General features: G+C 72.6%; 52 protein-coding genes (2 of these 52 only partly in view). 15 read left to right on the top strand and 37 right to left on the bottom strand.

What is annotated here, in order from left to right; genetic code table 11:
- The 3 genes in view from J2S46_RS23845 to J2S46_RS23835 are tightly spaced (each overlapping or abutting the next) and all read left to right on the top strand, a layout consistent with a single transcriptional unit that may run on beyond the window.
- Positions 1-812, top strand: partial view of a LolA family protein gene (locus tag J2S46_RS23845; RefSeq protein WP_191291078.1) — the 3' portion only. The gene continues 439 nt to the left of window position 1, outside the view; the window shows 812 of its 1,251 coding nt (coding positions 440-1,251); the start codon falls outside the window, past its left edge; the stop codon is at positions 810-812.
- Entirely contained in the window at positions 812-1,858 is a 1,047-nt protein-coding gene (locus tag J2S46_RS23840; protein ID WP_191291077.1) for an ABC transporter ATP-binding protein, read from the top strand. Before J2S46_RS23845 ends, J2S46_RS23840 begins: the two co-directional genes overlap by 1 nt.
- Entirely contained in the window at positions 1,845-2,753 is a 909-nt protein-coding gene (locus J2S46_RS23835; RefSeq protein WP_191291076.1) for an ABC transporter permease, read from the top strand. Before J2S46_RS23840 ends, J2S46_RS23835 begins: the two co-directional genes overlap by 14 nt.
- Positions 2,754-2,820: 67 nt before the next feature.
- Here J2S46_RS23835 and rarD read toward each other — a convergent pair whose 3' ends face one another.
- Positions 2,821-3,798 carry an EamA family transporter RarD gene (rarD, locus tag J2S46_RS23830; protein WP_191291074.1) on the bottom strand — a complete coding sequence of 326 codons (978 nt, stop codon included), beginning with the start codon at positions 3,796-3,798 and terminating at the stop codon, positions 2,821-2,823.
- A 109-nt stretch (positions 3,799-3,907) separates the two neighbouring features.
- Positions 3,908-4,762 carry an SDR family oxidoreductase gene (locus J2S46_RS23825; RefSeq protein ID WP_191291205.1) on the bottom strand — a complete coding sequence of 285 codons (855 nt, stop codon included), beginning with the start codon at positions 4,760-4,762 and terminating at the stop codon, positions 3,908-3,910.
- Positions 4,763-4,875: 113 nt separating this feature from the next.
- Here J2S46_RS23825 and J2S46_RS23820 point away from each other — a divergent pair, with 113 nt between their 5' ends.
- Positions 4,876-5,268: a winged helix-turn-helix transcriptional regulator gene (locus J2S46_RS23820; protein ID WP_229912873.1), complete on the top strand. Its 393-nt coding sequence runs from the start codon at positions 4,876-4,878 to the stop codon at positions 5,266-5,268.
- A 49-nt stretch (positions 5,269-5,317) separates the two neighbouring features.
- Here the strand turns inward: J2S46_RS23820 and J2S46_RS23815 are convergent, their stop codons facing one another.
- Positions 5,318-6,106, bottom strand: coding sequence for a TetR/AcrR family transcriptional regulator C-terminal domain-containing protein (locus J2S46_RS23815; protein ID WP_191291073.1), 789 nt, complete (start codon positions 6,104-6,106; stop codon positions 5,318-5,320).
- Between the two features lie 82 nt (positions 6,107-6,188).
- Here J2S46_RS23815 and J2S46_RS23810 point away from each other — a divergent pair, with 82 nt between their 5' ends.
- Positions 6,189-6,899, top strand: coding sequence for a DUF5701 family protein (locus tag J2S46_RS23810; RefSeq protein ID WP_229912872.1), 711 nt, complete (start codon positions 6,189-6,191; stop codon positions 6,897-6,899).
- Positions 6,900-6,981: 82 nt separating this feature from the next.
- Here the strand turns inward: J2S46_RS23810 and J2S46_RS23805 are convergent, their stop codons facing one another.
- The 19 genes from J2S46_RS23805 to J2S46_RS23715 form a co-directional block, all read right to left on the bottom strand.
- Positions 6,982-8,061: a 2-oxoacid:ferredoxin oxidoreductase subunit beta gene (locus J2S46_RS23805; protein ID WP_307351069.1), complete on the bottom strand. Its 1,080-nt coding sequence runs from the start codon at positions 8,059-8,061 to the stop codon at positions 6,982-6,984.
- The gene (locus J2S46_RS23800; RefSeq protein ID WP_370882326.1) at positions 8,054-9,958 is read right to left on the bottom strand and encodes a 2-oxoacid:acceptor oxidoreductase subunit alpha; all 1,905 of its coding nucleotides are present in this window, start codon (positions 9,956-9,958) and stop codon (positions 8,054-8,056) included. Before J2S46_RS23800 ends, J2S46_RS23805 begins: the two co-directional genes overlap by 8 nt.
- A 322-nt stretch (positions 9,959-10,280) precedes the next feature.
- Positions 10,281-10,943: a response regulator transcription factor gene (locus tag J2S46_RS23795; protein ID WP_191290714.1), complete on the bottom strand. Its 663-nt coding sequence runs from the start codon at positions 10,941-10,943 to the stop codon at positions 10,281-10,283.
- A 124-nt stretch (positions 10,944-11,067) separates the two neighbouring features.
- Positions 11,068-12,078: a polyprenyl synthetase family protein gene (locus J2S46_RS23790; RefSeq protein WP_191290713.1), complete on the bottom strand. Its 1,011-nt coding sequence runs from the start codon at positions 12,076-12,078 to the stop codon at positions 11,068-11,070.
- Between the two features lie 218 nt (positions 12,079-12,296).
- A complete protein-coding gene (gene nuoN / locus J2S46_RS23785; protein WP_191290712.1) occupies positions 12,297-13,928 on the bottom strand; it encodes an NADH-quinone oxidoreductase subunit NuoN in 1,632 nt (543 codons plus the stop codon).
- Positions 13,928-15,559 (bottom strand): NADH-quinone oxidoreductase subunit M, encoded by a 1,632-nt coding sequence (locus tag J2S46_RS23780; RefSeq protein WP_191290711.1) that lies wholly within the window; start codon positions 15,557-15,559, stop codon positions 13,928-13,930. The genes nuoN and J2S46_RS23780 overlap by 1 nt, the downstream gene beginning before the upstream one ends.
- 43 nt (positions 15,560-15,602) lie before the next feature.
- A complete protein-coding gene (nuoL, locus tag J2S46_RS23775) occupies positions 15,603-17,516 on the bottom strand; it encodes an NADH-quinone oxidoreductase subunit L (RefSeq protein WP_191290710.1) in 1,914 nt (637 codons plus the stop codon).
- A 14-nt stretch (positions 17,517-17,530) separates the two neighbouring features.
- Positions 17,531-17,830 (bottom strand): NADH-quinone oxidoreductase subunit NuoK, encoded by a 300-nt coding sequence (gene nuoK / locus J2S46_RS23770; protein WP_073924119.1) that lies wholly within the window; start codon positions 17,828-17,830, stop codon positions 17,531-17,533.
- Positions 17,827-18,720 (bottom strand): NADH-quinone oxidoreductase subunit J, encoded by an 894-nt coding sequence (locus tag J2S46_RS23765; protein WP_191290709.1) that lies wholly within the window; start codon positions 18,718-18,720, stop codon positions 17,827-17,829. The genes nuoK and J2S46_RS23765 overlap by 4 nt, the downstream gene beginning before the upstream one ends.
- Complete coding sequence (gene nuoI / locus J2S46_RS23760) at positions 18,717-19,307, bottom strand: NADH-quinone oxidoreductase subunit NuoI (RefSeq protein ID WP_191290708.1); 591 nt, start codon at positions 19,305-19,307, stop codon at positions 18,717-18,719. The genes J2S46_RS23765 and nuoI overlap by 4 nt, the downstream gene beginning before the upstream one ends.
- Positions 19,308-19,313: 6 nt before the next feature.
- A complete protein-coding gene (gene nuoH / locus J2S46_RS23755; RefSeq protein WP_191290707.1) occupies positions 19,314-20,654 on the bottom strand; it encodes an NADH-quinone oxidoreductase subunit NuoH in 1,341 nt (446 codons plus the stop codon).
- Complete coding sequence (locus J2S46_RS23750) at positions 20,651-23,194, bottom strand: NADH-quinone oxidoreductase subunit G (RefSeq protein WP_191290706.1); 2,544 nt, start codon at positions 23,192-23,194, stop codon at positions 20,651-20,653. The genes nuoH and J2S46_RS23750 overlap by 4 nt, the downstream gene beginning before the upstream one ends.
- Positions 23,191-24,552 (bottom strand): NADH-quinone oxidoreductase subunit NuoF, encoded by a 1,362-nt coding sequence (nuoF, locus tag J2S46_RS23745; protein WP_191290705.1) that lies wholly within the window; start codon positions 24,550-24,552, stop codon positions 23,191-23,193. Before nuoF ends, J2S46_RS23750 begins: the two co-directional genes overlap by 4 nt.
- Positions 24,552-25,271: an NADH-quinone oxidoreductase subunit NuoE gene (gene nuoE, locus J2S46_RS23740; protein WP_073924113.1), complete on the bottom strand. Its 720-nt coding sequence runs from the start codon at positions 25,269-25,271 to the stop codon at positions 24,552-24,554. The genes nuoF and nuoE overlap by 1 nt, the downstream gene beginning before the upstream one ends.
- Before the next feature lie 32 nt (positions 25,272-25,303).
- Positions 25,304-26,632, bottom strand: coding sequence for an NADH-quinone oxidoreductase subunit D (locus J2S46_RS23735; RefSeq protein WP_191290704.1), 1,329 nt, complete (start codon positions 26,630-26,632; stop codon positions 25,304-25,306).
- Positions 26,632-27,354, bottom strand: a complete 723-nt coding sequence (locus J2S46_RS23730; protein ID WP_191290703.1) for an NADH-quinone oxidoreductase subunit C — start codon at positions 27,352-27,354, stop codon at positions 26,632-26,634. Before J2S46_RS23730 ends, J2S46_RS23735 begins: the two co-directional genes overlap by 1 nt.
- Positions 27,351-27,905, bottom strand: a complete 555-nt coding sequence (locus J2S46_RS23725) for a NuoB/complex I 20 kDa subunit family protein (protein WP_073924110.1) — start codon at positions 27,903-27,905, stop codon at positions 27,351-27,353. The genes J2S46_RS23730 and J2S46_RS23725 overlap by 4 nt, the downstream gene beginning before the upstream one ends.
- A gap of 57 nt (positions 27,906-27,962) precedes the next feature.
- Positions 27,963-28,322 (bottom strand): NADH-quinone oxidoreductase subunit A, encoded by a 360-nt coding sequence (locus J2S46_RS23720; protein WP_014137597.1) that lies wholly within the window; start codon positions 28,320-28,322, stop codon positions 27,963-27,965.
- A gap of 597 nt (positions 28,323-28,919) precedes the next feature.
- Positions 28,920-29,852 (bottom strand): DMT family transporter, encoded by a 933-nt coding sequence (locus tag J2S46_RS23715; RefSeq protein ID WP_191290702.1) that lies wholly within the window; start codon positions 29,850-29,852, stop codon positions 28,920-28,922.
- Positions 29,853-30,130: 278 nt separating this feature from the next.
- Between J2S46_RS23715 and J2S46_RS23710 the strand changes: the two genes are divergently transcribed.
- Complete coding sequence (locus tag J2S46_RS23710; RefSeq protein ID WP_191290701.1) at positions 30,131-30,868, top strand: DUF2278 family protein; 738 nt, start codon at positions 30,131-30,133, stop codon at positions 30,866-30,868.
- A gap of 99 nt (positions 30,869-30,967) precedes the next feature.
- Here the strand turns inward: J2S46_RS23710 and J2S46_RS23705 are convergent, their stop codons facing one another.
- Positions 30,968-31,531: a GNAT family N-acetyltransferase gene (locus tag J2S46_RS23705; RefSeq protein ID WP_191290700.1), complete on the bottom strand. Its 564-nt coding sequence runs from the start codon at positions 31,529-31,531 to the stop codon at positions 30,968-30,970.
- Between the two features lie 157 nt (positions 31,532-31,688).
- Between J2S46_RS23705 and J2S46_RS23700 the strand changes: the two genes are divergently transcribed.
- The gene (locus tag J2S46_RS23700) at positions 31,689-32,387 is read left to right on the top strand and encodes a peptidylprolyl isomerase (RefSeq protein WP_191290699.1); all 699 of its coding nucleotides are present in this window, start codon (positions 31,689-31,691) and stop codon (positions 32,385-32,387) included.
- 84 nt (positions 32,388-32,471) lie between these two features.
- Here the strand turns inward: J2S46_RS23700 and J2S46_RS23695 are convergent, their stop codons facing one another.
- Complete coding sequence (locus J2S46_RS23695; RefSeq protein ID WP_191290698.1) at positions 32,472-35,258, bottom strand: PKD domain-containing protein; 2,787 nt, start codon at positions 35,256-35,258, stop codon at positions 32,472-32,474.
- 210 nt (positions 35,259-35,468) lie between these two features.
- Positions 35,469-36,494, bottom strand: coding sequence for an Lrp/AsnC family transcriptional regulator (locus J2S46_RS23690; protein WP_229912824.1), 1,026 nt, complete (start codon positions 36,492-36,494; stop codon positions 35,469-35,471).
- A gap of 136 nt (positions 36,495-36,630) precedes the next feature.
- Here J2S46_RS23690 and J2S46_RS23685 point away from each other — a divergent pair, with 136 nt between their 5' ends.
- Positions 36,631-38,151 (top strand): MFS transporter, encoded by a 1,521-nt coding sequence (locus J2S46_RS23685; protein WP_191290696.1) that lies wholly within the window; start codon positions 36,631-36,633, stop codon positions 38,149-38,151.
- Between the two features lie 87 nt (positions 38,152-38,238).
- On the opposite strand, the gene J2S46_RS23680 is transcribed toward J2S46_RS23685, so the two are convergent.
- The gene (locus tag J2S46_RS23680; RefSeq protein ID WP_191290695.1) at positions 38,239-41,034 is read right to left on the bottom strand and encodes a PKD domain-containing protein; all 2,796 of its coding nucleotides are present in this window, start codon (positions 41,032-41,034) and stop codon (positions 38,239-38,241) included.
- A 400-nt stretch (positions 41,035-41,434) separates the two neighbouring features.
- Here J2S46_RS23680 and J2S46_RS23675 point away from each other — a divergent pair, with 400 nt between their 5' ends.
- Genes J2S46_RS23675 through J2S46_RS23665 form a run of 3 tightly spaced genes read left to right on the top strand, consistent with a single transcriptional unit; the run spans position 41,435 to position 43,213 of the window.
- Entirely contained in the window at positions 41,435-41,824 is a 390-nt protein-coding gene (locus J2S46_RS23675; RefSeq protein ID WP_191290694.1) for a hypothetical protein, read from the top strand.
- A 22-nt stretch (positions 41,825-41,846) separates the two neighbouring features.
- The gene (locus tag J2S46_RS23670) at positions 41,847-42,533 is read left to right on the top strand and encodes a hypothetical protein (RefSeq protein WP_191290693.1); all 687 of its coding nucleotides are present in this window, start codon (positions 41,847-41,849) and stop codon (positions 42,531-42,533) included.
- Between the two features lie 41 nt (positions 42,534-42,574).
- Positions 42,575-43,213, top strand: a complete 639-nt coding sequence (locus J2S46_RS23665) for a GNAT family N-acetyltransferase (protein ID WP_191290692.1) — start codon at positions 42,575-42,577, stop codon at positions 43,211-43,213.
- Positions 43,214-43,241: 28 nt separating this feature from the next.
- On the opposite strand, the gene J2S46_RS23660 is transcribed toward J2S46_RS23665, so the two are convergent.
- Complete coding sequence (locus J2S46_RS23660) at positions 43,242-43,610, bottom strand: ATP-binding protein (protein ID WP_191290691.1); 369 nt, start codon at positions 43,608-43,610, stop codon at positions 43,242-43,244.
- Between J2S46_RS23660 and J2S46_RS23655 the strand changes: the two genes are divergently transcribed.
- Complete coding sequence (locus J2S46_RS23655; RefSeq protein ID WP_229912831.1) at positions 43,506-43,739, top strand: Scr1 family TA system antitoxin-like transcriptional regulator; 234 nt, start codon at positions 43,506-43,508, stop codon at positions 43,737-43,739. The genes J2S46_RS23660 and J2S46_RS23655 overlap by 105 nt on opposite strands.
- Before the next feature lie 10 nt (positions 43,740-43,749).
- Positions 43,750-43,938 (top strand): DUF397 domain-containing protein, encoded by a 189-nt coding sequence (locus J2S46_RS23650; RefSeq protein ID WP_191290690.1) that lies wholly within the window; start codon positions 43,750-43,752, stop codon positions 43,936-43,938.
- A gap of 17 nt (positions 43,939-43,955) precedes the next feature.
- On the opposite strand, the gene J2S46_RS23645 is transcribed toward J2S46_RS23650, so the two are convergent.
- The 9 genes from J2S46_RS23645 to J2S46_RS23605 form a co-directional block, all read right to left on the bottom strand.
- Positions 43,956-44,774, bottom strand: coding sequence for a transglutaminase-like domain-containing protein (locus tag J2S46_RS23645; protein ID WP_191290689.1), 819 nt, complete (start codon positions 44,772-44,774; stop codon positions 43,956-43,958).
- A 118-nt stretch (positions 44,775-44,892) separates the two neighbouring features.
- Entirely contained in the window at positions 44,893-45,414 is a 522-nt protein-coding gene (locus J2S46_RS23640; protein ID WP_191290688.1) for a hypothetical protein, read from the bottom strand.
- A gap of 99 nt (positions 45,415-45,513) precedes the next feature.
- Positions 45,514-46,803, bottom strand: a complete 1,290-nt coding sequence (locus tag J2S46_RS23635) for a geranylgeranyl reductase family protein (RefSeq protein ID WP_073924141.1) — start codon at positions 46,801-46,803, stop codon at positions 45,514-45,516.
- A 201-nt stretch (positions 46,804-47,004) separates the two neighbouring features.
- A complete protein-coding gene (locus tag J2S46_RS23630; protein WP_191290687.1) occupies positions 47,005-47,697 on the bottom strand; it encodes a demethylmenaquinone methyltransferase in 693 nt (230 codons plus the stop codon).
- Positions 47,698-47,798: 101 nt separating this feature from the next.
- Positions 47,799-48,392 (bottom strand): hypothetical protein, encoded by a 594-nt coding sequence (locus J2S46_RS23625; protein ID WP_191290686.1) that lies wholly within the window; start codon positions 48,390-48,392, stop codon positions 47,799-47,801.
- A 386-nt stretch (positions 48,393-48,778) separates the two neighbouring features.
- On the bottom strand, positions 48,779-49,408 hold the full coding sequence (locus J2S46_RS23620; protein WP_191290685.1) for an amidohydrolase family protein: 630 nt from the start codon (positions 49,406-49,408) through the stop codon (positions 48,779-48,781).
- 15 nt (positions 49,409-49,423) lie between these two features.
- Positions 49,424-50,644, bottom strand: coding sequence for a cyclic dehypoxanthinyl futalosine synthase (gene mqnC, locus J2S46_RS23615; protein ID WP_229912823.1), 1,221 nt, complete (start codon positions 50,642-50,644; stop codon positions 49,424-49,426).
- A gap of 114 nt (positions 50,645-50,758) precedes the next feature.
- On the bottom strand, positions 50,759-52,444 hold the full coding sequence (locus J2S46_RS23610; RefSeq protein WP_191290684.1) for a serine/threonine-protein kinase: 1,686 nt from the start codon (positions 52,442-52,444) through the stop codon (positions 50,759-50,761).
- A gap of 154 nt (positions 52,445-52,598) precedes the next feature.
- A complete protein-coding gene (locus tag J2S46_RS23605) occupies positions 52,599-53,492 on the bottom strand; it encodes a menaquinone biosynthetic enzyme MqnA/MqnD family protein (RefSeq protein WP_229912822.1) in 894 nt (297 codons plus the stop codon).
- 321 nt (positions 53,493-53,813) lie between these two features.
- Here J2S46_RS23605 and J2S46_RS23600 point away from each other — a divergent pair, with 321 nt between their 5' ends.
- Positions 53,814-54,017: a cold-shock protein gene (locus J2S46_RS23600; protein WP_057227626.1), complete on the top strand. Its 204-nt coding sequence runs from the start codon at positions 53,814-53,816 to the stop codon at positions 54,015-54,017.
- A 235-nt stretch (positions 54,018-54,252) separates the two neighbouring features.
- On the opposite strand, the gene J2S46_RS23595 is transcribed toward J2S46_RS23600, so the two are convergent.
- On the bottom strand, positions 54,253-55,596 hold the full coding sequence (locus J2S46_RS23595) for a dicarboxylate/amino acid:cation symporter (RefSeq protein WP_191290683.1): 1,344 nt from the start codon (positions 55,594-55,596) through the stop codon (positions 54,253-54,255).
- A 398-nt stretch (positions 55,597-55,994) separates the two neighbouring features.
- Between J2S46_RS23595 and J2S46_RS23590 the strand changes: the two genes are divergently transcribed.
- Positions 55,995-56,524 carry the 5' end (the start) of an MFS transporter gene (locus J2S46_RS23590; RefSeq protein WP_191290682.1) on the top strand. 676 nt of this gene lie beyond the right edge of the window, so only the first 530 of its 1,206 coding nucleotides appear in the window; it begins with the start codon at positions 55,995-55,997; its stop codon lies off the right edge, out of view.

Raw genomic sequence — 56,524 nt, 5'->3', positions numbered from 1 at the left:
AGTTGGCCGGCTACGAGCTGGTGCGCAGCGGCGACCAGGTCTGGGCCTGGGACAGCGCCTCCAACGAGGCCTTCCACCTGGCGCTCCCGCAGGGCGACGGGCAGCGGGCGGCGACGCCCGGCCTGCTGGCCGGCGTGCCGGTCACCCCGCAGGAGGCGGCCCGGCGGTTCCTGGCCCTCGGCGCGGGCACCACCTCGGTCACCGTGGACGGCACGACCACGGTGGCCGACCGGAAGGCGTACCAGCTGAGCGTGAAGCCCACGCAGTCCGGCTCGACGCTGGGCGAGGTGCGGATCGCCGTCGACTCCGGCACCGGCGTGCCGCTGGCCGTGGTGGTGAAGGCCACCGGTGGCGCCACCGTCTTCGACGCGCACTTCAGTGACGTCTCGTTCGCCAGGCCGGACGCCAAGACCTTCGAGTTCGCCCTGCCCAAGGGCGCGAAGGTGGTCGAGCAGAAGGCCGGCGAGCGGCCGGCGGCCGGGCAGCGGGGCGGCGGCGCGGCCGACGCCGGCCGGAGCGCCGAGGAGGCCCGGGCCGCCAAGGACTCCCTCAACGTGATCGGCGAGGGCTGGACGACGGTGGTCAGCCTCAAGCTGCCCGCCACGGAGATCCCCGCCGGGGCGGCGGGCCGGCACGGCTCGGAGGTGGCCGGGCAGAGCGTGCAGTCGCTGGCCCGGGCGCTCGGCAAGCCGGTCAAGGGCGGGTCGCTGATCAGCACCAAGGTGCTGAACGCGCTGGTCACCGATGACGGCCGGGTGTTCGCCGGCGCGGTGACGCTGCCGGTCCTGCAGAGTGCGGCCGGAGTGAAGTGATGGTCCAGGCTCCCTCCACGGAGCCGACCGGGGGCCGGGCCGCGGATGCGCGTCCGGCCCCCGCGGTCGCTCCCTCCGCCACTTCCACCGCCCCGGTCCCGGCGGCCGACCAGGTGATCAGCACCACCGGCCTGACCAAGCGCTTCCGCGGCGGCCAGCTCGCGGTGGACGGCCTCGACCTGACGGTGCCCCGGGGCAGCGTCTTCGGGTTCCTCGGTCCGAACGGCTCGGGCAAGACCACCACGATCCGGATGCTGATGGGCCTGATCGCGCCGACCTCCGGGCGGGCGACGGTGCTCGGCGAGTCCATGCCGCAGTCGGTGGGCAGCGTGCTGCCCCGGGTCGGCGCCCTGATCGAGGGGCCCGCGCTCTACGGCTTCCTGTCCGGGCGCGACAACCTCGCCCGCTACGACGCGGCCGACCCGACCGCCGACCCGCGCACCCGGGACCACCGGGTCCGGGACGCCCTGGACCGGGTCGGGCTGACGGCGGCGGCCGGCAAGAAGGCCCGCGCCTACTCCCTGGGGATGAAGCAGCGCCTGGGCCTGGCGGCCGCCCTGCTGCAGCCGCGCGAGCTGCTGGTGCTGGACGAGCCGACCAACGGGCTGGACCCGCAGGGCATGCGGGAGATCCGGTCGCTGATCCGGGAGGTCGCGGCGGAGGGCACCACGGTGTTCCTCTCCTCGCACCTGCTGGACGAGATCGAGCAGGTCTGCACGCACGCGGCGGTGATGTCGCGCGGCCGGCTGGTGGTGCAGGGCACCGTCGCCGAGCTGGCGGCCCGCGCGCAGGGCCGGCTGGTGGTCCGTACGGAGGACACGGCGGCCGCCGCCACGGTGCTGGCCGCCCACGGGCTGGCCGGCGTCGTCACCGCCGAGGGCCGGGTGGACGCCGAGGCCGGCAACGCCGCCGAGGACGCGCTGCCCAAGCTCTGCGCGGCCCTGGTGGAGGCCGGGGTGCGGGTGCGGGGCTTCGGCCTGGAGCGGGGCACGTTGGAGGACGCCTTCGTGGCGATGACCGGGGAGGGCTTCGATGTCGCGGGTTGACACGGTGGCGGAGGCCGGGTCGGGCAGAGCCGCCGGGGCGGTGCCGGTGGCGGGCGGGCGGCGGCCGCGGACGGCGGCGGGCGGTCTGGCCCTGGTGCGCAGCGAGCTGTCGCTGACCTTCCGCCGGACCAGGACGATCGCGCTGCTGGGCATCCTGGCGGTGCTGCCGGTGCTGATCGGCACGGTGGTCCGGATCGAGACGGGTGGCGCCCGCGGCGGGGAGGGGCCGGCCTTCATCGCCCAGGTGACCCAGAACGGGCTGTTCCTGGTGTTCACGGCGCTGGCCGTGGCGCTGCCGGTGTTCCTGCCGATGACCGTCGGCGTGGTGGCGGGCGACTCGATCGCGGGCGAGGCGAGCACCGGCACCTTGCGCTATCTGCTGGTGGCGCCGGCCGGGCGGACCAGGCTGCTGGTCGCCAAGTTCACGGCCGGGCTGGCGTTCTGCCTGGCCGCGACGGCCACCGTCGCGCTGGCGGCGCTGGCGACCGGCGCCGCCCTCTTCCCGCTCGGCGAGGTGACGCTGATCTCGGGCGACACCATCGGCTTCGGCGAGGCGCTGCTGCGGGCCGTCCTGGTGGTCGGGGTGGCGGCCTGCTCACTGGCGGGCCTGGTGGCGATCGGCCTGTTCATCTCGACCCTGACCGGCAGCGGGATCGCCGCGATGGCGAGCACCGTCGGCCTGGTGATCACCGTGCAGATCCTGGACAGCTTCCCGCAGCTGCACGCCGTGCAGCCGTTCCTCTTCACCCACCACTGGCTGACCTTCGGAGATCTGCTGCGGGAGCCGATGTACTGGGACGGCGTGCTGAAGAACCTCGGGCTGCAGGCCTTCTACGTCGCCGTCTTCGGCTCGGCCGCGTGGTCCCGCTTCACGAGCCGGGACATCACCGCCTGAGCGGGCGGGCCCGCACCGCCCGCGCCGGGTTTTCACCGCCGGTGCGGCCGGGCCCCGGCTGCCGCCCTCAGCGGGTGGCGGCCGGGGCGGTGGCCTGGTCCAGGTCGGTGACCGCGACGGGCGGCAGGTCGGTGACCCGGTCCGCGCGCAGCCGGCGCAGCGCGTCCCAGGTCAGCAGCGCGAGGGCGGCCCAGACCAGGGCGAATCCCGCCCAGCGGGCGGGCGCCATGGTCTCGTGGAACACCGCGATGCCGATCAGGAACTGGAACACCGGCGCCAGGTACTGCAGCAGGCCGAGCACGGTCAGCGGCACCCGTACCGCCGCGGCGCCGAAGCAGAGCAGCGGGACGGCGGTGATCAGGCCGCTCAGCACCAGCAGGCCGGAGTGGCCCCACCCGTAGGAGCCGGGGACGGTGTGGCCGAAGGTGCCCTGGCCGCGGGCGGCGAGGTAGACCAGGTAGCCGAGGGCGAAGGGGAACATGAAGGCGCTCTCGACGGCCAGGCTCTCCAGCCCGCTCAGGGCGACCTTCTTCTTCAGCAGCCCGTAGACGGCGAAGGAGAAGGCCAGGGTGAGCGCGATCCACGGCAGCCGGCCGTAGCCGACCGTCAGGACGGCCACCGCGAGGGCGCCGATGCCGACCGCCGCCCACTGGGCCGGGCGCAGCCGCTCGTGCAGCAGCAGCACGCCGAAGGCGATGGTGACCAGCGGGTTGATGAAGTAGCCGAGGCTGGTCTCGACGACGTGCCCGCTGTTGACGCCCCAGATGTAGACGCCCCAGTTGACCGAGACCAGGGCGGCCGCCGCGGCCGACATGGCGAGTCTGCGGGGCTGGCGCAGCAGCGGCCGGATCCAGCCCCAGTGACGTTGCGCCAGCAGCATCAGGACGACGGCCAACAGCGACCAGACCATCCGGTTGACCAGGATGTCGTCGGCGGCGCTGGGCTCCAGCAGGGGCCAGAAGAGTGGGAAGAGACCCCACATCCCGTAGGCGGCGACTCCGAACCAGAGGCCTCGGGTGGCCTCCTGTGGGGATGTCTCTGGCATGACGGCCTGCCCTCCGCGCGCACGGGTGTCGAGCCGACGGTAGCGGGCGGAGGGCAGGATGTCATCTCCGTATTTGGTTTTTGGTCATGACAGCGGACGGCGCCCCCGGTCAGCGGTCCAGCGCGGCCTTCACGGTCTCGGCGAGCGGTGTGGTCGGGCGGCCGATCAGCCGGGCCAGGTCTCCGCCGGAGCGGGCCAGCTCGCCCCGGAGGATCGCGGCGTCGACGTCCACCAGGATCTCGGCGAAGGCCGCCGGCAGGCCGGCGCCGAGCAGCACCTGGAGGTGCTCGTCGGCGGTCACGTTGCGGAAGGCCACCGGGCGGCCGGTCTGCTCGGCCAGCTCCGCCGCGAACTCCTCGACGCTCCAGGCCGTGTCACCGGCCAGCTCGTACACCCGGCCCTCGTGCCCCTCACCGGTGAGCACGGCCACGGCCGCGTCGGCGTAGTCCTGGCGGGCGGCGGAGGCGATCCGGCCCTCGCCGCTGCTGCCGACCGGGCCACCGCGCTCCACGGTGCCCGCCAGGTCGGCGGTGTAGTTGTCGGTGTACCAGCCGTTGCGCAGCAGCACGAAGGGCAGGCCGGAGTCGCGGATCGCGGCCTCGGTGGCCTTGTGCTCGTCGGCGAGCCGGAATCCGGCCTCGTCGCCGCCGAGCACGCCGGTGTACGCGAGCAGCGCGACGCCGGCGGCCTTGGCCGCGGCCACCACCGCGAGGTGCTGCGGGACGCGCCGGCCGACCTCGCTGCCGGAGATCAGCAGCACCTTGTCGCCCTCGTGGAAGGCGGCGGCCAGGGTCTCGGGCCGACTGTAGTCGGCGACCCGGACGTCGACGCCGCGGGCGGCCCAGTCGGCGGCCTTCTCGGGGGAGCGCACCGCGACCGCGATCTCGGTGGCGGGGACCCGGGCCAGCAGGCCCTCGACCACGAGGCGGCCGAGCTGTCCGGTGGCGGCGGTGACGACGATCATGCGGTGCTCCTGGGGTGCGAAGGTCTCGTTGGCTTCGAAACTCACCCTAGGCACTGCACTAACTATTCGAAAGTACGCACTTTGAAGTAGGGTACTGATGTGGAGGTAATGGCATGAAGGTGATCACCGACGTCTCGCCGCTCGACCGGGCACCCGACGTCTACGACCGGATGTGCCCGTCCCGGGGCGTGCTGGAGCACGTCACCAGCCGCTGGGGCGTGCTCGTGCTGGCGGCCCTGAGCGAGCGCGGCTACCGCTTCAGCGAGCTGCGCCGCCGGGTGTCGGGGGTGAGCGAGAAGATGCTCGCCCAGACCCTGCAGACCCTGGAGCGAGACGGCTTCGTGCTCCGCGAGGCCCACCCGGTGATCCCGCCCCGGGTCGACTACAGCCTCACCCCGCTGGGCGAGGAGGCGGCCGCGCTGGTCTCCACCCTGGCGCACTGGTCCGAGCGGCGGGTGCCGGCCGTCGAGCAGGCCCGCGCGCGGTACGACGCCAAGCCCCGCTGACCCCGAGGACGCCGGGCCGCAGGCCTCCGGGGGCCGACCCCGGGCCTGGTCAGGCCTGGTGGGGCTGTTCGGCGCCGGCCCGACCGATCAGCACCGCCAGTCCGTCCAGCACCCGGGCCAGCCCGAACTCGTAGGCGTGCGCCGGGCTGTAGGCCCCGCCGTGGGCCTCCCCGGCCGCCGCGCCGACCCGGGCCGCGACCGGGTAGCGCCGCGGGTCGAAGACCTTGGCGAGCAGTTCGGCGTTGCCCGCCCACCACTGCTCGTCGCTCATCGCACTGTCCTGCTCGGCGGCCCGCCCGTCGGCCGCCATCCGCGCGCAGCTCTGCACGAAGCCCAGCAGGTGGGTCAGCGCGGCGTCCATCTCCACGTCGCCCAGGCCGACCCCGTCCAGGGCGCGCAGCTCGTACTCGTACTTGGCCATCAGCCCGGGCCCGAGCGGCGGCCGGCCGGTGGGCAGCGAGGCCGCCCAGGGGTGCGCCCGGTACAGCGCGCGGTTGTCCGCCGCGACGGCCGACAACCGGGCCCGCCAGCCGTCGTCCGCGGGCGTGGCGCGCGACATCCCGGCGTAGACGGTGTCCAGCATCAGGTCGAGCAGCTCGGCCTTGCCGGGGACGTAGGTGTAGAGCGCCATCGGCGAGAGGTCCAGGGCCTGGGCGACCCGGCGCATGGTGACGGCCTCCACGCCCTCGGCGTCCGCGAGTGCGACGGCCGCCGCCGCGATCTCCCCGGTCGAGCGTGCCTTCCGGGGCCCGCGCCGCCCGGCGGCCGCGGCCGGGTCGCCCCAGAGCAGGGCGAGGGTGCGCGCCGGGTCTCCTGCGCTGCTGCGGTCGGTGGCCATGGGGGAATCCTTCCACGGCAAATCTCCGTACTATGTACACTGTACGGCGTACGGAGATAATCGACCGGGAGGATCCCTCACCTTGACCTCACACCAGTCCCGCTCCGGCACGGCGTCCGACGGCCGCCCGGCAGAGGGCGGCGGGTTCGACCCCGGCGCCGAGTTCGACCGCCAGCTGGCACGGTTGCTCGCCCTCGGCTACCCCGGGCTCGCCGGCCGCACCGAGGCCGCCTTCACCGAGCTGGTCCGGCCCCTGCGGCGGACCGTCCTCGCCCTCGGCCCCGGCATGGCCGCGCCCAGCGAGAGCCGGATGCCGTTCCTGCTGGTGGTCGACCGCACACTGGCGCCGGTGGAGCGGACGGTGCCGCTGACCACGCTGGACGGCAAGGCCAGGGGCGGCGTCGTCGACCGGCACTACCCGGCGGGTGACATCGAGCGGTTCGCCCCGGTCGAGGGCCTCGGCCTGCCCCGCGGGCCGGTCCACCTGCTGCTCGACGCCGACCGCGGCGAGGAGTTCTGCGGCGTCGTCCCCAAGGACGCCATGGCCACCGTGGCCGGGCGCGGCCGCAGCCTGCTGACCATGGAGGAGGGCATCGCCTTCGTCACCCTGCACCCTCGGGCGCTGGCCAGGAACAGGTGCTTCTCGCTGGGCGGCTCGCGCTGCGGCGACCGCCGGGTACCGGCGCTCTGGATCAGCCAGGGCGCGCCGAAGCTCGGCTGGTGCTGGGAGGGGAACCCGCACACCTGGCTCGGCATGGCCTCCGCCGGCGGCCGGGCGGGCGCCGCGTCCTGACCCCGGGGCGGACGACCACCGCACCGCGACCGACGGCGCCCCGCCGGACCAGGCCGGTGGGGCACCGTCGCCGCGCGCCCGCTCAGTCCACCGTCCAGGTGTCGGTGCCGGCGAGGAGGGTGGCCAGGTCGCCGGGGCCCTGCTCGGCGGTGGCGGTGGCCAGTTGTTCGGCCATCAGCACGTCGTAGACCGGCCGCCGGACGCTGCGCAGGACCCCGACGGGGGTGTGGTGGAGGGTGTCGGCGTCGGCGATCCGGGACAGGGCGAAGGCCGTCGAGGGCCCGGGCGCGTGGGCGTCGTGGACCAGCACGGAGGCCTCGTTGTCCGCCGTCACCGGCGCCACCCGCAGCTCGCCCGAGGCCGGGTCACGGAAGACGCCCTGGCCCCGGTCGGCGCCGAAGCGCACCGGCTGTCCGTGCTCCAGGCGGATCAGCGCCTCGTCACGGCTGCCCGGCTCCTTCAGCACCTCGAAGGCCCCGTCGTTGAAGATGTTGCAGTTCTGGTAGATCTCCACCAGCGCGGTGCCCTCGTGCTCGGCGGCCGCCCGCAGCACCGAGGTGAGGTGCTGGCGGTCGGAGTCGATGGTGCGGGCCACGAAGGTCGCCTCGGCGCCGATCGCCAGCGACAGCGGGTTGAAGGGCGCGTCCAGCGAGCCCATCGGCGTCGACTTGGTGATCTTCCCGATCTCGCTGGTCGGCGAGTACTGGCCCTTCGTCAGCCCGTAGATCCGGTTGTTGAACAGCAGGATCTTCAGGTTCACGTTGCGCCGCAGCGCGTGGATCAGGTGGTTGCCGCCGATCGACAGGGCGTCGCCGTCACCGGTCACCACCCACACCGACAGGTCCTGACGGGAGGTCGCCAGCCCCGTCGCGATCGCCGGCGCCCGGCCGTGGATCGAATGCATCCCGTAGGTGTTCATGTAGTACGGGAACCGCGAGGAACAGCCGATCCCCGACACGAACACCGTGTTCTCCCGCCGGATCCCGAGCTCCGGCATGAACGCCTGCACCGCCGCCAGGATCGCGTAGTCCCCGCACCCCGGGCACCACCGCACCTCCTGATCCGTCTTGAAGTCCCGCGCACTCTGCGGACCCTCCGCCTTGGGCACCAGGCTCAGCGACCGCAACCCCTCGGGAAGACCGCCGGTCAGACGCTCAGTCATCGCTCTCATCCCCGTCCAGCGTTCCGATCGCCGCGAACAGCATGTCCGCCAACTGCGCCGCCTTGAAGGGCAGACCACGCACCTGGTTGTACGACTGCGCGTCGACGAGGTACTTGGCGCGGAGCAGGAGGGCGAGCTGGCCGAGGTTCATCTCGGGGACGATCACCCGGTCGTAGCCCTTCAGGACGGCCCCGAGGTTGGCCGGGAAGGGATTGAGGTTGCGCAGGTGCGCCTGCGCCACCCGGCCCCCGTCCGCCCGCACCCGCCGCACCGCCGCCGCGATCGGCCCGTACGTCGAACCCCACCCCAGCACCAGCACCCGCGCATCCCCACCGGGATCGTCCACCACCAACGGCGCCACCTCGACCCCGTCGACCTTCGCCTGCCGGGTACGCACCATCAGATCGTGATTCGCCGGATCGTAGGAAATGCTCCCCGACCCGTCCTGCTTCTCGATCCCACCGATCCGGTGCTCCAACCCCGCCGTCCCCGGCACCGCCCACGGCCGCGCCAACGTCAACGGATCCCGCTTGTACGGCCAGAACACCTCCGACCCGTCCTCCAGCACATGATTGGGCCCCGACGCGAACCCCGGATCGATCACCGGCAACTCCTCCACCTCCGGAATCCGCCACGGCTCCGACCCGTTCGCCAGATACCCGTCCGACAACAGGAACACCGGCGTCCGGTACCGCACCGCGATCCGCACCGCCTCCAACGCCGCGTCGAAACACTCCGCCGGCGTCGCCGGCGCCACCACCGGCACCGGCGCCTCACCATTACGACCGAACATCGCCTGCAACAGATCCGCCTGCTCCGTCTTGGTCGGCAACCCCGTCGACGGACCACCACGCTGAATGTCCACCAACACCAACGGCAACTCCAACGACACCGCCAACCCGATCGCCTCCGACTTCAACGCCACCCCCGGACCCGACGTCGTCGTCACCCCCAACGCCCCACCGAACGACGCCCCCAACGCCGCCCCCACCCCCGCGATCTCGTCCTCCGCCTGAAACGTCCGCACACCGAAACCCTTGTGCCGCGACAACTCATGCAAAATGTCCGACGCCGGCGTGATCGGATACGACCCCAGGAACAACGGCAACCCCGACCGCACCCCCGCCGCCACCAACCCGTACGACAACGCCAGATTCCCCGAAATGTTCCGGTACCGCCCCACCGGCAACGCCGCCGGCGCGATCTCGTACGAAACCGCGAAATCCTCCGTCGTCTCCCCGAAATTCCACCCCGCCCGGAACGCCACCACATTCGCCTCGGCCACCGCAGGACGCTTCGCGAACTTCGACCGCAAAAACGCCTCCGTCCCCTCCGTCGGCCGGTGATACATCCACGACAACAACCCCAGAGCGAACATGTTCTTCGCCCGCTCCGCATCCTTACGCGCCAGACCGCTGTCCCTCAACGCCTCCAACGTCAACGTCGTCAACGGCACCCGATGCAGGTGATACGCCTCCAACGACCCGTCCCCCAACGGATCGACCACCCACCCCACCTTCGCCAACGCCCGCTTCGTGAACTCGTCCGTGTTCACGATCACCTCAGCACCCCGCGGCAGATCCCCCAGATTCGCCTTCAACGCCGCCGGATTCATCGCCACCAACACATCCGGCGCATCACCCGGCGTCAAAATGTCATGATCCGCAAAATGCAACTGAAAACTCGACACACCCGGCAACGTCCCCGCAGGCGCCCGAATCTCCGCCGGAAAATTCGGCAACGTCGACAGATCATTACCGAACGACGCCGTCTCCGACGTGAACCGGTCACCCGTCAGCTGCATCCCGTCACCCGAGTCACCCGCAAAGCGGATGATCACCCGGTCCAATCGTCTGACCGGCTTGGCGCGCCTGGGCTGCACTCCCCCCGGCGGCACCGGACCCGACTGTTCGTCGCGTCCGTCCGAGCCGTCCACTGCCTCCGACTGATCGACCTGGCTGGTCACTGCGGCGGACCTCCTCGTGGGCATCCAGCCGCGGGCGTGAGCCGTGTGCCCCGTCCGCCTGGTGCACCCTTCGCATCTTATGCGCGTGGGTAATCCGTAGGCCGGAACTTCGACGTGCGGCGAAAAACTGCATCACCGATGTCTTCTTTCCACACTCACGTCAACGCCGGGGGTCCGCTCCGCCATACCCCCTGCCCGGAATCCGGTCGGGCCCGCCGCCCGGACCGGCGACGGGCCCCGAGGCGCCGGCCGGTCAGGAGTTCAGATAGGTGAGCACCGCGAGCACCCGGCGGTGGTCCTCGGGGCTCTGCGCCAGCCCCAGCTTGAGGAAGATGTTGCTGACGTGCTTCTCCACCGCGCCGTCCGAGACCACCAGCTGCTTGGCCACCGCCGCGTTGGTCCGGCCCTCGGCCATCAGGCCCAGCACCTCCCGCTCGCGGGGCGTGAGGCCGGCCAGCACGTCGCCCTTGCGGCTGCGGCTGAGCAGCTGCTGCACCACCTCCGGGTCCAGCGCCGTGCCCCCGCCGGCCACCCGGACCACCGCGTCGACGAACTCACGGACCTCGGCGACCCGGTCCTTGAGCAGGTAGCCCACCCCGCGGGTGGAGCCCGCCAGCAGTTCGGAGGCGTACCGCTCCTCGACGTACTGGGAGAGCACCAGCACCCCCACCGACGGGTACAGGCCGCGCAGGGTCACACAGGCCCGGACGCCCTCGTCCGTGTGGGTCGGGGGCATCCGGACGTCGGCGACCACCACGTCCGGCAGGGCGTCGTCCGAGGCCAGGTCGTGGACGGTCTTCAGCAGGGCCTCGCCGTCCCCCACGCCGGCGACGACCTCAAGACCACGGTCGGTGAGCAACCGGGTCAGGCCCTCCCGCAGCAGTACGGAGTCCTCGGCGATGACGACGCGAAGCATGGCGGCCTTCCGGCTGGGCTGGACTGACGGGGTCAGTCTTCCCTATCGGCCCGGACGCCGGGCCCGAACCCGGGACGGCCGTGAGCGGGGCCGTCGCCGGCCCGCCCGCGCGTGCGGCGCGGTCTCACATGGTGCGGATGGCCACCGCGTCGCAGAGCCCCTGCAGGGCGGCCTTGGCCGGGCACTCGGGCAGCGGGTCGAGCAGCGCGCGGGCCTCCTCGGCGTAGCGCAGCGTCTCGCGGCGGGCCCGCTCCAGCGCCGGGTGCTTGCGCAGCAGCCGCAGCGCCTCGGCGTGCAGGTCGTCGTCGGCGAGGTCCAGCTGGAGGAGCTCGCGCAGCCGCGCGTCGGCCGGGTCGTCCTGGTCGGCCGGCATCTGCTGCAGCAGCAGGATCGGCAGCGTCGGGACGCCCTCGCGCAGGTCGGTGCCGGGGGTCTTGCCGGACTCGTGGCCGTCGCTGGCGATGTCGAGCACGTCGTCGGCGAGCTGGAAGGCCATACCCATCCGCTCGCCGTACTGGGTCAGGATGTCGACCACCCACGGCTCGGCCCCCGCCATCAGGGAGCCGAACCGGCAGGAGACGGCGACCAGCGAGCCGGTCTTGCCGGCGAGCACGTCGAGGTAGTGCCGCAGCGGGTCGTCGTCGGGCCCCGGGCCGGCCGTCTCCAGGATCTGGCCGGTCACCAGCCGCTCGAAGGCGTCGGCCTGCAGCCGGACGGCCTCCGGGCCGAGGTCGGCCAGCACCTGGGAGGCGCGGGAGAAGAGGAAGTCGCCGGTGAGGATGGCGACGGAGTTGTCCCAGCGGGAGTTGGCGCTGGGGGCACCGCGCCGGACGGGCGCCTCGTCCATCACGTCGTCGTGGTAGAGCGTCGCGAGGTGGGTCAGCTCGACCACCACGGCGGCCGGCACCACGCCGGGGGCGTACGGGTCGCCGAACTGTGCCGCGAGCATCACCAGCAGCGGACGGAAGCGCTTGCCGCCCGCCTCGATCAGGTGGCTGGCGGTGATGGTGATGAAGGAGACGTCGCTCTTGACGGTCTCGGCGAGGGCGGCTTCCACCGCGTCCATGCCGGTCTGGACGTCGCGGGTCAGATCGCGGTCCTGCACGCTGAGCCCGAAGGGTCCCACGACGGTCACGAAGACCACTCCTGTCCCTGGTCGATCTAGCGGCCTGGTCCCTGAGTGCCGCCGCTGGCCATACAGGCAGGGTATCCGGTCACGAGTGGATCACTGCACGGGCGTGCGGGTCTGTCATGGTCGGGCCGACCGGGCCCGGGCCGGACGGCACGGGCGGGAAGAGCGAGGGGTCCCGGTCCGCGCCGGTCGGCGCGGACCGGACCCCGGCGGCGAAGCCGCTACCTGACGAACGGCGAGACCTTCGACGCGAGGTCCAGGAAGTACTGCGGGAGCAGCCCCAGGCCCAGGGTGACCAGGACGCCGACGCCGATGGCGGTCGCCGTGAACGCGCTGGGCACGGCCACGGTCGGGCCGCCCGGCTGCGGGTCGGAGAAGAACATCAGCACGATCACCCTGATGTAGAAGAACGCCGCCACCGCGGAGCTCAGCACGCCGACGATGACCAGCGGCGTGGCGCCGCCCGCCGCCGCGGCCTGGAAGACCGCGAACTTCCCGGTGAAGCCCGAGGTGAGCGGGATTCCGGCGAAGGCCAGCAGGAACAGCGCGAAGACCGCCGCCAGCAGCGGCGAACGCCGCCCGAGGCCGGCCCAGCTGGAGAGGTGGGTGGCCTCGCCCCGCGAGTCGCGCACCAGCGTGACGACCGCGAAGGCGCCGAGCGTCACGAAGGAGTACGCCAGCAGGTAGAAGAGCACCGCGCCCAGGCCCTGCTTGTTGGTGGCGATCACGCCGGTGAGGATGAAGCCGGCGTGCGCGATCGAGGAGTAGGCGAGCAGCCGCTTCACGTCCTGCTGGGTGACGGCCAGCACCGCGCCGACCACCATGGTGAGGATCGCGACGCCCCACATCACCGGCCGCCAGTCCCAGCGCAGGCCGGGGAAGGCCACGTAGAACAGCCGCATCAGCGCGCCGAAGGCGGCCACCTTGGTCGCCGCCGCCATGAAGCCGGTGACCGGCGTCGGGGCGCCCTGGTAGACGTCCGGGGTCCAGGAGTGGAACGGCACCGCGCCGACCTTGAACAGCAGGCCGACCGAGAGCAGCGCCAGGCCGATCAGCAGCAGCGCGTCGTTCTGCGTGGTGCTGAGCAGCGCCTGGGTGGCCGGCGCCTCGCCCGAGATGACGTCGGCGATGTCGCCGAGCCGGACACTGCCCGCGTAGCCGTACAGCAGGGCGGTGCCGAACAGGAAGAACGCCGAGGCGAACGCGCCCAGCAGGAAGTACTTGACGGCCGCCTCCTGGGAGAGCAGCCGGCGGCGCCGGGCCAGCGCACAGAGCAGGTACAGCGGGAGGGAGAAGACCTCCAGCGCCACGAACATGGTCAGCAGGTCGTTGGCGGCCGGGAACAGCAGCATGCCGCCGACCGCGAACAGGGTGAGCGGGAAGACCTCGGTGCTGGCGAAACCGGCCCGGACGGCGGCGCGCTCCTGCTCGCCGCCGGGGGTGGCCGCGGCCTGCGCGACGAAGGCGTCCACCGGGACGCCGCCCGCCCTGGGCTCCAGCCTGCGCTCCGCGTAGGTGAGCACCGCGACCACCGCGACCAGCAGGATCACGCCCTGCAGGAACAGCGCGGGCCCGTCCAGCGCGACCGCGCCCATCGCCAGCAGGTCGACCTTGGTGCTGCCGTAGCCCTGCGAGGCGAGCACGATCACCGCGGTGAAGGCGCCGGCCAGGCCGAGCAGGGCGATGGTGACCTGCGCCCAGTACCGGGCCCGCCGGGGCAGGAAGGCCTCGGCGAGGATCCCGGCGACGGCGGCGCCGAAGACCACCAGCATCGGGGAGAGCTGCCCGTACTCCACGTGCGGCGCGGGGATGCTCGCGCTGTTGCCGCCGGCGGCGGCGAGCCAATGACTCATCACTTCTGCTCACCTCCTGGGGTGGCGGCCACCGGGTGGGCCGGCGCCGGGTCGGTCTCGTGGACCTGGGAGAGGGTGGCGTCCACCGCCGGGTTGACGATGTCGGTGAGCGGCTTCGGGTAGACGCCCAGCAGGATGGTGAGCGCCACCAGCGGCGCCACCACGGCCAGTTCGCGCACCTTGAGGTCGTGCATGCCGCGCACGGAGTCCTTCACCGGGCCGGTCATGGTGCGCTGGTAGAGCACCAGGACGTACAGCGCGGCCAGCACGATGCCGAAGGTGGCGATGATGCCGATCACCGGGTACCGGGTGAACGTACCGACCAGGACCAGGAACTCGCTCACGAAGGGCGCCAGGCCCGGCAGCGACAGCGTCGCCAGGCCGCCGATCAGGAAGGAGCCGGCCAGCACCGGGGCGACCTTCTGCACGCCGCCGTAGTCGGCGATCAGCCGCGAGCCGCGCCGGGAGATCAGGAAGCCGGCGACCAGCATCAGCGCGGCGGTGGAGATGCCGTGGTTGACCATGTAGAGGGTCGCGCCGCTCTGCCCCTGGCTGGTCATCGCGAAGATGCCCATGATGATGAAGCCGAAGTGCGAGATGGACGCGTAGGCGATCAGCCGCTTGATGTCCTTCTGGCCGACGGCCAGCAGCGCGCCGTACATGATCCCGATCAGCGCGAGGACCAGGATCGCCGGGGCGAAGGTCTTCGAGGCGTCCGGGAAGAGACCGAGGCAGAAGCGGAGCATCGCGAAGGTGCCGACCTTGTCGACGACGGCGGTGATCAGCACGGCCGTTCCGGCGGTCGACTCCCCCATCGCGTTGGGCAGCCAGGTGTGCAGCGGCCACAGCGGGGCCTTCACCGCGAAGGCGAAGAAGAAGCCCAGGAAGAGCGCCTTCTCGGCGGTGGGGTTGACCACCAGCTTGCCGTCGGCGACGGCGCCGGTGAGGGTCGGCAGGTCGAAGGTGGCGAAGCCCTGGTCCTGCGCGATCACGTACAGCCCGATCACCGCGGCCAGCATGACCAGCCCGCCGAGCAGGTTGTAGAGCAGGAACTTCACCGCCGCGTAGCTGCGCTGACGGGCCGACTCGGGGCCGCCCGCCCGGTCGCCGAAGCCGCCGATCAGGAAGTACATCGGGATCAGCATGGCTTCGAAGAAGACGTAGAACACGAAGACGTCGGTGGCCAGGAAGGACACCAGGACCATCGCCTCGACGGCCAGGATCAGCGCGAAGAAGGCCTGGGTGCGGCGGCGTCCCTCGAAGGTGTCGGGGTCGGCCGTGCCGTCCGCGCCGCGCTCCGGGTCGGCGTCGTGCCAGGAGGCGAGCAGCACCACCGGCACGAGCACCGCGGTGAGCAGCACCAGCACGGTGCCGATGCCGTCGGCGCCGAGCGAGAAGGTGATGCCGAAGGACCGGATCCAGCTGTACGACTCGGTGAGCTGGTACCGGGCGCCGCCCGGCTCGAAGCGCACCGCGACGAGGGCGGCCAGGGCCAGCGTGGCCAGCGAGACCACCAGCGCGACGATCTTGGTGACGCGCCGGCGGCCGTCGTCCGTCCCCGCGGGCAGCGCGGCGGTGAGCACCGCGCCGGCCGCCGGGACGGCGCAGGTGGCGGTCAGCAGGTAGCTCATGGCCGGACCTCCTGACGTGTGGGGTAGGGGCGAGTCACGACCATCAGACCGACCTCATCAGGAGAGTGGTGGCGACCAGCACCAGCGTGCCGCCGAACATGGAGAGCGCGTACGAGCGGACGTAGCCGTTCTGGATCCGGCGCAGGCGGCTGGAGACGCCGCCGATGGTGGCGGCCAGGCCGTTCACGAAGCCGTCCAGGCCCCTGCTGTCGAAGTAGACGAGGGCCGCCGCGAGCGCCGAGCCGGGGCGGACCAGGACGGCGTGGTTGAAGTCGTCCTGGAGCAGGTCGCGGCGAGCGGCGCGGGTGAGGGCCGAGCCGACCGGCGGGACGACCGGCACCGGCGAGCGCCCGTACATCAGGTAGGAGAGCGCGACGCCGGCCACCATGCAGAGCGTGGTGATCAGCGTGACGGTCAGCGGGGACAGCGGGGAGTCGCCCTCCGCGTGGCCGGTGACCGGCTCCAGCCAGTGCAGGAAGGAGCTGTTCAGGGTGAACAGGCCGCCGGCGAAGACCGACCCGAAGGCCAGCACGATCATCGGAGCGGTCATGCTCTTCGGCGACTCGTGCGGGTGCGGCTCGTGGCCCTCGGCGTCCGGCTGCCAGCGCTTCTCGCCGAAGAAGGTCAGGAGCATCACCCGGGTCATGTAGAACGCGGTGATCGCGGCGCCGAGCAGCGTGACGCCGCCGAGGATCCAGCCCTCGGTGCCGCCCTTGGCGAAGGCCGCCTCGATGATCTTGTCCTTGGAGAAGAAGCCGGACAGGCCGGGGAACCCGATGATCGCCAGGTAGCCGAGGCCGAAGGTGACGAAGGTGACCGGCATGTACTTGCGCAGGCCGCCGAAGTGCCGCATGTTCACCTCGTCGTTCATGCCGTGCATGACCGATCCGGCGCCGAGGAAGAGCCCGGCCTTGAAGAAGCCGTGGGTGACCAGGTGCATGATCGCGTAGACGTAGCCGATCGGGCCCAGGCCCGCCGCCAGGATCATGTAGCCGATCTGCGACATGGTCGAGCCGGCCAGCGCCTTCTTGATGTCGTCCTTGGCGCAACCGACGATCGCACCGAAGATCAGCGTGACCGCGCCGACCACCACCACCACGGTCTGGGCGTCCGGCGCCAGGTTGAAGATCGAGGCGGACCGGGTGATCAGGTAGACGCCGGCGGTGACCATGGTGGCCGCGTGGATCAGGGCCGAGACCGGGGTCGGGCCCTCCATCGCGTCCCCGAGCCAGGACTGCAGCGGCACCTGGGCCGACTTGCCGCAGGCGGCGAGCAGCAGCATCAGCCCGATCGCGGTCAGCTTGCCCTCGCTCGCCTGGCCGACCGCGCCGGCCGTGCCCTCCGAGCCGAGCAGCGGGCCGAAGGCGAAGCTGCCGAACTCCACGAACATCAGCATGATCGCGATCGACAGGCCCATGTCGCCGACCCGGTTGACCAGGAAGGCCTTCTTGGCGGCCGTCGCGGCACTGGGCTTGTGCTGCCAGAAGCCGATCAGCAGGTACGAGGCGAGGCCCACGCCCTCCCAGCCGACGTACAGCAGCAGGTAGTTGTCCGCCAGCACCAGCAGCAGCATCGCCGCCAGGAAGAGGTTCAGGTAGGCGAAGAACCGGCGCCGGCGCTCGTCGTGCGCCATGTAGCCCACCGAGTACAGGTGGATCAGGGTGCCGACGCCGGTGATCAGCAGGACGAAGGTCATCGAGAGCTGGTCGAGCTGGAACCCCATGTCGGCCTGGAAGCCGTTCACCGGGATCCAGCTGAACAGGTTGACGTCGACCTGCCGTTCGGCGGTCGCTCGGCCCAGCATGGACACGAAGAGCGCCAGGCCGAAGCCGAAGGAGAGCGCGGCGAAGGCCGTGCCCAGCCAGTGGCCGAAGCGGTCGAGCCGGCGCCCGCCGAGCAGCAGCAGGGCGGCGCCCGCCAGCGGAGCCGCCACGAGCAGCGGAATGAGAGAGTTCACCGTGGGCCCTCCGCCTACAGCTTCATCAGGTTGCTGTCATCGACCGAAGCCGAGTGCCTGGTCCGGAAGATGGACACGATGATGGCGAGGCCGACGACGACCTCGGCCGCCGCGACCACCATGGTGAAGAACGCGATGATCTGGCCGTCCAGGTTGCCGTGCAGCCGGGAGAAGGTCACCAGGGCCAGGTTCGAGGCGTTCAGCATCAGCTCGACGCACATGAAGAGCACGATCGCGTTGCGCCGGATCAGCACCCCGCTGGCCCCGATGGTGAACAGCAGGCCGGCCAGGTAGAGGTAGTTGACGGGGTTCACTCCGAACCCTCCTCTGCGGACGGGGACTTCGCGGTCGGTACCTTCTGCAGCGCCCGGCGCTGCTCGGGCGGTGCCACCGGCGGGCGGGCGGAGGAGGGCCGGCCGAGCCAGTCGGCGGTGGTCTCCTCCAGTTCGGCCATCCGCTGCAGCATCTCCTGGCTGACGTCCCGGATCTGGCCCCGCTCGCGCAGGGTCGCCATCACCGAGTCCTCGGCGATCGAGCCGTCCGGCAGCAGGCCGGGGACGTCCACCGCGTTGTGCCGCGCGTACACGCCGGGGGCCGGCATCGGCGGCACCTGGATGTTGTCCTTGACCCGCTGGGCGGCCAGCTCGCGCTGGGTGCTCGGGGGCTTCACGTGCTCGCGGTGGGTCAGCACCATGGCGCCGATCGCGGCGGTGATCAGCAGCGCGCCGGTGACCTCGAAGGCCCAGACGTACTTGGTGAAGATCAGCCGCGCCAGGCCCTGCACATTGCCCTCGGCGTTGGCGTCGGCCAGGCCGGTGAAGTGGTCGAGCTTGGCGTTGGCGATGCCGGCGATCAGCAGCACGCCGAAGCCGAGGCCGCAGAACACGGCGGCGAACCGCTGGCCCTTCAGCTGCTCCTTGAGCGAATCCTCGGAGGTGACGCCGACCAGCATCATCACGAACAGGAAGAGCATCATGATCGCGCCGGTGTAGACGACGATCTGCACGACGCCCAGGAACACCGCACCCTGCGCCATGTAACAGACCGCCAGCGCGATCATCGTGGCGGCCAGGCAGAGCGCGCTGTGCACGGCCTTGCGCATCAGCAGCATGCCGAGCGCGCCGCCGACCGCGATCACGGCGAGGATCCAGAACTGGACCGCCTCACCGGTGGAGGTGGCCCCGGTCAGGGCGAGGGCGTTCACCCGGTCACCTCCTCGTCGAGCTTGCGGCGCGACGCGGGCACCTGGCGCTCCGTACCGGGAGCGGCGGCGGTGATCTCGCCGCGGTAGTACGCGCCCTCGTCGGTGCCGGGGTAGATCGCGTGCGGCGAGTCGACCATGCCCTCGGTGAGCCCGACCAGGAGCTGCTCCTTGGTGAAGATCAGGTCCTTGCGGGAGGAGTCCGCCAGTTCGTACTCGTTGGTCATGGTCAGCGCCCGGGTCGGGCAGGCCTCGATGCAGAGCCCGCAGAGGATGCAGCGGGCGTAGTTGATCTGGTAGACCGCGCCGTAGCGCTCACCGGGCGAGTAGCGCTCCTCGTCGGTGTTGTCGGCGCCCTCGACGTAGATGGCGTCGGCCGGACAGGCCCAGGCGCACAGCTCGCAGCCGACGCACTTCTCCAGGCCGTCAGGGTGCCGGTTGAGCTGGTGACGGCCGTGGAAGCGGGGAGCGGTGGGCTTCTTCTGCTCCGGGTACTGCTCGGTCAGCCGCTTCTTGAACATGGCCTGGAAGGTCACGCCGAAGCCTGCGGCCGGGCCCAGGATCGATGACTTCTCGGTATCGTCCGACATCTCGGTTCAGCTCCCTTCGGAATGGTCGGCGCCGTTCAGCGCGTCCTGGAGTTGCGGGGCCCGGCTGCGCCGCCGCGGGACGGGCGGCAGTTCCTGCCCGGGCAGGGGCGGCACCGGGTAGCCGCCGGCCATCGGGTCGAAGGCCCCGCCGTTCGCGGGGCTGCCCTCCTCGCCGTCCGGCTCCGCCTTGCGGCGCAGCACGTCCCGCAGCAGGGCGAGCAGCAGCAGCGCGCCGATCGGGGCGCCGACGTACAGCACCACCTCGCCGAAGCCGTAGCCCTCGTTGCGCAGGGCCCGGACGCTGGCGACCATCACCAGCCAGACCAGCGAGACCGGGATCAGGACCTTCCAGCCCAGCTTCATGAACTGGTCGTAGCGCAGCCGGGGCAGGGTGCCGCGCAGCCAGATGAAGAAGAACAGCAGCAGCTGGATCTTCAGCGTGATCCAGAGCATCGGCCACCAGCCGTGGTTGGCGCCCTCCCAGAAGACCGAGACCGGCCAGGGGGCCCGCCAGCCGCCGAGGAAGAGCGTCGAGGCGACCGCCGAGACGGTGACCATGTTGACGTACTCCGCCAGCATGAACATCGCGAACTTCAGCGAGCTGTACTCGGTGTTGAAGCCGCCGACCAGCTCGCCCTCGGCCTCCGGGAGGTCGAAGGGCGCCCGGTTGGTCTCGCCGACCATCGCGATGACGTAGACGATGAACGAGACCGGCAGCAGCACCGCGAACCAGGTCGGCTGCTGGGAGGCGACGATCTCCGAGGTGGACATCGACCCGGAGTAGATGAACACCGCCGCGAAGGACAGGCCCATCGCGATCTCGTAGCTGACCATCTGGGCGGCCGAGCGGATGCCGCCGAGCAGCGGGTACGTCGACCCGGAGGACCAGCCGGCCAGCACGATGCCGTAGATCCCGATCGAGGCGGTCGCCAGGATGTAGAGCAGCGCCACGGGGAAGTCCGTCAGCTGCATCGGGGTCCGGGTGCCGAAGATCGAGATCTCGTCGCCGGCCGGGCCGAACGGGATCACCGCGAAGGCCATGAACGCCGGGATCGCGCAGACGATCGGGGCCAGGATGTAGACCACCTTGTCGGCCCCGGTGACGACCAGGTCCTCCTTCAGGGCCAGCTTGATGCCGTCCGCGAGGGACTGCAGCAGGCCCCAGGGGCCGTGCCGGTTGGGCCCGATGCGCAACTGCATCCAGGCCACCACCTTGCGCTCCCAGACGATGGCGATCAGCACCGTCCCGACCAGGAAGGCGAACACGAAGACGGCCTTGAGCAGGACCAGCCACCAGGGGTCGCGGCCGAAGAAGCCCAGGGTCTCGTAGGCGGCGAGGTGATTCATCGGGCCTCCTCCGTTTCGGCTCCGGCGGGTGCCGCGGCCACGGGTGCCGCGGCCACGGGGGCCGGCGGCTCGGCCGCGGCGACGGTGACCAGGTGGCCGACCGTGGTGCCGAGCGCCCGGTGGGCGCCGCCGGGGGTGGAGTTGAGCGGGATCCAGACCGTGCGGTCCGGGATCTCCTTGGTGATCTCCAGCGGCAGGACCACCGAGCCGGCCGGGCCGGTGAGGCGCAGGCCCGCGGTGGCGCCGATCTCCTCGGCGGTGGCCGGCGAGAGCCGGGCGACGGCCGGGTGCCGGGTGCCCGCCAGGTGGGTGTCGCCCTCCTGCAGCGAGCCGTTGTCCAGCAGCTGCCGCCAGCCCGCCAGGACCGCCTGGCCGGTGGCCGGCCGGGGCAGCGGGGTGGGGTGCGCGGCGGGGGCGGCCGGGCGGTCGCCCGTCCAGGGGGCGAACCGGTCCAGCTCCAGCCGGGCGGCCCGGACGTCCGGCAGGCCGAGCCGGTGGCCCAGCGCGTCGGCCAGCATGCTCAGCACCCGGACGTCCGAGTACAGGTGGCGGCCCATCTGCTGGTCCGGCTTGAGGGCCGGCTCGAACATCCGGACCCGGCCCTCCCAGTCCAGGAAGGTGCCCGCCTTCTCGGCGACCGCGGCCACCGGCAGCACCACGTCGGCGTGCGCGGTGACGGCCGAGGGCCGCAGTTCCAGGGAGACCAGGAACGGCACCCGGGCGAGCGCCTCGTCGGCCAGCGCCGGGTCGGCCAGGTCGGACGGGTCGACGCCGCCGACCACCAGCGCGTCCAGGTCGCCGTGCGCGGCGGCCGCGAGGATCTGGTCGGTGTCCCGGCCGAGCCGGGCCGGCAGCTCGGCGACGCCCCAGGTGGCGGCGGTCTCCGCGCGGGCGGCCGGCACCGAGGCCGGCCGGCCGCCGGGCAGCAGCCCGGGCAGCGCGCCCGCCTCGACGGCGCCGCGCTCCCCGGCCCGGCGCGGGATCCACGCGAGCCGGGCGCCGGTGGTGTGCGCCAGGCGCAGTGCGGCGGTGAGCGCGCCGGGCATCGCGGCCAGCCGCTCGCCGACCAGGATCACCGCGCCGGGCTCCCGGAGCAGGACGGCCGCGCGGCCGGCGTCGTCGCCGAGCGCCTCGTCCGCGGCCAGCGCCGACAGCCACTCCGCCTCGGTGCCCGGTGCGGCGGGCAGCAGCGCGCCGTGCAGCTTGGCCAGCCCGCGGGAGGCGTGGTCGGCGACCGAGAAGACCTTGAGGCCGCGGGCCCGGTTGGCCTTGCGCAGCCGCAGGAAGACGATCGGCGACTCCTCCTCGGGCTCGAAGCCCGCGAGCAGCACGGCCGGCGCGGCCTCCAGCTGCTCGTACGTGACCCCCTCGCTTCCGCCGTCCTCCGGGTGGGAGGTGCCGCCGAGGTCGACACCGCGCCCGGCGACGGCGGCGGTCAGGAAGTCCGCCTCCTCGCCGCTGTGCGGGCGGGCCCGGAAGTCCACGTCGTTGGTGCCGAGCACGACCCGGGCGAACTTGCCGTAGCCGTAGGCGTCCTCGACCGTCACCCGGCCGCCGGCCAGCACGCCCGTGCGGGCGCCGGAGAGCCCGGCGGCCGCGGCGGCCAGCGCCTCCGGCCAGGACGCGGGGACGAGTTCGCCGCTGTCGGCGTCACGGACCAGCGGGGTGGTGAGCCGGTCGCGCTGCTGCGCGTAGCGGAACGCGAAGCGGCCCTTGTCGCAGTTCCACTCCTCGTTCACCGCCGGGTCCTCGCCCGCGAGGCGCCGCAGCACCTTGCCGCGCCGGTGGTCGGTGCGCTGCGCGCAGCCGGACGAGCAGTGCTCGCAGACGCTCGGCGAGGAGACCAGGTCGAAGGGCCGCGAGCGGAACCGGTAGGCGGCCGAGGTGAGGGCGCCGACCGGGCAGATCTGGATGGTGTTGCCGGAGTAGTACGACCGGAAGTCGTCGCCCTCGCCGGTGCCGACCTGCTGGAGCGCGCCGCGCTCGACCAGGTCGATGAACGGGTCGCCGGCGATCTCCTGGGAGAACCGGGTGCAGCGGGCGCAGAGCACGCAGCGCTCCCGGTCCAGCAGCACCTGGCTGCTGATCGGCACCGGCTTCTGGTAGGTCCGCTTCATGCCGTCGAAGCGGGAGTCGGCGCCGCCGGTGGACATCGCCTGGTTCTGCAGCGGGCACTCGCCGCCCTTGTCGCAGACCGGGCAGTCCAGCGGGTGGTTGATCAGCAGCAGCTCCATCACGCCGCGCTGCGCCTTCTCGGCGACCGGCGAGGAGACCTGGGTGCGGACCACCATGCCCTCGGCGACCGGGATCGTGCAGGAGGCGACCGGCTTGCGCTGGCCCTCGACCTCCACGATGCACTGCCGGCAGGCGCCGGCCGGGGCGAGCAGCGGGTGGTCGCAGAAGCGCGGGATCTGGGTGCCGATCTGCTCGGCGGCGCGGATGACCAGCGTCCCCTTGGGGACCTGGACCTCGACGCCGTCGATGGTGAGCGTGACCAGCTCCACCGCCGCCTTGGAGGTGGATGGCTCGGTGATGGTCATGCGTGCACCTCCCTTTCGGTGGCGGACTGGTGGCCGTCGCGGTGCGCGTCGGCCCAGACGGTGGAGGCCGCCGGGTCGAACGGGCAGCGGCGCTCGGTGAGGTGCTGCTCGTACTCGGCGCGGAAGTGCTGCAGCGAGGAGACGATCGGGCTGGCGGCGCCGTCGCCGAGCGCGCAGAAGGACTTGCCGTTGATGTTGTCGGCGATGTCGAGCAGCTTCTCCAGGTCCCCCGCGGAGCCCTGGCCCGCCTCGATCCGGCGGAGCAGCTGGACCAGCCAGTACGTCCCCTCACGGCAGGGGGTGCACTTGCCGCAGGACTCGTGGGCGTAGAACTCCGTCCAGCGGGTGACCGCCCGGACCACGCAGGTGGTCTCGTCGAAGACCTGCAGCGCCTTGGTGCCGAGCATCGAGCCGGCCGCGCCGACGCCCTCGTAGTCGAGCGGGACGTCGAGATGCTCGTCGGTGAACATCGGGGTGGAGGAGCCGCCCGGGGTCCAGAACTTGAGCCGGTGGCCGGCCCGGACGCCGCCGCTGATGTCCAGCAGCTGGCGCAGCGTGACGCCGAGCGGGGCCTCGTACTGGCCGGGGTTGGTGACGTGGCCGGACAGCGAGTAGAGGGTGAAGCCGGGGGACTTCTCCGTCCCCAGCGACTTGAACCACTCCTTGCCGCGGGCCAGGATCGGCGGCACCGAGGCGATCGACTCGACGTTGTTGACCACCGTCGGGCAGGCGTAGAGGCCGGCGATGGCCGGGAACGGCGGGCGCAGCCGGGGTTGGCCCCGGCGGCCCTCCAGCGAGTCGAGCAGCGCCGTCTCCTCGCCGCAGATGTACGCCCCGGCGCCCGCGTGGACGGTGATGTCGAGGTCGATCCCGGAGCCGAGGATGTTCTTGCCGAGGTAGCCGGCCTCGTACGCCTCGGCGACGGCGGCCTGCAGCCGGCGCAGCACCGGGACGACCTCGCCGCGCAGGTAGATGAAGGCGTGGTCGCAGCGGATCGCGTACGAGGCGATGATCATGCCTTCGATCAGCGAGTGCGGGTTGGCGAAGAGCAGCGGGATGTCCTTGCAGGTGCCCGGCTCGGACTCGTCGGCGTTGACCACCAGGTAGTGCGGCTTGCCGTCGTTCTGCGGGATGAACTGCCACTTCATGCCGGTGGGGAAGCCGGCGCCGCCGCGGCCGCGCAGTCCGGCGTCCTTGACCAGCGCGATCACGTCGTCCGGCGGCATCGCGAGGGCGGCCTGCAGGCCCTCGTAGCCGGCGTGCCGGCGGTAGGTGGCGAGCGTCCAGGGGCGGTCGTCGTCCCAGGAGGCGGAGAGTACGGGGGTGAGCAGCTTCTCGGCCGGCTCTGCGGAGGTCATCACGCTTCCGTCCCTTCGTGCCGGGGCGAGACGACCTTCGTCCCCGCCGTGCCGGGCAGTGCCTCGCCCTTGGCCAGTCGCAGGCCCGCGAGCGAGGGGGCGCCGCCCGCGCCGGAGGCGTCGACGGCGCCGGGGCGCTCGTCCGGGAAGCCCGCCAGGATCCGCGAACTCTCCTTGAAGGAGCAGAGCTTGGCGCCCCGGGTGGGCTGCACCTCGGCGCCGGCGCGCAGGTCGTCGACCAGCTGCCGGGCGCTCTCCGGGGTCTGGTTGTCGAAGAACTCCCAGTTGACCATCACCACGGGCGCGTAGTCGCAGGCCGCGTTGCACTCGATGTGCTCGATCGAGACCTCGCCGTCGGCGGTGGTCTCGTTGTTCCTGATCCCCAGGTGCTGCTGGAGCTCGTCGAAGATCTGGTCGCCGCCCAGCACCGCGCAGAGCGTGTTGGTGCAGACGCCCACGTGGTACTTACCGGCGGGCTTGCGCCGGTACATGGTGTAGAAGGTGGCGACGGCGGTGACCTCGGCGGTGGTCAGCTCCAGCTGCTCGGCGCAGAACCGGATGCCGGTGGGCGTGACGCAGCCCTCCTCGGCCTGCACCAGGTGCAGCAGCGGGAGCAGCGCCGAGCGGGCCACGGGGTAGCGCCCGATCAGCTCCTTCGCGTCCTCGGCCAGCCGGGCCAGGACGTCCGCCGGGTACGGCTTGGCCGGCAGGGCCGGCATTCCGAGCCCGACGCCGGTCGGTGAATCGGCACTCAACGGTCCACGCCTCCCATCACCGGGTCGATCCCGGCCACCGCGACGATCACGTCGGCGACCTGGCCGCCCTCGCACATCGCCGCCATCGACTGCAGGTTGGTGAACGAGGGGTCGCGGAAGTGGACGCGGTAGGGCCGCGTGCCGCCGTCGCTGACCACGTGCACCCCGAGTTCGCCCTTCGGCGACTCGACCGCCGCATACGCCTGCCCCACCGGGACCCGGAAGCCCTCGGTGACCAGCTTGAAGTGGTGGATCAGGGCCTCCATCGAGGTGCCCATGATCTTCCGGATGTGGTCGAGCGAGTTGCCCATCCCGTCCGGTCCGACGGCCAGCTGGGCCGGCCAGGCGATCTTCTTGTCGGCCACCATCACCGGGCCGGGCTGGAGCCGGTCCAGGCACTGCTCGACGATCCGCAGCGACTGGCGCATCTCCTCCAGCCGGATCAGGAACCGGCCGTAGGAGTCGGCGGTGTCGGCGACCGCGACCTCGAAGTCGTAGCTCTCGTAGCCGCAGTACGGGTCGGACTTGCGCAGGTCGTTCGGCAGGCCGGTGGCGCGCAGGATCGGGCCGGTGGCGCCGAGGGCCAGGCAGCCGGCCAGGTCGAGGAAGCCGACGTCGACCAGCCGGGCCTTGAAGACCGGGTTGCCGGTGGCCAGCTTGTCGTACTCGTGCATCCGCGAGCGGAGCAGCTTGACCGCCTCGCGGACCTGGTCGACGGCGCCGGGCGGGAGGTCCTGGGCGAGGCCGCCCGGGCGGACGTACGCGTGGTTCATCCGCAGGCCGGTGACCAGCTCGAAGATGTCCAGGATGAGTTCGCGGTCCCGGAACCCGTAGATCATCAGGGTGGTGGAGCCGATCTCCATCCCGCCGGTGGCGAGGCACACCAGGTGCGAGGAGATCCGGTTGAGCTCCATCATCAGCACCCGGATGACGCTGGCCCGGTCCGGGATCTGCTCGGTGATGCCGAGCAGCTTCTCGACCGCCAGGCAGTACGCGGTCTCGTTGAACAGCGGTGTCAGGTAGTCCATCCGGGTCACGAAGGTGGTGCCCTGGACCCAGTTCCTGAACTCCATGTTCTTCTCGATGCCGGTGTGGAGGTAGCCGATGCCGCAGCGGGCCTCGGTGACGGTCTCGCCGTCGATCTCCAGGATCAGCCGCAGCACGCCGTGGGTGGACGGGTGCTGGGGGCCCATGTTGACGATGATGCGCTCGTCGTCCGCCCGGCCGACGGCCTCGACCACCTCGCCCCAGTCACCACCGGTGACGGTGAAGACCCGCCCCTCGGTGGTCTCCCGGGCACCTGCTTCTTCGTAGTGAGTGGTCATCAGGAGTACGACCTCCGCTGGTCGGGCGCCGGGATCTGGGCGCCCTTGTACTCGACGGGAATGCCGCCGAGCGGGTAGTCCTTGCGCTGCGGGTGGCCCAGCCAGTCGTCCGGCATCATGATCCGGGTGAGCCCCGGGTGACCGTCGAAGACGAGGCCGAAGAAGTCGTAGGCCTCGCGCTCGTGCCAGTCGTTGGTCGGGTAGACGCTCACCACGGACGGGATGTGCGGGTCGGCGTCGGGCGCGGTGACCTCGACCCGGATCAGCCGGCCGTGGGTGAGCGAGCGCAGGTGGTAGACCGCGTGCAGCTCCCGGCCGGTGTCGGACGGGTAGTGCACACCGCTCACGCCGAGACAGAGCTCGAAGCGCAGGGCCGGGTCGTCACGCAGGGTGCGGGCCGTGCGCAGCAGGTGCTCGCGGTCGACGTGGAAGGTCAGTTCGCCCCGGTCGACGACGATCTTGTCGATCACGTCGACCGGGTCGAGGCCCTGCTCCTCCAGCGCACCCTCCAGCTCGTCGGCCACCTCGTCGAACCAGCCGCCGTACGGGCGGACGCTGGCCGGCGGCAGCGCGATCGGGGCGGTGAGGCCGCCGAAGCCGGAGGTGTCGCCGCTGCCCTGGGCACCGAACATGCCCTGGCGCCTGCCGACCACCTCGACCGGGATCTCCTTGCGGGTGGCGGGGACGGCGGTGCCGTTCGCGGTGCCGTTCTGGTCCGTCATCGCAGCAGCCCCCGCATCTCGCTGACCGGGGTGGCCTGCAGCGCGAGGGCCTCGCCCAGCTCCTCGGCGCGGCGCTTGTTCACGCCGAGCGGCTCGTGCTGGATCTTGTCGTGCAGCTTCAGGATCGCGTCCATCAGCATCTCCGGGCGGGGCGGACAGCCCGGCAGGTAGATGTCGACGGGGACGATGTGGTCCACGCCCTGGACGATGGCGTAGTTGTTGAACATGCCGCCCGACGAGGCGCAGACCCCCATCGAGATGACCCACTTGGGGTTGGCCATCTGGTCGTAGACCTGCCGCAGCACCGGCGCCATCTTCTGGCTCACCCGCCCGGCCACGATCATCAGATCGGCCTGCCGGGGCGAGCCCCGGAAGACCTCCATGCCGAACCGGGCCAGGTCGTAGCGGCCGGCTCCGGTGGTCATCATCTCGATCGCGCAGCAGGCGAGCCCGAAGGTGGCCGGGAACAGCGACGACTTGCGCACCCACCCCGCGGCGGTCTCCACGCTGGTGAGCAGAAAGCCGCTCGGCAGCTTCTCCTCGATTCCCATCAGATCCCTCTCAGTCTCTCAAGTCCGGTGGTTTGTCCTCGCGTTCACAAGCAGAGGTCAGTCCCACTCCAGACCGCCGCGGCGCCATACGTAGGCGTACGCGACGAAGACGGTGGCGATGAACAGGAGCATCTCGACCAGCCCGAAGATCCCCAGGGCGTCGAAGCTGACCGCCCAGGGGTAGAGGAAGACGATCTCGATGTCGAAGACGATGAAGAGCATCGCCGTCAGGTAGTACTTGATCGGGAACCGGCCGCCGCCCACGGGCTGCGGGGTCGGTTCGATGCCGCACTCGTACGCCTCCAACTTGGCCCGGTTGTAGCGCTTCGGGCCGGTGAGTGAGGCCATCACGACGGAACCGACCGCGAACGCCGCCGCGATGGCACCGAGTACGAGGATCGGCGCGTAGGCATTCATAGCCCCCGCTCCCTCCGTCCAGTCGTCGTTGACTGCAGATCGGAACCGACGGGTCACGCTGGGGTGGACCCGTGATCCAACTTCTGAGATCCACCTCATGTGAGGCAGTTCACAAAGCCAGGATCGAGCGCATCCTATGCCCGTCGGCTTGTGATCTGCGACACGCAGTTCAGGACGATCTTTGTGATCTACGCCACCTCGTGAATGCCACCCAATGGCATCAAGTCGCTATTCATCAACCCAAAGGCGCCAAATGGTCACAACCAGTCGCATTCATCTATGAACTGGCTGGTCAGGGCCGCGTTCCTATATCAACTACGCGCCGCTCACCGCAAATTTCTGGGCGCAAGGTTGACGTGTTATATGAACTCACCCTCCAGGGTGGCACCCTCCGAACACCCGCTTGACCTTTCGTTCACAAGCGCGCGAACCCCGCCCGGGCGGACTCGCGGAGACGTCCGGGGGCGGGGTTCGCGGCAGGGGCGGGAAGGGCTCGCGGCAGGGGCGGGAAGGGCTCGGGGCGGGAGCAGCAGGGGCTCGGGGCCGGGGCGGGGCGGCTCAGGACGGGCTCAGGACCGGGCCCGGGGGGCGGCCCGCTCAGGCCGGCTGCGGCAGTTGCCCGGGTTCGGCGGCCGGCCCGGGCACGGGAGCCGGGGTGATCGCCCGGCGGCCCCACTCGGTGCCGGCCAGGATCAGGACCACCCCGCCGAGGGCGAGCGGCCCGAAGCGGTCACCCGCCACGGTGATGCCGAAGACGGCCGCCCAGAGCGGTTCGGTGCCGAGCAGCAGGCTGACCCGGGACGGCGAGGTGGCCCGGACCGCCCACATCTGGACGAAGAACGCGAACAGCGTGCAGAACAACGTCAGGTGCAGCAGCCAGGCCCACTGCGCCGGGCCCCAGGAGGCCGCCACCGACCAGGGCGACGGGCCGGCGAACGGCGCGGCGAGCGCGAACACCACAGTGGCCGCGGCGAGTTGTACCCAGGTGAGGGCGAGCGAGTCAGTCCCCCGGACGGCCTTCATCCGCGCCATGGTGAGCACGTGCACCGTCCGGACGACCGCGGCGCCGAGCACCAGCAGGTCGCCGCCGGACGGCGCCCGCAAGCCGCCGTCCCCGGTCAGCAGCGCGACGCCGAGCAGCGAGAGCGCGGCCGCCGCCAGGAAGGCCACGGGCAGCCGGGTGCGTCCGACCGCGCTCTCCGCGAGCGGGGTGAAGATCATGGTCAGGCTGATCACCAGGCCGGCGTTGGTGGCCGAGGTGTGCACCGCGCCGTAGGTCTCCAGCAGGAAGACGCCGCCGAGGACCAGCCCGAGCAGCCCGCCGCCGAGCCACTCCCCGGGGCCGAGCCCGCGCAGGGCGCGGCGGGCGGCCAGGCCGAGGACGGGCAGCACCAGCCCGAAGCGGACCACCAGCATGGCGATCACGGTGTCCGGTTCGGCGACCTGCTTCACCGCGAGGAAGCTCGACCCCCAGACCACGGCGACGAGCAGCACGGGGAGGTCTCTGACCAGGGGCGAGGAGGTGCGCATGGGTGGGTGTCCCTCCGGGGCGTACGGGGTGGGCAGTACGGATCCCGTGCGTCGGCGGACGGCATCTCGTGCGCGAGGAGCGAGCCCGTCATCCTCCCGTACTTCGCCCCGGTCGACCAGCGACTTTTCCCCCGCCCGACCCCCGACCCCGGCCCCGCCCCGACCCCGGCGGACGGCACCCGTTCGGGGGCCGGCACCCGTTCGGTGGCTGGCGGTGGGCGCACCGGGACGGAACCCTGGGGCTGCTGTGATCATCCCGGCTGCCGAGGAGGAGAGACATGCCGCTGGCGCACTACGGCGTGACCATCGGGACGTTCGACGAGTTCCACCGCGACCCGACCCACGAGTACGGGCACTGGTACCACGGCCACGTCCGGCTGAACACGCCCCAGGGGCGCTACGAGGCGGCGCTGGACGTGGACGCCCCGGCCGTCACCGGCGTCAGCTACCGGCTGGTGGACGATCTGCGCGCGGCCGACCTGGCGACCGTCCGCGCGCTGCCGGACGGGTTCCACCCGCTGGACTCGAACCCGGCCTCGGGGGCGCTGGACTACGCCCGCAGCCCGCAGCTGCGCAACCGGCTCTGGGTGGTGCGGGCCAGGACGGTGGGCCGGGCGCTCTCCCGCACCCTGCAGCGCCCGGCGATCGGCGCGCCCGCCTTCGGCCCCGACCTGGTGGACCTGATCGGCGGCTGGCTGGCCGGGCGCCGGATCGGCGTCCGCTTCTTCCCCTGGATCGCCAGCAACGGCGACAACGCGCTGGACGTGCTGGAGCCGCACCTGCGCGCCGCGAGCCGGATCTACGTCTTCGGGCAGGCCTTCACCGAGGGGCTCGGGGTGCACGACGTGCACCAGAACCAGGGCGACCCGCCCGGCGACCACTACGCCGCCAACGGGATCTGGCAGGACGGCGCGGTGGTCTGCGAGCATCCGGACGGCCGGATCGTCGTCTGGCAGCTGAAGTTCAACACCCAGACGCTGTCGACCGACGAGCACGGGAACCCGAAGCTGCCCTGATCCCGGCGCCGGGGGCGGCCGCCCGGCGCCCGGGGGTTCCGCGAGGCCCGGAGCTGCTCGACGCCCAGAGGTTCCTCCGTGCCCGGGGTTCCTCCGTGCTCAGAGCTCCTCGAACGGGTGCCGCTGGGCGAACTCCTGGGCGGTCATCCCCATCAGCACCAGGTCGTGGTGGCGGCCGGCGAAGTACTCGTGGTCGCGCAGCCTGCCCTCCTCGGTGAAGCCGAGCCTGCGGTGCAGGGCGAGCGAGGCGTCGTTGAAGGCGTGGACGCCGGCCTCGCACTTGTGGAAGCGCCGCTCCCCGAACATGAACCGGAGCAGCAGGACGACGGCGTCGGCGGCGTACCCCCGGCGGTGGTGCTCGGCGACGATGCCGATGCCGTAGCGGAAGCGGCCGGCGCGCAGGTCGGTGGCGTCGGTGGAGAGCGCGCCGACCAGTTCGCCGGTGCGCAACTCCTCGACGGCCAGCTGGAACCGGTTGTCGAGCGGGGTGGCGACGGCGCGTTCGGCCGTCCAGGTCCGGTAGCCCTCGGCCGAGCGGGGCGGGTGGATCGCGTCCACCGACCGCTGGTGCCCGGAGTGTTCGTCGAACCGTCGGAAGGTCTGCCAGTCCTCGGGTTCGATTCCGCGCAGGCGGACGCGCTTCCCGGTCCAGAATGAGGTCATCGCACCATCGGACCAGGGCAGGACGCGCTCTGTCCAAGGGATTTGCCGCCGCCGGGCACGCTCCGGCCGGCCGCCGGCGGGGTTCGGGGGCGGCCCGGGAAGGGCGGCGGACGGGGGCCGCATGACAGGGCCGGGGGCGGGCATGGATGATGCATCCATGACAACCATCCCGTCCAGGAAGGCCCGTCACGTGAAGCGCAAACACTGGGCGCTGCTCGTCGCAGCGACCACCCTCCCACTGGCCGTGACCACAGGTGCCGCCGCCGAGACCCCCGAGCAGGGCCCCGCACCCGCCGTCACCTGCACGTACACCCCGGCCGTCCCGGCCGACAACTTCAAGGGCATCCCGGTCTTCGACGCCAAGAAGGCCGCCAAGCCCTACACCGCCACGCTCAGGACCTCGCAGGGCACCATCACCTTCCAGGCCCTGACCGACAAGGCCCCCTGCACCACCTTCTCGTTCCGCTTCCTCGCCGAGCACGACTACTTCGACCGCAGCCACTGCCACCGGCTCACCACCCAGCGCCTGTGGGTGCTGCAGTGCGGCGACCCGACCGGCACCGGCAGCGGCGGGCCCGGCTACTCCTTCCCGGACGAGAACCTGGACGGCGCCACCTACCCGGCCGGCACCGTGGCGATGGCCAACGCCGGGCCAAACACCAACGGCAGCCAGTTCTTCCTCGTCTGGAAGGACACCAAGCTCTCCCCCGCCTACACCCCGTTCGGCCGGGTGACCGGCGGGATGGACGTGCTGCAGCGGATCGCGGCCGGCGGCGAGGACGACCAGAACGGCCCCGGCGACGGCTTCCCCACCCTGCCGGTGGAGTTCAAGCGGGTGCGGATCGGCAACCGCTGACCGGCCGGCCGGCCGCACCGGGCGGCACGGAGGACCGTCCCCGCGAGGCGCGTTCGCGGGGGCGGTCCTCCGGCGGGGCGCGGGTCAGGCGTTGGTGAAGTACCCGAACAGGTCGGTGATCAGGTGCACGCCGCCGGCGGACCGGTTGACCAGGTCGATGCGCCCGTTCGCGCCGAGCGGCAGCTGCGCGTGGTCGGAGGCGGTCCCGCCCGCGGTGAAGTTGACGCTGCTGGTGCCCGGGACGGCCGAGCCGTCCGGGTGGCCGATGACGTGGCCGTCGGCGCCCGCGCCGGTCACGGTGAGGTTGAACACCCCGGCCACGGCGTCGGCGGGCACGCCCGCCGCGCCCCCCACCTGGACGGACCTGCTGCCGTAGGCCGGCACCGGCCCGCCGGCGGTTCGGGTGTCCTGCAGCCGCACGGGGGTGACCGGGGTGAACAGCCCCTTGCCGTCGGCCCCGTAGTACCCGGCGACGTCCGCGACGACGTGGGTGGCGCCCGAGTTGTTGAAGATCTCGACCCTGCCGTCCGCGCCGAGCGGCACGATCACCTGGTTGGGGACGGTCTGCCCCGGACGGAAGTTCAGGTTCGAGGTGCTCGGCCGGCCGTCCTGGCCACTCGGACGGACCGTGAGGTAGCCGGTGTCGGTCGGTTCGGTCGCGGTCACGCTGAGGACCACCGCGTGCGCGCCGACCGGAACGCCCCCGGCGCCGGTGACCTGGAGCGGCACCGAGGCGCCGGGGCCGACCTTGGCGCCGCCCTGCCGCGTGTCGAGCAGCCGGACCGGCGTCAGCGGGGTGAAGCGGTCGGCGGCGTCCGGCTTGTAGTAGCCGAAGAAGTCGATGATCACGTCCACGGCGCCGGCGTTGTTGCTGATCTCGAAGTAGCCGCCGTTGCTGTCGAGCGGGACGGTCACCAGGTCGGCGACCGTCTGTCCCGGGCCGACGTTGAGGTTGGACGTTCCGGTCGGCCTGCCCTTCCACGGCCGGACGTCGATGTGGGTGTCGGTGCCGGCGTTGGTGGCCGTGACGTTGACGACGCCGGCGGTGGCGCCCGCCGGGGCGTCCATCCCGATCACCCGGCTCTCACCGGGGCCCAGCGGCCACGGGCGGCCCATCATGGGCTCCCGGGTGTCCAGCAGGCGCTTCGGCGGGACGGGCACGAAGCCCGCCGGGGTGTACGCGGCGGTGACGCCCGCCGTGGCGCTCGCCGTCCGCCCGGCCTGGTCCGTCAGGGTCAGGGTGGCGGTGTAGGTGCCGGGTTCGGCGTAGACGTGGCCGAAGCCCCCGAAGACGCTGCTCTCGGCCGGCGTCCCGTCGCCGGGGTCGAGCGTGTACTTCGTGATCTTCCACGGGGAGGTGCTGCCGGAGGTGTCGAAGGTCCGTTCGAGGTTCGCCCCGGGGGCGGCGACCGCCAGGGCAGCGGTCAGCGGGCCCGGATCGCGGACGCTGATCATGGCCTGGTAGGCGCCCTCGGACGCGGGAACGCTGGCCAGCCGGCGACCGAGGGAGTCGGTCGCCGTGACCAGGATCGCGTAGTCGCCCTTGGCCGTGAACGTGTGCGCCAGCTCGGACTCCGTGGTCACCACCGGCGGGGTGCCGTCGCCGAAGTCGTAGGTGTAGGTGAGCGGTGCACCCCAGGACTCGTCGGTCCGCACCGTGGTGTTCACGGTCAGGGGGTAGGGGCCCTGGTTCAGGTCGGGATCGGCCTCGACCTGATGGAGACCCTGGAACTCGTAGGCTCCCCGGTCGCGGACGCCGCCCTGAGGTCCGGTGTTCGCGACCTTCGGGTCGTCCAGGGCGGGGAGTCCGAGCAGGTCGGTACCGAGGGCTCCGGGGGCCGACGGGTCGGCCGAGTCGATCGCCGGGGACCCTTCGTAGAGCGGGCTGTACGTGCTGCCCGAGCCGGGGAGGTCGACCGTCACATCGGTGTCGTGGGCCCCCTGGCCGGTGGCACCGGTGAAGGCCGCGAGGGTGCGGCGCGTGCCCGCCCACTCGTACGCCGCCTGTCCGCTCCCGTGGACGGAGTTGTAGTCGGCCGCGGTGCCCCGGGTCGAGGCCTCCGACACCGACAGCTCCAGGCCGGACCAGGCCGCGTCCGCGCCGTCGGAGGAGAACACGTTGTTCTTGAGCACCGCGTCGCCGGAGCCACCGGCGAGCACGATCCCGGGGCCGCGGTTTCCGGACAGGGTGTTGTGGGTGACGGCGGTGCCGGGCGCGTCGGCGACCCGGATCGCCGCCTCGGCGGAGCCGTCGATCTCGTTGGTCGTCACCAGCGTCCGCCGGGCGCCGGCGCCGACGAGGACGCCGCCCGTGCCCACGAAGCTGTTCCGGCTGATCGTGACGTCACTGGTCGCTCCGGAGAGCGCCACCGCCGGGGTGGTGGTCGGCGTCTTCTCCGGGCCCGAGGCGAACATCCGGTCCACCGTGACCGCCGAGGAGTCGGTCACGGCCACGGCTCCCTCCGTGGACCTCAGCCGCATGCTCCCGACGACGACGTCGTGGACACCCTTCAGGGTGATCGGGGGACCGGGCACCGAGGTGCCGACCACGACCGTGGAGACCTTGCCGGGCCGGCCCGGGTCCTCGCCGCGGAAGGTGATCGGGTGCCCCGGCGTCCCCGAGCGGGTGATGGTGACCTGCTCCGGGTAGTGGCCCGGCGCGATCCGGACGGTCTGGCCGGGCCCGACCGCCTCGGCGGCCGCGCCGATGGTGCAGTACGGGACGGCTCGGGTGCCGGTTCCGGTGTCCGAGCAGCCGGTGCCCGCCCCGACGTACAGGGTGGTCACCTCGGCGGCGGCCACCGGCACCGGCAGGCCGAGGACGGCGATGAGGCCGGCGGCGGTCAGGCCGACGGCAGGACGAAGGCGCACGGTGTGCTTCCCCCCGGTGGAAGTGGCTCCGGCCGGGCCCCGGGCCGGCTCGCGCGCTCCCCTGGACGGCGGCGCACGGCCGGCCGGAACGGGGTGCGGGCCGGGCCGGGGGCGGCGGCGAAGAATGTGCGGACCGAGTGCGGACCACGGATCCGGGGAGTATTCGATCATCCTTTCGCCACCGGTGTCGAGGTGCCGGGCCCGCTCCCGTCAGATCTCCGGACGACCGGCCCCGGGCGGATCGACCAGGCGGGAGCCGTCCACCAGCATCCCGGCCCGCTTCACCGTGCGGATCACCGTGATCAGCTCCACCTGGCGCACCTGCGGCAGGGCGCCGATCCGCTCGGTGAGGTACTCGTACAACGCGTCGTTGTCCCGGCAGATCACCACCGCCATCAGGTTCGCCGCCCCGGTGATGGCGGCCGCGAAGGGCACCTCGGGGTGGGTGTTGAGGGCCGCGCCCACGGTGGCGAGGTCGGCCGGGGCGACGGTGGCGAGCAGCAGCGCCTGGGTGCGGAAGCCGAACAGCGCCGGGTCGACCTCCATGTCGAAGTAGATCGCGCCGGCGTCCCGCAGCTGGTCGAGCCGGCGGCGGGCGGTCGACTCGGAGAGCCCGGCCGCCCGGGCCAGCTCCGGGTAGCCGGCCCGGCCGTCGGTGCCCAGCACGCCGAGCATCGCCAGCTCCGCCTCGTCCAGCTCGATCCGGCCGCCCGGCCCGGCGGGTGCGGGGCGCTCCAGCGCGGCGAGCTGCTCGGCCGTCAGGACGTCCACGCCGCCCCAGCGCCGGGGACCGCCGATGTACATCCGCAGGATGCTGTACGCGGAGATCCCGGTGACCCGGCGGGTGCCGGGGAGCTTCTGCAGCAGCAGGGCGTCGCGGTCCTGCTTGGTCCTGGCCCGGGTGATGCAGTGGATCTCGGTGCCGCCGGCCACCAGTGTCACCCAGGCGATGTCCGGCCGCCGGGCCAGCGCGTCGGCGACCGCGACGGCCGCGTCGGGCGTGCACTGGATCCGCAGCCAGGACTCGTACAGGCCGACCCGGTGGCCGACCGGCAGCCCCAGCACCCGCAGCACCCCGGCGGTGCGCAGCCGCCGGTAGCGGCGGATCACCGTCTGGTCGGAGACGCCCAGCACCTCGGCGATCCGGCTGAAGGCGGCCCGGCCGTCCACCATCAGGGCCTGGACGATCGCCCGGTCCAGGTCGTCCAGGTCGACGTCGGGCTGCTGGCTCTTCATGGTTTCCATCATCGCAGGGCCGTCGGATGTCGGAATCCACCGGATGGACCGGACTGGATGGATCGATCCGCGCGGTGGATGCCATCTTCGGACCAGCCGGGCAGGGGTGCCCGGCGCGATCACCGAGGAGACCCCGATGCGTAAGTGGCTACCGCTGACAGCGGTCTGCCTGGGTGCGTTCATGCTGCTGGTGGACGTCACCATCGTGACCGTCGCCCTGCCCGACATGGCCACCAGCCTGCACACCACCTTCGCCGACCTGCAGTGGGTGATGGACGTCTACGCGCTGGCGCTGGCCGCCCTGCTGCTGGGGGCCGGCTCGCTCGCCGACCTGATCGGACGCCGCAAGGTGTACCTGGCCGGTCTCGGCCTGTTCGCGCTGGCCTCGCTGGCCTGCGGCCTGGCGACCGGCCCGGCCATGCTGATCACCTTCCGCGGGCTGCAGGGCGTGGGCGGCGCCGCGATGTTCGCGACCACGATGGCCCTGCTCAGCGGCGCCTACCAGGGCAAGGACCGGGGCATCGCCTTCGGTGTCTGGGGCGCGGTGAACGGCGCCGCGGCGGCGGCCGGCCCGGTACTGGGCGGCCTGCTCACCGAGCACCTCGACTGGCGCTGGATCTTCTACGTCAATCTGCCGGTCAGCGTGCTGGCGGTGCTGGTCACCCTGAAGGTGGTGAAGGAGTCCCGCAACCCGCAGGCGAGCGGCGTCGACCTGCCGGGCATGGTCACCTTCACCCTGTTCGCCGGCGCCCTGACGTACGCGCTGATCCGGGTCGGCGACAACGGCTGGACCTCCACCACCACGCTCGGCCTGTTCGCGCTCAGCGCCCTGTCGCTGCTCGCCTTCGTCGTCGTCGAACTGCGCAGCAGCCGGCCGATGCTGGACCTCGCGCTGTTCCGCAGCCCGGCCTTCGTCGGCATCATGACCGGCGGCCTGCTGCTCTCCGTCGCGGCCTTCTCCTACCTGGTGTACTCCTCGCTCTGGCTGCAGACCGTCCGCGGGATGGGCCCGGTGACGGCCGGCCTGGCGATGCTGCCGATGAGCGTGGTCGCCTTCGTGGCCGCCGCGATCGCGGGCAAGAAGCTGCACGGGGCGCCGCCCCGGCTGACGGTGGGCGGCGGGCTGCTGCTGATCGGCGTCGGCGCGCTGCTGCAGATGGTGATCGGCGCGGGCTCGACCTGGGCGGCGCTGGCGGCCGGCCTGGCCGTGACCGGCGCGGGCGTCGGACTGGCGACCCCGGCGATGGCGGCCGCCGCGATGGCGGCGGTGCCGCCGGCCCGGGCCGGGATGGCGGGCGGCGCCCTGAACACCGCCCGCCAGCTGGGCAACGCGCTGGGCATCGCCGTGCTGGGCGCGGTCTTCCAGGCCGGGCTGCTGCACTCGATCCGCTCCGCCCACGCGGTGGCCGATCCGCAGGGCACCGCCGACGCGCTGACCGGGGGTGGCGCCGCCGGCGTGATCGCCCGGGCGCCGCAGTCCGCCCACCTGGTGCACGCGGCCTTCGCGGACGGCCTGCGGGACACCTTCCTGGTGTCGGGCGTGCTGGGCCTGCTGGGCGGGGTGGCCGTGCTGCTGCTGGTCCGCACCTCCGCCGCGCCGGCCGCCCCCGCCGGGGTGCCGGCGCAGGCCACGGCGCGGGAGACCGCACAGCTGTAGGCCGCCCGGCGGGCGGGGGGAACGGCCCGAGGGGGCGCGAGCGGTTGCCCGCGCCCCCTCGGGCCGTTTCCGTGCGGTGCGGACGGGTCAGGCGTTGGTGAAGTAGCCGAAGAGGTCGGCGATCACGTGGGTGCTGCCGTAGGAGCCGTTGCGCAGGTCGAGGCGGCCGCCCGTGCCGAGCGGCACCTGGGCGTGGTTGGAGGCGGTGGCGCCGGCCGTGAAGTTGAGGCTGCTGGTGCCGGGGACGGCGGCGCCGTCCGGGTAGGCGGTCAGGTGGCCGTCCACGGCGGGGCCGGTCACGGTCAGGTTGAACACGCCGGCGACGGCGTCGGCCGGCACGGTGGCCGCCCCGCCCACCTGGACCGGGAGCGTGCCGTAGGCGCCCAGCGGGGTGCCGGGGCCGGTGCGGGTGTCGGTCAGCCGGGTCGGCGGGACGGGCGTGAAGAGGCCCTTGCCGCCCGGGCCGTAGTACCCGGCGACGTCGGCGATCACGTGCGTGCCGCCCGAGTTGTTGAAGATCTCGACCTTGCCGTCCGGCCCGACCGGGACGATCACCTGGTTCGGGACGGTCTGCCCCGGGGCGAAGTTGAGGTTGGAGGTGCCGGGCCGCCCGCTCTGGCCGCCGGGGCGGACGGCGAGGTAGCCGGTGTCGGTGGGCTCGGTCGCGGTGACGTTGAGCACCACCGCGCTGACGTCGGCCGGGATCCCGGCGGCGCCGGCGATCTGGACCGGTACCGAGGCGCCCGGGCCGACCTTGGCGCCGGCGCCCTGGCGGGTGTCGAGCAGCCGGGCGGGGGTCAGCGGGGTGAACCTGTCGGTGGCGCCCGGCTTGTAGTAGCCGAAGAGGTCGACCACCACGTCCACGGTGCCGCTGTGGTTGGTGATCGAGAACTCGCCGCTCGGGACGGTGACCAGGTTGGCGACCGTCCGGCCCGGGCCGACGTTCAGGTTGGACGTCCCGCTCGGCCGGGCGCCCCACGGCAGGACGTCCAGGTGGGTCTCGGCGGTCGCGTTGACGGCGGTGACGTTCAGGACGGTGGCGGTGGCGCCGGACGGCGTGTAGGCCGAGAACGAGCGGGTCTCACCGGGCTTGAGGGGGTTCAGGCCCACCATGCTCGGCACCCGGGTGTCTTCGAGCCGGTGGGGCGTCACGGCGACGTAGCCGGCCGGGTCGTACGCCGGGCTGACGGTCGTCGTGGCGGAGGCGGTGCGCCCGGCCGCGTCCGTCAGGGTCACCGTGACGGGGTAGCTGCCCGGTGCGCTGTAGGTGTGCGACACGTAGTCGGAGGCCGCCTTCAGCACCGGGGTCCCGTCGCCGAAGTCGATCGTCCGGTCGGTGATCTCCCACGGGTCGGTGCTCGCCCGGGTGTCGACGGTGTAGCCGAGGAGCCGGAAGTCCGGGGTGACCGTGAGGACCGGCCGCAGCGGCCCGGGGTCGCCGACCACGACCCGGCCCGCGGTGGCTCCGTCGGCGGCGGTCAGGCTGGCGAGCTGCTGGCCGGTGTCGTCGCCGGCCGTCACGACCAGTTGGTAGGTGCCCTTGGTGGTGTAGGTGTGCGGCACCGTCGTCGCCGTCGTCACCACCGGCGCGCTGCCGTCGCCGAAGTCGTAGGAGTACGTCGGCGAGGTCGGCCAGGAGTTGCGCGCGGTCACGGTCGCGTTCACCGCGAGCGGGTAGGGCCCCTTTCGGAAGTCCAGGCTCGCGACGATCTCGGTGAGGCCCAGGAACTCGTAGGCGCCGCGGTCGCGGGCCGTCCCCTGCGGGCCGCTGTCGGCGACCTTCGGGTCGTCCGCGACCCGGTGCCCGAGCAGGTCGGTGGCGAGCACTCCGGGCGCCGTCGGGTCGGCGGAGTCGATCCCCGGGGACCCCTCCTCCAGCCGGTTCGGCAGGTTGGCCCCGCTGAAGGCCGGCGTGTCGTCGATGTCGTGCGCGCCCTGGCCGGTGGCGGCCCGGAAGGCCGGCAGGTCGTGGAGCCGGCCGGCCCAGGCGTACGCCGCCGGGGCCGCCCCGGTGAGGTTGTAGTCGACCCTGGTGCCGCTCGCCGACCCGGCCGAGACCGCGATCTGCGCGGCGTCGGGGGCGTTGGCCGTGCCGTTCCCGCTGATGACGTTGTTCATCAGCACCGCCCCGGTGGAGGCGCCGGCCAGCACCACGCCCGAGCCGGTGGTGCCGGTCACCGTGTTGCTGGTGACGACGGTGCCGGGCGCGTCGGTCACGGATATCCCCGCGGCGCCCTGGGTCCGGCCGATGTCGTTGGTCGTGACGACCGCCCCCTGGACGCCCGCGCCGATCGACACGCCGCCCGTGTTCCACAGGCTGCCACGGCTGATCGTGACGCCGGCGCAGGCGCCGGTGACGGCGACGGCCGCCGGCTTGCGCGGGTCCGCCGTGTAACTGCCCCACACCGCCAGCCGGTCCATCGTGACCGCCGACGAGTTCGTGACGGTGACCTGCTCGTCCTTCGACAGCAGGTACATGCCGGTGAGGTCGACGTCGTGCACGCCGTTGAGCGTGAAGGCGTGCGAGGTGGCCCCGGCCCCGAACTCCGCGCCGACCCGGACGTCGGGAGCACGCCCCGGCACGGCCGGCACCGTACCGGTGAAGGTGATCGGACGGCCCGGCGTCCCCGAACGGGTCAGGTCGACCTGCTCGGCGTAGCTCCCCTGGCCGATCCGTACGGTCTGGCCGGGCTGGACGACCTTGGCGGCGGCGCCGATGGTGCAGAAGGGCACGTCCTTGGTCCCCGTGCCGGCGTCCGAACAGGCGGGATGACTCCTGGTCACGTACAGCGTGGTCGTCTCGGCGGTGGCCGCCGGAACCGGTAGGCCGAGGACGGCCGTGAGAGCCGCGGCGGTGAGGCCGACGGCGGAACGAAGTCGCACGATGTGCTTTCCCCCCGGATGAAGTGACGCCCTGCCGGCTCCGTCCGGGCGCGCCGTCGTCCCCCGCGGGGCAGGGACGGCCGCGGGATCCCCCCTTGGGCCCGGGCGGCGGCGAACGTCGGGCCGCAGGTCATGGACCGTCAGCCGGATGTGCCGTCGATCGACCCCCGGGCGGCCGCAGTCGGACGAACGCCATCCTGACATGGCATTTGAACATGTTCAACAGTCATTTCGCCCCATCGGCGGTGAAGTTACCCCCGCCGAACGGCCGGACCGCCGGAGCAATCCGGCGGATTCCGGCGCAGTGTCACCCAATTCCACCCGTGACCCGTGGCGGTCGCAGCGCTAGCGTGGGCCCATGAAGCCGCCCCGGCGCCCCGATGCGAGGTAGTGCACCACCATGCCCTTCAGTGATCCCGACAGCTCCCCGGCCGACCATCAGCCGAAGGACTACATCGGCCTCGCCACCGTCGAGATCAAGGGCCTGACCAGAGCGGCCACCTACCCCCGGCTGGATCTCGCGCTGGACGCCCTGGGCCGGTCCCTGCGCGCCCTGCCGCTCTCCGCACAGGACCACCTGACCTTCCAGGAGTTCCTCTCCCCCGCCGGCCGCCGCCGGATAGCCCAGCACCTGATCAGGACGGGCGAGACCCGCACCCTGGCCTTCCTCGGCACCGACGCCCACACCGTACGGATCAGGGCCACCAACCCGCCCCGCCCCGGCGCGGACGACCCGTGCGCCGCGTCCTGGCGCCCGGCCTCGGCGCCCTCCTGGCCCACCGTCGCCTGACCGGCCCGGCAGGATGGGACGCATGACCGTCACCCACACCTGGAGCTACGAGGAGACGGAACTCGCCTGGCTGCGGGCCGCCCTGGCCCCCTCCGACGACCGGCCCGGCCACGTGGTCGCCGAACTCGTCCCCGGCGGCTTCGCGGCCTACCTGCGGATCTTCCACCGGTTCGAGACCGCCGACGGCTCCGGCCGCACCCGCCGCTGGCGGGACCTGGCACAGGAGAGCGGTGCGCTCTTCCACGGCGAGCTGTCGCACCACCGGCTGCTGGGCGCCGACGGACCGGACGGCCGGCCGCTCTGGCAGCCGGTCGACGGGGAGCCCGACGCAGGCAGCCGGCAGGCCCTGGTGCGCGCGCTCGCCGGGACGACCGGGGGCCGGCCGGTGTTCTTCGGCTACGACCTGGCCCTGCTCGTCCGGGGCGCCGACGGGCCGGCCGTCCGGAGCTCCCCGCCGGACCGGCCGGAGTCCGTACGAGCAGACATGACGGACAGCCACGCGTACCTGGTGGGGCCCGAGTTCTGGTGGCCGCAGGACCGCAGCTGGGTCGTCACCAGCGACTACGACCTGGTCTCCGGCTACATCGGCTGCTCGGCCGAGCCGGCGGAGCGGATCCTCGCCGAACCCGGGATCGAGGCCCTGCCGGTGACCCTGCGGACCAGGGTCGATTTCTCCTCCGACCAACTGAACCGACCCTCCGAGATGTAAGCTACCAACACGACTAGGATCTATTACACGGGGTGGTCGCAATGGCGTCGGAACTGGCACGGGCATGGGTGACGGGCTGGGTGGCCTCCCGGGCGACCGCCGCCCCGGTCGAGGAGCCCTGGGGCCTGCGGATCGAGGTCGGCCACCCCAAGCAGGCGACCAGGCACGTCCTGTTCGACACCGACGGGAACACCGTCCGCGAGCTCGCCGGGACCATCACCGCCCCCACCACCTGGATCAAGGCCTTCGTGGAACCGGGGACGATAGCCCCCCACCTCTCCCCCGCCGACTGGACGGAGGACATCCCCGGCTTCCTGATGGCCGCGGACCTCCGCCCCGCCGCCGTGAGCACCCCCGACGGCTACACCCTCAGCAGCGAGACCACCCACGGCGTCACCCGGGTCCGGATCCTCGCCCCGGACGGCTCGCTCGCCGCCCGCGGCCAGATCGCCCCCACCGGCGCCACCGCCGTCGTCGACCAGGTCGAGACCGACCCCGCCCACCGGCGCCGCGGCCTGGGCACGGTCGTGATGCGCAGCCTCGGCAACACCGCCCTGGCCCGAGGCGCCGACACCGGCATCCTCGGCGCCACCATCGAGGGCCGTGCCCTGTACGAGTCGCTGGGCTGGACCGTCCGGGCCCCGCTCGCCGGCTTCGTCTACCGGGCCACGGGCGCCTGAGGGGCCGGCCCGAACGCCCGGCACGGCCTCAGGCGCGTGCCACGACGAGGTGACACCACGCCGTCTTCCCGCCCACGCTGGGCGTCTTGACGCCCCACCGGTCCGCCGGTGCGTTGACCAGGAACATCCCCCGGCCACCCCCTCTGGACGCGCTGACCGGCAGCGCCTCCACCGGTCCGGTCCCCGGATCGGCCACCGCGATGTGCAGCCGTCGCGCCCGCAGTTCGAGTACCACGGTCGGCGGACCGCCATGGATCAGCGCATTGGTCACCAGTCGAACATCACCATTCGAGTGGTGACGTTCGAATCCCCTGGCTTCTCCGGCGCCGGGCAGGCCGTCCTCTACGCGGGAGGTGAAGTGCCACGGCTCGACACCGTCCAGGTCGATTCCGTTCACGGGCCCATGTTCCTGGACGACACGAACCAACTGCGCAACTACCGGGACATCCTGGACGACATGGCAGGCCTGGCGCTCAGCCCCTCGGATTCGATCGTCTTCATGGACTCCCTCCTGAAGGAACTCTGAAAGGCACACCATGGAGCAGCTCAACTGGGTGACGCCGTCGGTCTGCGGTGCGGGCAACAACTGCCCCGAGGTGGCGATCACCACCGACGCCGTCTTCGTCCGCAGCAATCTGACGCCTGACGCCCCGGCCGCCCGCCTGACCCACCAGGAGTGGCGCGACCTGGTGGACGGCATATCCAAGGGCGAGTTCAACGTGTGACCGCCCCGGACGCGCCGCTACGCCCCCGCCCGCCAGTGCCCCAGGACCGGCTCCGCGAGCAGTCGGGCCGGGCCGCAGAGGGCCTGGCCGTGGCGGGCGAACAGGTCGTCGCGGGAGTCGAAGTGGCCCAGGTCGGCGCGGACGTAGGCGGAGAGGTCGCAGGTCGACCCGGGCCCGGCGGCCGGGCAGCGGGTCGCGCCGTCCCAGTCGACGGCCGTCCTGGCGAGTGCTTCGAAGAGGGTCTCGGCGCCGGAGTTGGTGAAACCGCCGCCGGGGCGCTCGCCGAGCTCGTCCAGGCCGCCGAAGAGTTCGGAGACGGGCAGCCAGGGCGCGGCGGGGTGGTCGAGCGGCGACAGGCCGGGCAGGTGGAACTCGGGCCAGGCCAGCAGGATCCGGTCCGGGACGAGCTGGTGCAGCCGGGGGAAGCGCGGGTACCAGAAGGCGCCGTCCACCAGCAGGCCGCGGACCCGGGTGGGGACTGCGGCGGCCCGGGCGACGGCCTCCAGGACGGCCAGCCGCTGGCTGCAGGAGCCGCGCCCGAGGCGGAGCACCTTGGAGGCCGGCCGCTCGTCCTGCACGGAGTACACCGGGCGGACGGCGGTGGCGATCAGGCGGTGGGCCCGGCGCAGGGCCGCGAGCTGCCCGGCCGGTCCGTCGGTGGCCCCGGGGGCCGTGGGCGTCCCGATGCGCCCGGCCAGTGCGGTGACCAGCGGGTGCCGCCGGTCGAGGATCCGCGTGGGCTCCGTGCTCCCGTTCACCGCCAACCCGGCGGACGCGGCCCTGGCGGTGGCGAGGGCGCGCGTGCGGCCCCGCGGTCGGAGAAGCGAGCTCGTCATGGCCGACGACCTTTCGTCCAGGGTCCGCCGTACTTGGCACCAGCTACCATGACAGGAAAATTGAACACGTTCAACCATGGTCGGGGCGCCGCTGCCCTGGCCGAACACCGTTCGGGCGTCAGGAATTCGGCTGATCCCGGTGCGCCGCGACCCTGGCCCCGGCCCCGTCCGCCTGCCGGGCGAGAAGCCAGTCGGCGGCCTCCAGCAGGCCGGTGACCGCGTCGGACGGGGACTCGTGGACCCAGCCGTCCATCTCCTCCGAGTGGTCGCCGCGGCAGTCGTCCCGGTCGCAGCCGGCCAGCACCTCGGCATGGACCTCCCACGGCGGCCCGGGGGTGATGTCCCAGAGGCAGCGGCGCGGGACGTACAGCCCCAGGGTCCAGTTGAGCGCGGGCGTCCCCACCAGGGCGAAGACACCGGCGAGGTGGATCCCCTCGACCCGGCGGAACCACAGGCCGCCCCCGGTCCGCCTGCCGTGCTCGTCGGCGGTCGCGTCCGGCCCCGCGCCCAACCGGGCGGCCAGGCGGCGGACCCGCGCGTCCGCCTCGGCGAGCAGCGGCCGGAACGCGGCCAGTTGCCCCTGGTCCGCCTCCGGGAAGACCCACCGGATGTCGCCCCGGTCGAGCGCGATCGCCTCCATCCGGCCGAGTCTGCCCGGTGCCCGTCCCGGTGCCAAGCCTCCTCCGGGCGCCGCCCGGGCGCCGCCGCCGGCGTGACGGCGGCGGCCCCGGGCCCGTCGTCAGGCGTTCGGCGCGACCTTCGCCAGGCCGTTGATGATGCGGTCCATCGCGTCGCCGCCCTGCGGGTCCGTCAGGTTGGCGAGCATCTTGAGGGTGAACTTCATCAGCATCGGGTGGGTCAGCCCGCGCTGGGTGGCGAGCTGCATGATCTTCGGGTTGCCGATCAGCTTCACGAAGGCCCGGCCGAGCGTGTAGTAGCCGCCGTAGACGTCCTTCAGGACCCGAGGGTAGGCCTCCAGGGCGCGCTCGCGGCCGGCCGGGGTGAGGCGGGCGTGCGCCTGGACGATGACGCCGGCGGCGAGCTGGCCGGATTCCATCGCGTAGGCGATGCCCTCGCCGTTGAACGGGTTGACCATGCCGCCGGCGTCGCCGACCAGCAGCAGGCCACGGGTGTAGTGCGGCTGGCGGTTGAAGGCCATCGGGAGGGCGGCGCCGCGGATCGGGTCGGTCATGTTCTCCGGCGTGTAGCCCCACTCCTCGGGCATGCCGGCGCACCAGGCCTTGAGCACCTCGCGCCAGTCCAGCTCGCCGAAGGCGGGCGAGGAGTTGAGGATGCCGAGGCCGACGTTGGAGGTGCCGTCGCCCATGCCGAAGACCCAGCCGTAGCCGGGGAGCTGCTGCTTGCCGCCGTTGCGGGTGTCCCACAGCTCCAGCCACGACTCCAGGTAGTCGTCGTCGTGGCGCGGCGAGGTGAAGTACGTCCGGTAGGCGACGCCCATCGGGCGGTCCTCGCGGCGGTGCAGGCCCATCGCGAGGGAGAGCCGGGTGGAGTTGCCGTCGGCGGCGACCACCAGCGGGGCGCGGAAGGTGACGGCGCGCTTGTCCTCGCCGAGCTTGGCGGTGACGCCGACGATCCGGCCGGTCCGGTCGTCCAGGACCGGCCCGCTGACGTTGCAGCGCTCGTACAGCCGGGCGCCGGCCTTCTCGGCCTGACGGACCAGCAGCTCGTCGAAGTCGGCCCGCTTGCGGACCAGGCCGTAGTCGGGGAACGAGGACAGCTCCGGCCAGTCCAGCTCCAGCCGGACGCCGCCGCCGATGATCCGCAGGCCCTTGTTGTGCAGCCAGCCGTTGTCGGTGGAGACGTCGATGCCCATGTCGACGAGCTGCTTGGTGGCGCGCGGGGTGAGGCCGTCGCCGCAGACCTTCTCGCGCGGGAACTCGGTCTTCTCCAGCAGCAGGACGTCCAGGCCGGCCTGGGCCAGGTAGTACGCGGTGGTGGAGCCTGCCGGCCCGGCGCCGACCACGATGACGTCCGCCGTGCTCTCCACGGGGCTGTCCGGCTTCGTCAGATCGGCTGCGGTGTCGGTCACGGCGGGCACTCTCCTGGGAACTGCGACGGTGGCTCGGGCTGCCTGGCCCTCGCAGTCTAGTTGCCGCCCTCCGGTGGGCTCCGGAGGGCGGCGCCGGGTCGTCCCCGCCGCGCCGGGAAGGACCGCCGCGCGAATGACGGCCCACCGCGCGGATGACGGCCGCCGCGCGGGAGACGGACCTCAGGCCTTGAAACCCCGGTGCAGCGCCACGATGCCGCCGGTCAGGTTGCGCCAGGCCACCTTCGACCAGCCGGCCTCCTGCAGCAGCGTGGCCAGGCCGGGCTGGTCGGGCCAGGCGCGGATCGACTCGGCGAGGTAGACGTACGCGTCCGGGTTGCTGCTGACCGCGGTGGCAACCGGCGGCAGCGCCCGCATCAGGTACTCGGTGTAGACCGTCCGGAAGGGCGTCCAGGTCGGCGTGGAGAACTCGCAGATGACGATCTTTCCGCCGGGCTTGGTGACCCGCTGCATCTCGCTCAGCGCCGCGCCGGTGTCCTGCACGTTGCGCAGCGCGAAGGAGATCGTCACGGCGTCGAAGGAGGCGTCCGCGAACGGCAGCTTGGTGGCGTCGCCCGCGGTGAGCGGCAGTTCGGGGTGACGGCGCTTGCCCTCGCCGAGCATCCCGACGGAGAAGTCGCAGGGCACGACCCTGGCGCCGGACTCCAGGAACGGCAGCGAGGAGGTACCGGTGCCGGCCCCGAGGTCGAGGATCGTGTCGCCCCGCTCGGCGCCGACGGCCTCGGCCACCGCCCGCCGCCAGGCGCGCGCCTGGCCGAGGGAGAGCACATCGTTCGTACGGTCGTACTTGGCCGCGACGTCGTCGAACATCGCGGCGACTTCGTGCGGCTGCTTGTCCAGAGAGGCTCGGGTCACGCCCCCATTGTTCACCCTCCCGCCGACAGGACCGGCCAGGGGGCGCCACCGGGTGCCGGACCGCCCCGCGCGGGGCCGCCCGGCGCCGGGCGTCATGGGGCTCAGTGCAGGGCCCGCCGGCCGCCCTTGCGGCGGCGCCGGGAGCGCTTGCCGTGGGTTATCGCCGGCATGCCGTCGGCCAGTGCCTCGGTGGCGAAGGCCACGGTGGTGCGGACCCGGCCTGCGCCGAAGCGGGCGGCCTGCGCGGCCCGGGCCCGGCGGTGGCGGACGATCCGCAGCACGCAGAGCAGGAACAGCACCACGGCGACCGGCACGCTGGCACGGGCCAGTCCGACGCCGGCCGGCTGCGGGTAGGTGTCGCCGCAGAGGCGGACGGCGCCCGGGTCGTCGGCGGCGTGCTCCAGGCAGACGGAGTCCCCGACCGCGGCGGAGTCCTGCAGCGGCAGGGCGGCGGCGGTGTGCTGCTGGCCGCCGGCCCGGTAGGTGACCGAACTGTAGGAGCCGCTGCCGGTCGACAGCTGGGTGACCGTCCCCTGCACCTGGACCGGGTTGGCGCCGATCCGGTCGGCCTGCTCGGCCTGGCGCCAGCCGAGCAGGCACATGCCGACGGCCAGCACGGCGCTGAGCACCGCCGCCAGATACCAACCACGGCCCAACCGCGGGGAGCGCGGCGGGAGGACGGTCGCGGGTCGCATGGTTCCTGTCCTGGCTTGCCTGAACGGGGCCTGGGACGGGCCCCTGCCACCCGGGGCCGGGTGGTGTGGTGAGGGTACGGAGTGAGCTGTCCGGGATCGTATCCGCTGGCGGGCCCTCAGGTCACGGCGAAGGGGGAATCAGGGGCTCCGGCCCGCAGCGGAGTTAGGACGTTCGCGAAGGTTCCCGCCGGATTGCGAAGGTTCCCGGTGGATTCTGCGGGGCTTTCGACGGCGGGCAGCACCCCGCACCTGCGACAGTGCCCGGCCCGGCACCCCTGGTCCGGGCCGGGGCCTCGGGCGGGACGCGGGGACCGGGCCGGCACGGCGGGACGCGGGGACCGGGCCGGTGCGGGCGAAGTGGGCTGGGGCAGGCCGGCCGGACGGCCTCAGCGGCGCCGGTGGAGCAGCCGGCCGGCCAGCACGGTGGCGAGACAGCCGCCCGTCCGGTTCCCCTCGGCGTCCAGCTCCAGCACGGTGAGATCGGCCCGTCCGCCGGTCGTCAGCGAACCGTGGGCGGCCTCGGCCGGCGAGAGCCCGGCCCCGGCGCCGAGCGGGTCCAGCGGGCCCCGCGCACCGTCACCGGGCAGCGCCAGCAGGCCGGAGCGGGTGACCGCGGTCCGGACCGAGGGGCGTTCGAACGGGCCGGCCACCGCCGTGACACCGTGCCCGAGCATCCGCTGCAGCCCGCGCCGGGCGCTGGCGCCCCACCGGGCCTCGTCCAGCCCCAGCCGCGCCAGTGCCGGCCCGTGCAGCGGCTCGGTGCCGATCTCCTCGCGCGGGTCCGGGTGGTAGGCGCACTCCAGCAGCCAGTGGCCGTACGGATTGCGCAGACCGGGCGTCAGCAGGCCGCCCCACTCCCGGGTGCGGGCGGCCGGGAAGGCGGCGGCCAGCTCCCGGTACGGGCCCAGCCCGGCGATCCGGTCGCCCTGCACCACCACCGCCCCGTCGGCGATCGGCGGGGCGGTGAGGTCCGCCGGGGCGGGCAGCAGCAGGGTGGCCCGGTGCAGGGTCAGCATCGGCAGGGGCCCGGGTCAGTTGGTGGAGAGGATCTTCAGCTCGGGGTGCGCCGTGCCGCCCTCGATCGCGGTGGAGGCGATGTGCGAGGCGACCCGCGGGTCCACCGGGTCATGGGCCGGGTCGTCCAGCACCCGCAGGTGCTCGTAGGTGGTGGAGCGCTGCGCGGGGGTGCGGTCGGCGGCCCGGATCAGGTGGATCAGCTCGGTGAGGTTGGAGCGGTGCTTGGCACCGGCCGCCGAGACGACGTTCTCCTCCAGCATGACCGAGCCCAGGTCGTCGGCGCCGTAGTGCAGCGACAGCTGGCCGGCCTCCTTGCCGGTGGTCAGCCAGGAGCCCTGGATGTGGGCCACGTTGTCGAGGAAGAGCCGGGCGATGGCGATCATCCGGAGGTACTCGAAGACGGTGGCCTGGGTGGAGCCCTTGAGGTGGTTGTTCTGCGGCTGGTAGGTGTACGGGATGAAGGCCCGGAAGCCGCCCGTGCGGTCCTGCACGTCGCGGATCATCCGCAGGTGCTCGATCCGCTCGGCGTTGGTCTCCCCGGTACCCATCAGCATGGTGGAGGTGGACTCGACACCGAGCTTGTGGGAGGTCTCCATGATCTCCAGCCAGCGCTCGCCGGACTCCTTGAGCGGGGCGATCGCCTTGCGCGGCCGCTCGGGCAGCAGCTCGGCGCCGGCGCCGGCGAAGGAGTCCAGGCCCGCCCGGTGGATCCGGGTGATGGCCTCCTCCACGGAGACCTTGGAGATCCGGGCCATGTGCTCGACCTCGGAGGCGCCCAGCGAGTGGATCACCAGCTGGGGGAAGTCCGCCTTGATGGCGGCGAACGCGGTCTCGTAGTACTCGACGCCGTAGTCCGGGTGGTGGCCGCCCTGGAACATGATCTGGGTGCCGCCCAGCTCGACCGTCTCCGCGCAGCGGCGCAGGATCTCGTCGAGGTCGCGGGACCAGCCCTTGTCGCTCTTCGGCGCCACGTAGAAGGCGCAGAACTTGCACGCCGTCACGCAGACGTTGGTGTAGTTGATGTTGCGTTCGATGATGTACGTCGCGATGTGCTCGGTACCGGCGTAGCGACGGCGGCGGACGGCGTCGGCCGCCGATCCCAGCGCGTGCAGCGGCGCCGAGCGGTACAGCGCCAGGGCCTCCTCGGGGCTGATCCTGCCACCGGCGGCCGCCCGGTCGAGGACGGCCTGCAGGTCGGTGCTGGGCGCATCGAGGATCGCTGCGAGCTCGGACACCTGGCGGCCTTCTCTCTCTCGGTGGTACTGCGCTGCGGTACTGCTGGTGGGCGCGGGACTGAGCCGCACCGGGGACGACCGGACCAGCCTACGCCAGAGGTTTCCGGCGCCCGGTCAGCCCTTGCGCGACAGGTCGCCGGAGGGGTCGGAGCCCATCGCGGCGCCGGTCACCTCCAGGTGCAGGCGGCCGTCCGCGGCGAGCGTGTAGGTCTGGCGCTCGGGCTGTCCGGTGCACTCCGGGGTGGCCTCGGCGGGGGCCTCCTGGATCACCAGCGTGCGGGCCTCGGCCGACACCAGGGTGCCGTTGCCCCGGCAGACGGTGCTGCTGAAGTGCGAGGCGTTGCTGGTGCGGGCGACCACCTGGCCGACGGCGCCGGGCACGAACTCGACCCGGAAGGTGCTGGGCAGCGGGACGATCTTGGTGGTGATGTCCCCCTCCCAACCGCCCAGGAAACCCGCCGGCACGGCGCTCGGCCCGCCCGGCGCCGGGCTCCCCGACACGGGCGGCGGCAGGCTGCCGGCCGGGGCCGAGGGGCTCGGCCCGGTGGTCCAGGAGGTCGACCAGCCGGTGGTGAAGGAGGTGACGCCGGTCGTCACCCGGGCGGTCGTGCCGGGCGTGCCGTCACCCAGGGGGGTGCCGCCGCCACCCGTGGAGTCACGGAGCTTGACGCCGCCGTAGACCAGCAGCGGTACGGCCAGCACGGCGAGGGCCACCAGCAGCGCCGTCCGCTTCGCCCTTCCGGTGACGGGCCGTTCGTCGGCCGGTTCGGCTCCGGGCGACCCGGCTCCCGGCCGAGCGGCGCCGGGCGATGTGCCGCCCCGCGCCACGGATCCCAGCGGTACGGCGCCCGGCGGCACCGCGTCGGCCGGGGCCGGCCCGGTGCCGGCCGGCGCCTCCGGGTCCAGCTCCAGCAGCTCGACCGCGCTCCGGCCGACGGCCTCGGCCACCGCCGGCGGCAGCCAGGCCGCCTGCCGCAGCCGGACGGTGCCGCCCCCGGCACCCGACAGCAGCTCCCGCAGCCGGCCGGGGGACGGCCGGGACGCCGGGTCCTTGGCCAGGCAGTCGCGGACGATCGCGCCCAGCCCGGCGTCCAGCCCGGTCAGCTCCGGCTCCTCGTGCAGCACCCGGTAGAGCAGGACGGCCGCGCTCACCCCGTCGCCGAACGGCGCCGCGCCGGTGGCCGCGTAGGCGAGCACCGCGCCCAGCGAGAAGACGTCGCTGGGCGGCCCCGCCACCGCGCCCCGGGCCTGTTCGGGCGACATGTAGCCGGGCGAGCCGACCACGAAGCCGGACTGGGTGAGCCCGGTCGCGGCGTCCAGCGCCCGGGCGATGCCGAAGTCGATCAGGCGCGGCCCGTCCAGAGTGAGCAGCACGTTCGACGGCTTGACGTCGCGGTGCACCAACCCCTGGGCGTGGACGTGAGCCAGCGCCTCGGCGAGGCCCGCACCCATCGCCCGGACGGCCGCCGCGGGCAGCGGGCCGAAGTCCCGTACGGCGGCGCCGAGGGCGGGGCCCGCGACGTAGCCGGTGGCGACCCACGGGTGGGCGCCCTCGGTGTCGGCGTCCAGCACGGGGGCCGTCCAGGCGCCGCCGACCAGCCGGGCCGCCGCGACCTCCTGGCGGAACCGGGCGCGGAACTCCGGGTCCTCGGCCAGCTCGCCGCGCACCACCTTGACGGCCACCGTCCGGCCGCCGGCGGTGCGGCCCAGGTAGACCCGGCCCATGCCGCCGGCGCCGAGCCGCCGCAGCAGCCGGTACTCGCCGATCCGTGCCGGATCGTCAGATCCCAGTGGTTCCATCCCCCGCGCTCCCCTCAACGGCCGGCCGACAGCACGACGGTACCGGTGACGGAGCGCGGGGCAGCCGCCGGCGGCGGCGCGACCCGTCCTGGCGGCCGGCGCGGGCGGGCCGATCGAGGGCGCGGGTGCGGGCCGGTGGGGCGGTTCAGGCGGTTCAGGCGGTCGGGACGGCCTCCAGCAGGCGGACGGCGACGTCCGGCGCGAAGCCGCTGTCGTGGCCGACCCGGCGGGCGAACTCGGCGATGCCGGCGAGCTGCCGCTCGCCGAGCGAGTAGTCCAGGGCCTCGGTGAAGTACCGCTCCAGCAGCGCCGCGTCGAACTCCTCCCAGCGGGCCGCCTGCTCGGCGACCTGGCCGGCCTCGGCCAGCGAGAGGTCGCGGGACTCCAGGAAGGCCCGGTGGACGGCGGCGACCGCCTCCGGCCGGCTCTCCACGAAGTCCCGGCGGGCCGCCCAGACCGCGAAGACGAAGGGCAGGCCGGTCCACTCCTTCCACATCTCGCCGAGGTCGTGCACCGCCAGCCCCTGCGAGGGCGCCTGCTCCAGCGAGGCCCGCAGCGCGGGGTCGCCGATCAGGACGGCGGCGTCGGCCCGGGCGAGCATCGCGTCCAGGTCCGGCGGGCTGCTGAAGTACTCGGGGCGGACGCCCTCGCGCTCCTCCAGCAGCAGCTGGGCCAGCCGGACGGAGGTGCGGCTGGTGGAGCCGAGGGCGACCTTGCGGCCGTCCAGGTCGGCGAGCGGCACCTTGCTCACGATCACGCAGGACATCACCGGGCCGTCGCTGCCGACCGCGATGTCGGGCAGCACCACCAGCTCGTCCGCGTGCCGCAGGTACTCGACGCAGGTGATCGGGCCGATGTCGAGCGAGCCGGCCACCAGCAGGTCGCTGAGCTTCTCCGGGGTGTCCTTGGTGAGGTCCAGATCGAGCAGGTTGCCGGTCCGCGCCAGGCCCCAGTAGAGGGGCAGGCAGTTCAGGAACTGAATATGTCCGACCCGGGGCCTGACCGGTACGGCCGACGCTGCCGGGGCACTCCCATCCCGCACTGCCACTGCTCGCTCCTCTGCTGTTCGTACTCTCTCCGCAGGGTATGCCCGGGGCTCCCCGGAGCCTTCACCGGCCGCCCGACACGCCCTGTCCGCACCTCAAGTCACCCCTGGTCGCCACCACGACCGCGTGCTAGCGTTGCCCTCAGTTGCAGTTTGATTCCCCTTGCAGTACTTGAAGCCTGCGGAGCATGTAACCGCAGGCTTTTTGTAGTTTTTCAGCAATATCGAAAAACTCCGGACCCACTCCGGAGGCGGGGCGATCAGCGCAGCGGACCGGGTGCCACGCGGTGTGGCACCCAATACGTCCCTCGCAAGGAGAACGGCATGGCTCAGGGAACCGTCAAGTGGTTCAACGCTGAGAAGGGCTTCGGCTTCATCGCCCAGGAGGGCGGCGGCCCCGACGTCTTCGTCCACTACTCCGCCATCAACGCGAACGGTTTCCGCTCGCTGGAGGAGAACCAGGCGGTCAGCTTCGACGTCACCCAGGGCCCGAAGGGCCCGCAGGCGGAGAACGTCACCGCTATCTGACCATCCTCATGATGTTCTGATCGCTCGGGACCCGACTGGGTCCGACGGTGGCCCTCACTGCCGCCACCATGAGCACAACGAGCAGCACCCAAGGGGGCTCGCCACGTCCTGGACGCGGCGGGCCCCCTGCCTCGTGTCCGGCGGCGGGCGAACCGCTCCGGCCGGCAGCAGCCCGCGAGCCCGCTCCCCGTCGGGGGAGCGGGCTCGCGGGCTGTCGCGGGCGGGGCCGGGGTGGTCAGGCCGCGGCGGGCACCTTCTCGCCGGCCTGGGCCGGCACGGGGACCGGCGCCTCGGCGTACAGGTCACCCGTCGGGTTGTTGTAGGCCACCAGGTCGAGGGTCTTCTCGCGGGCCGCCACCAGGATCGGCACGACCGCCTGCCCGGCCACGTTGGTGGCGGTGCGCACCATGTCCAGGATCGGGTCGATGGCCAGCAGCAGACCGACGCCCTCCAGGGGCAGGCCCAAGGTGGAGAGGGTCAGGGTCAGCATCACGATGGCGCCGGTCAGACCGGCGGTGGCGGCGGAGCCGATCACCGAGACGAAGGCGATCAGCAGGTAGTCACCGATGCCGAGGTGGACGCCGTAGACCTGGGCGACGAAGATCGCGGCCAGCGAGGGGTAGATCGCGGCGCAGCCGTCCATCTTGGTGGTGGCCCCGAACGGGACGGCGAAGCTGGCGTAGTCGCTCGGGACGCCGAGGCGCTCGGTGACGCGGCGGGTGACCGGCAGGGTGCCGACCGAGGAGCGCGAGACGAAGGCCAGCTGGATGGCGGGCCAGGCGCCCTTGAAGAAGTTGAGCGGGTTGAGGCCGCCGACGAACTTCAGGAGCAGGGAGTAGACCACGAACAGCACCAGGGCGCAGCCGACGTAGACGTCCGCGGTGAGGGTGGCGAAGGGCTCCAGCAGGTCCCAGCCGTACTTGGCGACGGACTTGCCGATCAGGCCGAGGGTGCCGAGCGGGGAGAGCCGGATGACCCACCACAGGGCGGTCTGGGTGAGCTCCAGGACGGTCTCGTTGAGCTTGAGGACCGGGGCGGCCTTGTCGCCGAGCTTGATGATCGCGGCGCCGACCACGACCGCCAGGAAGACGATCTGCAGGACGTTCACCTCGGTGAACGAGGTGACGATGTTGGTCGGGATGATGCCGGTCAGGAAGTCGACCCAGGTGCCGGAGGACTTGGGTGCCTTCAGCCCCTCGGTGGAGAGGTCGGTGCCCTGGCCGGGGTTGGTGAGCAGGCCCAGGCCCAGGCCGATCGCGACGGCGATCAGCGAGGTGATCAGGAACCAGAGCAGGGTCCGGCCGGCCAGCCGGGCGGCGTTGGTGACGTTGCGCAGGTTGGCGACGCTCACCACGATCGCGGTGAAGACCAGCGGCGGGACGGCCAGCTTGAGCAGCTGGACGAAGATCTTGCCGATGGTCTCCAGGGTGGTGGCCAGCCAGGAGATGTCGGCGGTCCGGGCGAGGTAGCCGAGGGCGACGCCGAGCACGAGGCCGGCGACGATCTGGACCCAGAAGGGGGTCTTCCGGACCCGGGTGAGCAGGGAGGGCGACGCGGTGGCGTCGGGCGCTGCGGACATGGCGGTGCGGCTCCGGGGGAGGGAGTGCGGAACGGGGAGGGGAGACGGGGAGGCGGCACGGCGCGGATCCGGCACCTCGGGGGAGGTGCCTCGGGGCGTGCCGCCTAGATACAGCTGCCGGCGCGACAGGCGCGCGGGCCGTCCACAGCACCGGACAGGCGCATGCCGGCCGCGGGCGTCGAGCCCTGGCCCTGCATTCGGGGTGCGCCTGTGGTGGTCATGAGCGGAACATTAGCAGTAAAGCTTTGAGATGTTCAAAGCACATGTTTGAGATGCGGGCACGAACCAAGCTGACGCCCCATCACATCCGCCCCCGACGGCTCGATTGACCCCGTCCGGTTATACGTATAACTTTGAGTACCGTCCTCCCGCCCCCTGCCCACCGGAGACCCGCCCCCATGGGCTACCTCGCCCTGCTCCGTGCCCCGCACGTCACCCGACTCCTGCTCGGCACCCTGCTCGGGCGCCTCCCGGCCGGCATGACCGCCCTCGTGATCGCCCTCGCCCTGCGTGACGCCGGCGCCCCGTACGGACGGATCGGCCTGGCCACCGCCGCGTACGCGATCGCCGCCGCCGTCGGCGGGCCCGTCCTCGGCCGGATCGTCGACCGCACCGGCCAGCCCCGGGTACTGCTCAGCGCGGCCGTGGTCGCCGGGCTCGGGTACGCCCTGCTCGCCCTCGCCCCGGGCTCGCCCGTCGCCGCCACCGTCGGCGCCGCCGTCGCCGGTCTCGCCATGCCCCCGCTGGAGCCCTGCCTGCGCGCCCTGTGGCCCGCCGTGGTCGAGGAGGAGCAGCTGGACACCGCGTACGCCTTCGACTCCGCCGCCCAGCAGATCCTCTACGTCGCCGGACCGCTCGCGGTGGCCGGCATCGCCGCCGCCTTCAGCCCCGTCACCGCGCTGTGGACGGCCGCCGGACTCGGCCTGGC

It is taken from the genome of Kitasatospora herbaricolor, from assembly GCF_030813695.1.
Classification (GTDB): domain Bacteria; phylum Actinomycetota; class Actinomycetes; order Streptomycetales; family Streptomycetaceae; genus Kitasatospora; species Kitasatospora herbaricolor.
This window is presented reverse-complemented; position numbering and strand designations above follow the sequence as displayed.

Coding starts and splice junctions, on each gene's coding strand:
- J2S46_RS23840 (WP_191291077.1), top strand. CDS start 812: ATGGTCCAGGCTCCCTCCACGGAGCCGACCGGGGGCCGGGCCGCGGAT.
- J2S46_RS23835 (WP_191291076.1), top strand. CDS start 1,845: ATGTCGCGGGTTGACACGGTGGCGGAGGCCGGGTCGGGCAGAGCCGCC.
- rarD (WP_191291074.1), bottom strand. CDS start 3,798: ATGCCAGAGACATCCCCACAGGAGGCCACCCGAGGCCTCTGGTTCGGA.
- J2S46_RS23825 (WP_191291205.1), bottom strand. CDS start 4,762: ATGATCGTCGTCACCGCCGCCACCGGACAGCTCGGCCGCCTCGTGGTC.
- J2S46_RS23820 (WP_229912873.1), top strand. CDS start 4,876: ATGAAGGTGATCACCGACGTCTCGCCGCTCGACCGGGCACCCGACGTC.
- J2S46_RS23815 (WP_191291073.1), bottom strand. CDS start 6,106: ATGGCCACCGACCGCAGCAGCGCAGGAGACCCGGCGCGCACCCTCGCC.
- J2S46_RS23805 (WP_307351069.1), bottom strand. CDS start 8,061: ATGACTGAGCGTCTGACCGGCGGTCTTCCCGAGGGGTTGCGGTCGCTG.
- J2S46_RS23795 (WP_191290714.1), bottom strand. CDS start 10,943: ATGCTTCGCGTCGTCATCGCCGAGGACTCCGTACTGCTGCGGGAGGGC.
- nuoN (WP_191290712.1), bottom strand. CDS start 13,928: ATGAGTCATTGGCTCGCCGCCGCCGGCGGCAACAGCGCGAGCATCCCC.
- J2S46_RS23780 (WP_191290711.1), bottom strand. CDS start 15,559: ATGAGCTACCTGCTGACCGCCACCTGCGCCGTCCCGGCGGCCGGCGCG.
- nuoI (WP_191290708.1), bottom strand. CDS start 19,307: ATGTCGGACGATACCGAGAAGTCATCGATCCTGGGCCCGGCCGCAGGC.
- nuoH (WP_191290707.1), bottom strand. CDS start 20,654: ATGAATCACCTCGCCGCCTACGAGACCCTGGGCTTCTTCGGCCGCGAC.
- J2S46_RS23750 (WP_191290706.1), bottom strand. CDS start 23,194: ATGACCATCACCGAGCCATCCACCTCCAAGGCGGCGGTGGAGCTGGTC.
- nuoF (WP_191290705.1), bottom strand. CDS start 24,552: ATGACCTCCGCAGAGCCGGCCGAGAAGCTGCTCACCCCCGTACTCTCC.
- nuoE (WP_073924113.1), bottom strand. CDS start 25,271: ATGCCGGCCCTGCCGGCCAAGCCGTACCCGGCGGACGTCCTGGCCCGG.
- J2S46_RS23735 (WP_191290704.1), bottom strand. CDS start 26,632: ATGACCACTCACTACGAAGAAGCAGGTGCCCGGGAGACCACCGAGGGG.
- J2S46_RS23730 (WP_191290703.1), bottom strand. CDS start 27,354: ATGACGGACCAGAACGGCACCGCGAACGGCACCGCCGTCCCCGCCACC.
- J2S46_RS23725 (WP_073924110.1), bottom strand. CDS start 27,905: ATGGGAATCGAGGAGAAGCTGCCGAGCGGCTTTCTGCTCACCAGCGTG.
- J2S46_RS23720 (WP_014137597.1), bottom strand. CDS start 28,322: ATGAATGCCTACGCGCCGATCCTCGTACTCGGTGCCATCGCGGCGGCG.
- J2S46_RS23715 (WP_191290702.1), bottom strand. CDS start 29,852: ATGCGCACCTCCTCGCCCCTGGTCAGAGACCTCCCCGTGCTGCTCGTC.
- J2S46_RS23710 (WP_191290701.1), top strand. CDS start 30,131: ATGCCGCTGGCGCACTACGGCGTGACCATCGGGACGTTCGACGAGTTC.
- J2S46_RS23705 (WP_191290700.1), bottom strand. CDS start 31,531: ATGACCTCATTCTGGACCGGGAAGCGCGTCCGCCTGCGCGGAATCGAA.
- J2S46_RS23700 (WP_191290699.1), top strand. CDS start 31,689: ATGACAACCATCCCGTCCAGGAAGGCCCGTCACGTGAAGCGCAAACAC.
- J2S46_RS23690 (WP_229912824.1), bottom strand. CDS start 36,494: ATGAAGAGCCAGCAGCCCGACGTCGACCTGGACGACCTGGACCGGGCG.
- J2S46_RS23685 (WP_191290696.1), top strand. CDS start 36,631: ATGCGTAAGTGGCTACCGCTGACAGCGGTCTGCCTGGGTGCGTTCATG.
- J2S46_RS23675 (WP_191290694.1), top strand. CDS start 41,435: ATGCCCTTCAGTGATCCCGACAGCTCCCCGGCCGACCATCAGCCGAAG.
- J2S46_RS23670 (WP_191290693.1), top strand. CDS start 41,847: ATGACCGTCACCCACACCTGGAGCTACGAGGAGACGGAACTCGCCTGG.
- J2S46_RS23665 (WP_191290692.1), top strand. CDS start 42,575: ATGGCGTCGGAACTGGCACGGGCATGGGTGACGGGCTGGGTGGCCTCC.
- J2S46_RS23650 (WP_191290690.1), top strand. CDS start 43,750: ATGGAGCAGCTCAACTGGGTGACGCCGTCGGTCTGCGGTGCGGGCAAC.
- J2S46_RS23645 (WP_191290689.1), bottom strand. CDS start 44,774: ATGACGAGCTCGCTTCTCCGACCGCGGGGCCGCACGCGCGCCCTCGCC.
- J2S46_RS23640 (WP_191290688.1), bottom strand. CDS start 45,414: ATGGAGGCGATCGCGCTCGACCGGGGCGACATCCGGTGGGTCTTCCCG.
- J2S46_RS23625 (WP_191290686.1), bottom strand. CDS start 48,392: ATGCGACCCGCGACCGTCCTCCCGCCGCGCTCCCCGCGGTTGGGCCGT.
- J2S46_RS23620 (WP_191290685.1), bottom strand. CDS start 49,408: ATGCTGACCCTGCACCGGGCCACCCTGCTGCTGCCCGCCCCGGCGGAC.
- J2S46_RS23610 (WP_191290684.1), bottom strand. CDS start 52,444: ATGGAACCACTGGGATCTGACGATCCGGCACGGATCGGCGAGTACCGG.
- J2S46_RS23600 (WP_057227626.1), top strand. CDS start 53,814: ATGGCTCAGGGAACCGTCAAGTGGTTCAACGCTGAGAAGGGCTTCGGC.
- J2S46_RS23595 (WP_191290683.1), bottom strand. CDS start 55,596: ATGTCCGCAGCGCCCGACGCCACCGCGTCGCCCTCCCTGCTCACCCGG.